The sequence below is a fragment of the Salinisphaera dokdonensis CL-ES53 genome (assembly GCF_040361215.1).
Taxonomy (GTDB): Bacteria; Pseudomonadota; Gammaproteobacteria; order Nevskiales; family Salinisphaeraceae; genus Salinisphaera; species Salinisphaera dokdonensis.
Window position 1 is genome coordinate 1 of sequence record NZ_APND01000008.1, and the last position, 49,438, is coordinate 49,438.

The 49,438-nt window shown below is 64.0% G+C and carries 34 protein-coding genes; 15 read left to right on the forward strand and 19 right to left on the reverse strand.

The genetic code is table 11. The features are described from left to right. Positions 1-508: 508 nt before the first annotated feature. From SADO_RS16710 to SADO_RS16720, 3 genes are all read right to left on the reverse strand, one after another. Complete coding sequence (locus SADO_RS16710) at positions 509-1,540, reverse strand: 3-oxoacyl-ACP synthase III family protein (RefSeq protein ID WP_353113492.1); 1,032 nt, start codon at positions 1,538-1,540, stop codon at positions 509-511. Between the two features lie 284 nt (positions 1,541-1,824). Then, positions 1,825-2,946: an NAD(P)/FAD-dependent oxidoreductase gene (locus SADO_RS16715; protein ID WP_353113494.1), complete on the reverse strand. Its 1,122-nt coding sequence runs from the start codon at positions 2,944-2,946 to the stop codon at positions 1,825-1,827. Next, complete coding sequence (locus SADO_RS16720; RefSeq protein ID WP_353113496.1) at positions 2,943-3,386, reverse strand: rhodanese-like domain-containing protein; 444 nt, start codon at positions 3,384-3,386, stop codon at positions 2,943-2,945. Before SADO_RS16720 ends, SADO_RS16715 begins: the two co-directional genes overlap by 4 nt. A gap of 227 nt (positions 3,387-3,613) precedes the next feature. On the opposite strand from SADO_RS16720, the gene SADO_RS16725 reads away from it, so the two are divergent. The 3 genes from SADO_RS16725 to fhuB are packed head-to-tail and all read left to right on the forward strand — an operon-like array spanning position 3,614 to position 7,274. Next, positions 3,614-4,381: an ATP-binding cassette domain-containing protein gene (locus tag SADO_RS16725; RefSeq protein WP_353113498.1), complete on the forward strand. Its 768-nt coding sequence runs from the start codon at positions 3,614-3,616 to the stop codon at positions 4,379-4,381. Between the two features lie 50 nt (positions 4,382-4,431). Next, the gene (locus tag SADO_RS16730; RefSeq protein WP_353113500.1) at positions 4,432-5,322 is read left to right on the forward strand and encodes an ABC transporter substrate-binding protein; all 891 of its coding nucleotides are present in this window, start codon (positions 4,432-4,434) and stop codon (positions 5,320-5,322) included. Next, a complete protein-coding gene (fhuB, locus tag SADO_RS16735) occupies positions 5,319-7,274 on the forward strand; it encodes a Fe(3+)-hydroxamate ABC transporter permease FhuB (RefSeq protein ID WP_353113503.1) in 1,956 nt (651 codons plus the stop codon). Before SADO_RS16730 ends, fhuB begins: the two co-directional genes overlap by 4 nt. Before the next feature lie 305 nt (positions 7,275-7,579). Here the strand turns inward: fhuB and SADO_RS16740 are convergent, their stop codons facing one another. The 5 genes from SADO_RS16740 to fhuF all read right to left on the reverse strand — a co-directional run bounded on the left by SADO_RS16740 (position 7,580) and on the right by fhuF (position 15,233). Beyond that, positions 7,580-8,728 carry a fatty acid desaturase family protein gene (locus SADO_RS16740; RefSeq protein ID WP_353113505.1) on the reverse strand — a complete coding sequence of 383 codons (1,149 nt, stop codon included), beginning with the start codon at positions 8,726-8,728 and terminating at the stop codon, positions 7,580-7,582. Positions 8,729-8,805: 77 nt separating this feature from the next. Beyond that, positions 8,806-9,840: a ferredoxin reductase gene (locus SADO_RS16745; protein WP_353113507.1), complete on the reverse strand. Its 1,035-nt coding sequence runs from the start codon at positions 9,838-9,840 to the stop codon at positions 8,806-8,808. Between the two features lie 595 nt (positions 9,841-10,435). After that, positions 10,436-12,523, reverse strand: a complete 2,088-nt coding sequence (locus tag SADO_RS16750) for a TonB-dependent siderophore receptor (protein WP_353113509.1) — start codon at positions 12,521-12,523, stop codon at positions 10,436-10,438. 281 nt (positions 12,524-12,804) lie between these two features. Continuing rightward, positions 12,805-14,484, reverse strand: a complete 1,680-nt coding sequence (locus tag SADO_RS16755) for a multidrug ABC transporter permease/ATP-binding protein (protein ID WP_353113511.1) — start codon at positions 14,482-14,484, stop codon at positions 12,805-12,807. Then, entirely contained in the window at positions 14,484-15,233 is a 750-nt protein-coding gene (gene fhuF, locus SADO_RS16760; protein ID WP_353113513.1) for a siderophore-iron reductase FhuF, read from the reverse strand. Before fhuF ends, SADO_RS16755 begins: the two co-directional genes overlap by 1 nt. Positions 15,234-15,480: 247 nt before the next feature. Between fhuF and SADO_RS16765 the strand changes: the two genes are divergently transcribed. Continuing rightward, the gene (locus SADO_RS16765; RefSeq protein WP_353113515.1) at positions 15,481-17,034 is read left to right on the forward strand and encodes a flavin-containing monooxygenase; all 1,554 of its coding nucleotides are present in this window, start codon (positions 15,481-15,483) and stop codon (positions 17,032-17,034) included. Positions 17,035-17,944: 910 nt separating this feature from the next. Here the strand turns inward: SADO_RS16765 and SADO_RS16770 are convergent. Beyond that, positions 17,945-20,002 carry a TonB-dependent receptor gene (locus SADO_RS16770; RefSeq protein WP_353113517.1) on the reverse strand — a complete coding sequence of 686 codons (2,058 nt, stop codon included), beginning with the start codon at positions 20,000-20,002 and terminating at the stop codon, positions 17,945-17,947. Between the two features lie 1,422 nt (positions 20,003-21,424). After that, a complete protein-coding gene (locus SADO_RS16775) occupies positions 21,425-22,705 on the reverse strand; it encodes a PQQ-dependent sugar dehydrogenase (RefSeq protein ID WP_353113519.1) in 1,281 nt (426 codons plus the stop codon). Between the two features lie 178 nt (positions 22,706-22,883). On the opposite strand from SADO_RS16775, the gene SADO_RS16780 reads away from it, so the two are divergent. Beyond that, entirely contained in the window at positions 22,884-23,381 is a 498-nt protein-coding gene (locus tag SADO_RS16780) for an Hsp20/alpha crystallin family protein (RefSeq protein WP_353113521.1), read from the forward strand. A gap of 64 nt (positions 23,382-23,445) precedes the next feature. On the opposite strand, the gene SADO_RS16785 is transcribed toward SADO_RS16780, so the two are convergent. Further along, positions 23,446-25,965, reverse strand: a complete 2,520-nt coding sequence (locus SADO_RS16785; protein WP_353113523.1) for an ABC transporter permease — start codon at positions 25,963-25,965, stop codon at positions 23,446-23,448. Continuing rightward, the gene (locus SADO_RS16790) at positions 25,955-26,635 is read right to left on the reverse strand and encodes an ABC transporter ATP-binding protein (RefSeq protein WP_353113525.1); all 681 of its coding nucleotides are present in this window, start codon (positions 26,633-26,635) and stop codon (positions 25,955-25,957) included. Before SADO_RS16790 ends, SADO_RS16785 begins: the two co-directional genes overlap by 11 nt. Here SADO_RS16790 and SADO_RS16795 point away from each other — a divergent pair. Then, entirely contained in the window at positions 26,629-27,312 is a 684-nt protein-coding gene (locus SADO_RS16795; RefSeq protein WP_434547925.1) for an arylesterase, read from the forward strand. The two genes, SADO_RS16790 and SADO_RS16795, sit on opposite strands and share 7 nt — an antisense overlap. Before the next feature lie 24 nt (positions 27,313-27,336). Here SADO_RS16795 and SADO_RS16800 read toward each other — a convergent pair whose 3' ends face one another. Next, positions 27,337-28,824, reverse strand: a complete 1,488-nt coding sequence (locus tag SADO_RS16800; protein ID WP_353113529.1) for an amidase — start codon at positions 28,822-28,824, stop codon at positions 27,337-27,339. A gap of 68 nt (positions 28,825-28,892) precedes the next feature. Further along, a complete protein-coding gene (locus SADO_RS16805; RefSeq protein ID WP_353113531.1) occupies positions 28,893-29,951 on the reverse strand; it encodes an alpha/beta fold hydrolase in 1,059 nt (352 codons plus the stop codon). A gap of 191 nt (positions 29,952-30,142) precedes the next feature. Between SADO_RS16805 and SADO_RS16810 the strand changes: the two genes are divergently transcribed. From SADO_RS16810 to SADO_RS16830, 5 genes are all read left to right on the forward strand, one after another. Beyond that, positions 30,143-31,375, forward strand: coding sequence for an efflux RND transporter periplasmic adaptor subunit (locus SADO_RS16810; RefSeq protein WP_353113533.1), 1,233 nt, complete (start codon positions 30,143-30,145; stop codon positions 31,373-31,375). Positions 31,376-31,378: 3 nt separating this feature from the next. Further along, entirely contained in the window at positions 31,379-34,531 is a 3,153-nt protein-coding gene (locus SADO_RS16815) for an efflux RND transporter permease subunit (RefSeq protein WP_353113535.1), read from the forward strand. Positions 34,532-35,426: 895 nt separating this feature from the next. Next, a complete protein-coding gene (locus SADO_RS16820) occupies positions 35,427-36,494 on the forward strand; it encodes an NADH:flavin oxidoreductase/NADH oxidase (protein ID WP_353113537.1) in 1,068 nt (355 codons plus the stop codon). Between the two features lie 146 nt (positions 36,495-36,640). Further along, positions 36,641-37,660, forward strand: a complete 1,020-nt coding sequence (locus tag SADO_RS16825; protein WP_353113539.1) for a bile acid:sodium symporter family protein — start codon at positions 36,641-36,643, stop codon at positions 37,658-37,660. Positions 37,661-37,729: 69 nt separating this feature from the next. Then, positions 37,730-38,911 carry an MFS transporter gene (locus SADO_RS16830; protein WP_353113559.1) on the forward strand — a complete coding sequence of 394 codons (1,182 nt, stop codon included), beginning with the start codon at positions 37,730-37,732 and terminating at the stop codon, positions 38,909-38,911. A 3-nt stretch (positions 38,912-38,914) separates the two neighbouring features. Here SADO_RS16830 and SADO_RS16835 read toward each other — a convergent pair whose 3' ends face one another. Further along, on the reverse strand, positions 38,915-39,799 hold the full coding sequence (locus SADO_RS16835; protein ID WP_353113541.1) for a metallophosphoesterase: 885 nt from the start codon (positions 39,797-39,799) through the stop codon (positions 38,915-38,917). Positions 39,800-40,319: 520 nt separating this feature from the next. Here SADO_RS16835 and SADO_RS16840 point away from each other — a divergent pair. Next, complete coding sequence (locus tag SADO_RS16840; RefSeq protein ID WP_353113543.1) at positions 40,320-40,913, forward strand: GNAT family N-acetyltransferase; 594 nt, start codon at positions 40,320-40,322, stop codon at positions 40,911-40,913. Between the two features lie 10 nt (positions 40,914-40,923). Here the strand turns inward: SADO_RS16840 and SADO_RS16845 are convergent, their stop codons facing one another. Both SADO_RS16845 and SADO_RS16850 read right to left on the reverse strand, forming a co-directional pair. Then, positions 40,924-43,464 (reverse strand): PepSY domain-containing protein, encoded by a 2,541-nt coding sequence (locus tag SADO_RS16845; protein WP_353113545.1) that lies wholly within the window; start codon positions 43,462-43,464, stop codon positions 40,924-40,926. 203 nt (positions 43,465-43,667) lie between these two features. After that, the gene (locus SADO_RS16850; protein WP_353113547.1) at positions 43,668-43,808 is read right to left on the reverse strand and encodes a hypothetical protein; all 141 of its coding nucleotides are present in this window, start codon (positions 43,806-43,808) and stop codon (positions 43,668-43,670) included. Positions 43,809-43,989: 181 nt separating this feature from the next. Here SADO_RS16850 and SADO_RS16855 point away from each other — a divergent pair, with 181 nt between their 5' ends. Together SADO_RS16855 and SADO_RS16860 are read left to right on the forward strand one after the other, a co-directional pair. Then, positions 43,990-44,445, forward strand: coding sequence for a hypothetical protein (locus tag SADO_RS16855; protein ID WP_353113549.1), 456 nt, complete (start codon positions 43,990-43,992; stop codon positions 44,443-44,445). Between the two features lie 70 nt (positions 44,446-44,515). After that, positions 44,516-45,727 (forward strand): TraB/GumN family protein, encoded by a 1,212-nt coding sequence (locus SADO_RS16860; RefSeq protein WP_353113551.1) that lies wholly within the window; start codon positions 44,516-44,518, stop codon positions 45,725-45,727. Here SADO_RS16860 and SADO_RS16865 read toward each other — a convergent pair. Together SADO_RS16865 and SADO_RS16870 are read right to left on the reverse strand one after the other, a co-directional pair. After that, a complete protein-coding gene (locus SADO_RS16865) occupies positions 45,724-46,407 on the reverse strand; it encodes a hypothetical protein (RefSeq protein WP_353113553.1) in 684 nt (227 codons plus the stop codon). The two genes, SADO_RS16860 and SADO_RS16865, sit on opposite strands and share 4 nt — an antisense overlap. A 21-nt stretch (positions 46,408-46,428) precedes the next feature. Next, positions 46,429-47,487 carry a DUF429 domain-containing protein gene (locus SADO_RS16870; RefSeq protein WP_353113555.1) on the reverse strand — a complete coding sequence of 353 codons (1,059 nt, stop codon included), beginning with the start codon at positions 47,485-47,487 and terminating at the stop codon, positions 46,429-46,431. A 127-nt stretch (positions 47,488-47,614) separates the two neighbouring features. Between SADO_RS16870 and SADO_RS16875 the strand changes: the two genes are divergently transcribed. Then, entirely contained in the window at positions 47,615-48,631 is a 1,017-nt protein-coding gene (locus SADO_RS16875; protein ID WP_353113557.1) for an alcohol dehydrogenase, read from the forward strand. The last annotated feature ends 807 nt before the right edge of the window (positions 48,632-49,438 follow it).

Here is a 49,438-nt window from a genome sequence, read left to right on the forward strand (position 1 = left end):
CAGCTGATGGGGAAAAGTACGCTAACTCACGCGTTTTCACACAGCCTGGACCCGAAGCGGACGCTATCTACCTCGACATTCTGGCGTCGCAAAATTACCTTCACTGATCAGATTAGTTGAGGCGACACGGGCACCGAATGCTGTTCATTCTGCTTGATGAGCCAACGATCTTTGTGTTCGATTCGCGTGCATGTGCGGAACGGGAAATCGAACCTATTGATGCTGAAAGCGAACTGCGCGCGGCCTTCGCTGAGTTCGCTCTTCCATATCGAGCAAATTGGCTTCGCCAGAATAGACCCAAGAAGCTTTTCGGCCTACTTACCGTGATAAGCCCTGGACAATATCGGTTCGTTCCGAACGGCCCATCTGACCCACGCTCTTTGACTAAGCTACTCGAGTCCTATCCGATCACGAATATCCAAAATATCGAGGTAGATGTCTCATCGATATTGGCTAATCTCCAAGCCCAACGATCGGATAGCTGAAGTCCGCTTCTGGCTGTTTGCAGTCAGCTCGCCACAAAATCCTCGGGCAGGCGCACGAGCGTCGCGCCCCAGGAGAGGCCGACACCGAAGCCGACGAGCAGCAGCAGGGCGCCGGGTTTGATCTGGCCGTTGCCGATGGCGCGTTTCATGGCGATCGGCACGCTGCAGGACACGGTGTTGCCGATGTCTTCCATGCACACGACGAAGCGCTCGCGCGGCAGATCGAGCTTCTTGCGGATGCCTTCCAGCACCGTTGCGCTGGCCTGGTGTGGCACCACGGCGTCGATCTCGTCGAGGCTCACGCCGGCCTTTTCGCACAGGGCATCGATGGCCTTGGGGACCTCGCGCAGGGTGAATTCGATCACCGCGCGGCCGTTCATGTAGATGTTGTGATCGCTGCGGGTGTTGCCGTGGCGATCCGTGTATTCCTCGATCGGAATATGGGCGCCGCGATTGCGCAGGCCGCTGTTGGGCACGATGAGATCTTGGGCGCCGGAGCCGTCCGTGCCGTAGACGAACGGGCCGATGGTCGCATCGCCGTCGCGTGCGCTCATGAGCGTGGCTGCCGCGGCGTCGCCGAACAGAGCACGCACGCTCTTGTCGCCGGGATTCACGAACTTGCTGTAGGTGTCGGCGGTGACGAGCAGCAGCTTCTGCGACTGGCCGGTCTCGATCAACGCCTTGGCCACGCCCAACGCATAGATATAGCCGGAACAGCCGAGATTGATATCCAGCGCGCCGATATGGGTGGGCAGGCCGAGCCGTTCCTGCACCAGGCAGGCGGTGGTCGGCGCCAGGTAGTCCGGGCTCTGGGTGCAGAAGATCAGGTAGTCGATATCGGCCGGATTTGTGCCCGTGCGCTCGAGCAGATCGCGCGCGGCGATGACGCCGAAGTCCGAGGCGCACTCGTCCTCGGAAGCGACATGGCGCGCGCGGATGCCGGTCTTCTCGGCGATCTTTTCCAGCGGCCAGTTCGGGAACCGGGCCGCGATCTCCTCGATCGACTCGGTGCGCGCCGGCAGCATGTATTCGATGGCATCGATCACGGCGCCCATCAGTGGTCGCCTCGACGGTGGGTGAGGTCTCGACGTGACAACGTGTCTCTCCCGGTAACGGCGGCAGCCCTCATACTATTGAACATGCGCTTGCCACCGTGCAAAACGCTCAATATCGGTGTCCGTACGGTGCGCGTCAACGTGCAGCATGCACCGTACGCTGGCGTGTGTGCCCGCAATTGACCGTCAGACGCAGGCAGGAGCGCGTTCGTCATTGTTTTATGGTCTTGCGGTACGGCCGTGGGACGGCGCCCCTGGCGCGAATCACGCGCAGGCGCCAACGGCTAAACACGATAGCGTTCGATGAAACGACGATCGAGCCAGTGCTTGAGCCACGCGCTTGCGCGCCCCTGCCACCAGCGCTCGCCGCGGGTGGCAAGGCCCGTGCCGTCGCCGAGGTCGAGAATCGACAGCCATTTCGATTGCGGCGTGTAATGCTGCATCGGTTGCCCGCGCGCGACGGCCCGCAGGTTGGCAAGCAGCACCGGGGCCTGGCGGACGCCGAACACGCCTAGCCGCGGCAGGCTGTGACCCTGGATACGCGCACAGTCGCCGACGGCGAAAACGCGATCGTCGTCGATGCTGCGGAGTGTTTTGTCCACGACCAGGCCATCGTCGAACGCGAGGCCTAGGCTGCCCAGCCAGCCAGGCGCGGTAAGGCCGGTCGCGAGAACCACATGGTTGGCATCGAGGCTTTCGCCATCGCTGAGCACCAGAGCGCCGTGCTCGCGACCGGTGACTTTGGCGTTGTATTTCACCTGCACACCAAGTCCGGTCAGATGCGATCCCAGCCGCTCTCGCGCGCCGCGGGGCAGGGCGGGGGCGAGCGTATCGCCGCTCTGCAGCAGCTGAATGATCGGTTTGCGGTCGGCGTCACAGGCACGTCGGGCCAGGCCGGCGAGATTGGCAGCGATCTCGCAGCCCGTGGCGCCGCCACCGATCACGGCAAGCGACGGCGTCTGTCCCGCAGCGAACGCCTCTACCAGCGTCTGATGCAGGGCTTCGAGTCGCGCGATCGGTTTGACCGGCCAGCAGGTCGGGTCGTCGGCGCAGCCTTCGATCGCTTGTGTGTTCACGCCGCTGCCGACATTGATCGACAGCCAGTCGTAGTCGTGCGTGCTGCCGTTGGCCAGATAAACGCGGCGTGCGACGCGATCGATGTGTTCGACACGGCCGGCGATGAACTCGCCGCCGGCGCGCTCGATCACGGCACGTGGGTCGATCTGGTCATCAGCGGCCGAAAACTGGCCGCCAAGCATCCCGGTGGCACGGCCCGAGTACCAGAACAGGCCCGGGTCGATCAGGGTGGTGCGAACACCGGCGCTGCGTAGGGCGGCGGCCTCTGCGGCGACATGCAGATGTGCGTGGCCGGCACCGACCAGCAGCACCCGCTTTGGTGTGCTCACGAGGCGGTGTCGTCATCCGGGCGTTCGACGGGGTAGCCGGCCGCCGCCCAATCGCCATAGCCGCCCTGGAGTGCGCTGACGTCGGAATAGCCGTTGGCGACCAGTGCGGCGGCTGCGCGCGCGGCGCGCGCTCCGGCCGCGCAATAGGTGACCACCGGCTTGTCGCGGGCCACGGCGATTTCCGGCTGATTTTCCAGCGTGCCGACCGGGTGATGGACCGCGCCCGCGACATGGCCGTTGTCCCATTCCGTGGGTTCGCGCACGTCGATAAAGCGGGCGCCGCCCTGGTAGGCCGCGTAGGCTTCATCGAGGGTCACGATGTCGACCGGGGTCTTGCCGTCGTCGGCCGCGTCGCCCGAGGTTGGCGGGTTCGTCGACGACGTGTCTTCGCCTTCTTGCGAAAAGCCAAGCACGGTGCGCAGTTTCTGCAGAATCGACATGGCTGTCGTTTCCTTGATTGAAGCGTTACCTCGCCAGCTTAAGCCCAACAAGCAAGGCCCGCGAGCGCCGTCGCAAGTCGTGTTGCCGGCAGTCGGCTGCGGGGTGATTGCTGGCGTCGGCTGGGTCGCCTTCTTTTTGATAAGCATTCGTATTTAGCTTATTCTCCGCCTGTCTTTGCCGAATCACGCGCGGCCGCGCGCCGACCGCGAACGCCGCGGAGAAGGTCATGTTCGAACTCAATGCCGCTCGCTTCGAGGTCAATGGCCGTTGCCTGCTCGAAGCCACCGACCTGTGCTTCAAGCAGGGTCTGGTCTATGGCTTGATCGGGCATAACGGTTCCGGCAAATCCACGCTGCTCAAGCTGATGGCGCGCCAGCAGTGCGCCAGCTGTGGCGAGATCTGTCTCAATGGCCGTTCGATCGACCGTTGGGGGCACCGTGAATTTGCACGCGAGGTGGCCTATCTGCCGCAGCAGCTGCCCAGCGCGTCCAGCCTGACGGTGCGGGAGCTCGTCGCGTTCGGGCGTTACCCGTGGCACGGTCTGCTCGGCCGCCTGTCGCGCGAGGACAAGACCCAGATCGAGCGTGCGCTGGATCTTACGCATACCTCCAACATGAGCGACCGAATGGTCGATACGCTTTCCGGCGGCGAAAAACAGCGCGTCTGGATTGCCATGCTGCTGGCTCAGGGCAGCCGCTTCCTGCTGCTCGACGAGCCGCTGTCGGCGCTGGATATCGCCCACCAGGTCGATACGCTGGCGCTGATTCGCGAGCTGGCCAGTTCGTTGGGCCTGGGTGTGATCATTGTGCTGCACGACGTGAACATGGTTTCACGCTATTGCGATCATCTGGTGGCGTTGCGCGACGGCCGTCTTCTGGCGCAGGGCGCGCCGAGCGAACTGATGCGCGATGCGACGCTGGAAGCCATCTACGGCATCCGCATGAGCGTGATGTCGCATCCCGCCGACAACCACCCGATCGCCGTCGTCCAGTGACGCGGGCCGGGTGCGCTCGACGCTCCGCGGGCGCGGGGCGTTCGTGTCTTTTGGGCTGGCTCATCGGGCTAGCCCTGTTTGTTTCAGGCGGTCTGTCTGCGGCGGCAGCACCGGACACGCCGCGGGTTGCGGCGATCGACTGGGGGCAGGTTCAGACGCTGATCGCGATCGGCGCGCCCCCGGTAGCCATGGCTCAGGTCGCCTCCTATGGTGATTGGGTGGGCGGTCCTGCCGTGCCGGATTCGGTGCGCGAACTCGGGTTGCGGGTGCAGCCGAATATGGAACTGCTGTCGCAGCTGGATCTCGACGTGATCACGATCACGCCCATGTACGAGAATTCGCGCGCGCGTCTGACGCAGGTCGCGCCGGTCGAAAGCATCGACGTTTACTACCACGAGGGCTCGGCCTGGGATAACACCGTCGACTCGACCCGCGCCCTGGCGAAGCTCGTGCACCGCGAGGCGGCGGCCGAGCGCTTCATCGAATCCACCCGCGCCGAGGTCGAGCAGCTCGCCCAGCGCGTCCCGGCCGATACCCAGCCACTACTGGTGGTTCAGTTTATCGACGCGCGCCATGTCCGCGTGTTCGGTGACGACAGCCTGATCGGCAACGTAATGTCGCGTATGGGCATTGCCAATGCCTGGCAGGAAGAGACCAACTTCTGGGGTTTCGCGCTGGTGCCCATCGAGCGGCTTGCGGCGATCGAGAACGCCCGTATGGCCGTGGTCGATCCGGTGCCGGTCGGCGTGCCGGAGGAGATCGCTGAAAGCGTGCTCTGGCAGCACCTGCCGGCCGTACGCGACCAAGCGGTGCTCGATCTGCCGGCGGTCTGGAGTTTCGGTGGTCTGCCGTCGGCGACACGTTTCGCGCGCGGGCTGGCCGATGCTTACGATCGCCTTGCTTCCGGTGCGGCGGGCGATGAGTTCGGAGGGCTGCCGTGACGCCTGCGCGCCTGTGCGGTTTGTTTCTGGTCGTGCTGTGCGGTTTCTCTGCCTGGACACTGGCGACGGTCATTCCCGGCGGAATCGGGATGCTGGCCGCGCCCGGTGATTCGCTGACCGGCATTCTGGTGCGCTACAACTGGCTGCCGCGGCTCGTGGTTTCGCTTCTCGGCGGGGCAGGCCTGGCACTCGCCGGCGTGCTCATGCAGCAGACACTGCGTAACCCACTGGCTGCACCCACGACGCTCGGCGTGGTCAGCGGTGTGCATCTCGCCTTGTTGCTGGCGACACTGTTCGCGCCGTGGTTACTGCTGTACGCCCGTGGCGTCGTGGGCTTTGTCGGCGGCGCGGCCGCGATGGGGCTGGTGTTTGCGCTGGCATGGCGGCGGGCGCTGGCGCCCACGGTGGTCGTTCTCGCCGGGCTGGTGGTCAATCTCTATCTCGGCGCTCTGGTCGTCGTGCTGCTGCTTTTCAATCAGGAAGCGCTGCGCGGGATGATGATCTGGGGCGCAGGATCGCTGGCCCAGAACAATTGGGACGGTGTGTTCTACCTGCTGCCGCGTGTGGCGATCGGCGCGGTGGCGGCCACAGCACTTTCCCGTGCGCTCGCACTGCTCGATCTCGACGACGTGAATGCCAAGAATCTTGGCGTTTCACTGCAGTATCTGCGCGCGGGCGCCCTCGGTGTCGCTGTCTTCGTCACCTCCGTCGTGGTGGTGGAGCTCGGGGTGATCGGTTTCGTGGGTCTGGCGGCGCCCTCCATCGTGCGTCTGGCGGGGGCGCGGACGCTCAAGGCCCGGCTCGCCTGGGCGCCGCTGCTTGGTGCGTTGCTGCTTGCAGTGACCGATCAGGTGCTGCAGCTGGCTACCCACGATTCGGCCGCGCTGATCCCGACGGGTGCCACTACCGCCGCGCTCGGCGCCCCGTTGCTGCTGTGGCTGATTCCACGCCTCAACATGCGCCGGCCTGTGCCGCAGACGATGGCTGAAGCACCGACCGCTCGATTGCATGCGCCGGCGCGCCTGATTGCCGGTCTGGCCGTGGCGGCCGCGGTGATGGTCGTGATCGCGCTGTTTGTCGGGCGCGGCGCCGATGGCTGGAGTTGGCCGTTTCAGCTGCCGTGGGACGTCACGGGTGCGTGGCGGCTGCCACGCGTGCTGGCGGCCGGCGCGGCGGGGCTGATGCTCTCGCTCGCGGGTACGATCATCCAGCGCGTTTCGGGCAATCCTATGGCCAGCCCCGAGGTGCTCGGTATCAGTGCCGGCACGGCAATGGGCGTGCTCGCGGTGATTCTGCTCTGGCCGGCCGCAGGCACCGCAATCATGCTCGGTGCCGGCATCTTCGGCGCCTTTGCCACGTTGACTCTGCTGGTCGTTCTAAACGCACGCAGCGACTTCGAGCCCGAGCGCGTGCTGCTGACTGGTATCAGCGTGCTGTTCCTGTTCGATGCGATCTCGAAGATCGTGCTCGCCGGCAGCGACCCGCGTACCCAGCAACTGCTGGCCTGGATGTCGGGCACGACCTACTACGTGGACATGCCGCTCGCGCTGATGGTTACGGCGCTCGCCGTGCTCGGGCTGCTGGCGACCCGTCCGCTGGCCGCCTGGCTGGACCTGCTGCCGTTGGGCGTGCCCACGGCCCGCGCGCTGGGCGTGAACGTGACTTTCAGCCGCTTGCTGCTGCTGGCCGTGGTGGCAGTACTTACCGCGGGCGCGACGCTGGTGGTGGGGCCGCTGAGCTTCGTTGGCCTGCTCGCGCCGCATATGGCGCGGTTGCTGGGGCTCACACGAGCCCGCGAGCAGCTGGCGGGCTCTGTGGTGATCGGCGCGCTGTTGATGATCCTGGCGGACTGGGTCGGCCGCGTGATCCTGTTTCCCAGCGAGATCCCGGCAGGATTGGTCGCCACGCTGATCGGCGGCAGCTATTTCATGTGGCGGCTGCGACGATTGTAGACCGACTGCCTGCTACAGGTGTCGCATCGAATGCCCAACGCCTGCTGCCAGGATTTGCCGAAAGACTGAGTGGTTGCCACTGCCCATATGTAGTTCGGGCGCTGCGCCGCTCGAGTCCACTCGAGCCGGCACCGGAGTATCTGCTTCTCGACTAGCCGTCTGGTTGCCCTGCGCGGTGCTTGGAGCGCCCCGACGTGGCGATGCCTGCTCTTGATCCAGGCGAGTGCGTACGAGCCATAAAAAAGCCCGGCAGCACGCTTGATCGCATGCTGCCGGGCTTGGGCTAGTGAAGCGTCGCTAGGCGACTACGCCGCGATCGGAAGCGATTCCTCGTCTGTCGTGGCGCCGGCCTTGGGCGCCGCCTTTGCCGTCGGCTTTTTCGACGGCAGGAGACGGTCCGGCAACGACAGGCGGGCGATCCGCTTCCAGGTTGACAGCGCCTGCTTCCAGAACGGGCCGCTGTGGTACGGCAGGCCGTTCTTCTTGCAGATCGCACGCACTTCCGGCGCGATCTCGGCATAGCGGCAGGCCGGAATATCGGGGAACAGATGATGCTCGATCTGATAGCTCAGGTTGCCGCTCATCAGATGCATGAGCTTGCTGCCCTCGAAGTTGGCACTGCCGAGAAGCTGGCGCACATACCATTGGCCGCGGGATTCGTCCTCAAGCACCGATTCGTCGAACTGCTCGACTTCTTCCGGGAAGTGGCCATTAAAGATTACGCTGCAGGCCCAGATGTTGCGCGTGAGATTGGCGGTCATGTTGCCTGCGAACACCAGCGGCGCGAACGGGCCGGCCAACAACGGGAAATAGACATAGTCCTTGGCCAGCTGCTTGCGCATCTTGGCCCAGACCGGCTTGAACTCCTCGGCCAGCTCTTCGCGGCTCTTGGTCTTGTAGATCAGATAGTTCTCGAGCTTGAGATTCTGAACCGCAACGAAGTGCTGGAAGAACACATGCAGCAGCGCGGTCAGCGGCAGGTTCATCAGGAAACGCGGTTCCCACGGCTGATCGTCGGCCATGCGCAGCAGGCCGTAGCCGATGTCGTGATCGCGATCCACCACGTTGGTATAAGTGTGATGCTCGAAGTTGTGGGTCGCCTTCCAGTTCTCGGCGGTATCGGCGGTGTCCCAGTCGAAATTCTTGGAGTTCAGTGCCGGGTCGCCCATCCAGTCGTACTGGCCGTGCATCACGTTGTGGCCGATTTCCATGTTGTCGAGAATCTTCGACAGGGAAAGCGACGCAACGCCTAGCGGCCAGGTCGGGGGCAGCATCATCATCGCGCGGCCGCCGACTTCGAACTGGCGCTGGCGCTTGACGATGGTGCGGATGTAGTTGGCATCACGCTCGCCCAGATCGTTGATCACGCGACGACGAATGGCATCGAAGTCGGCGCCGATCTGGTCGAACTGTTCCTGGGTGAAGCTGTTGAGATGATTGTCGAGTTCACTCATGAGATATTCCTCGAAAGTGTCGGGATTGACGCCGGCGCCTGCCTGTTTCCGGGCGCGCCGGCATGAATTGTTCGGTATCAGATATCGAGACTGACGGTGCCCAGCGGGGCACTCACGCAAATCTGGATATCCTCTTCGCCGGCGCTGCTGATCTCGCCGGTGCGCAGATCACGCACGCGCCCAGCCGTCTTAGTGCAGCTGCAGGCAAAGCACACGCCCATGCGACAGCCGTGCTCCGGGTTCAGTCCCGCCTGCTCGGCTTGCTCGAGCAGTGTTTGGCCGTTGTTGTCTGCCGAGCGGTCGCTGCGCTTGAAATGGATTTCGCCGCCAGTCTCGTCTTCGCCAGCGGCCGGCGTGGCCAGCCCGAAGGCTTCCTGGTGCAGGCGCTCGCTGATGCCTTGCTCGTCAAAGAGCGTGCGGGTCGCTTCGAGCAGCGCGGCCGGGCCGCAGACGAAGGTCTGTGCGTGGTGGTAGTTCGGCACCAGTTGGGCTAGCTGTTCGGCATTGAAATGCACGCCGCCCTCACGGGTATAGACGCAGTGCATTCTCAGGCCGGGCAGCGCGCCTTCCTGCTGTTCCAGCTCGGCCGCGTAGAGCGCGTCGCTCGCGCTGCGGCAATAGTGGATGAAATCGATTTCGCCGCCGTATTGCTCGTCTATCAGCGTGCGCAGCATCGACATCACGGGCGTGATGCCCGAACCGGCGCTGATCAGCACAACGCGCTCGGGCCTTGCTTGCGGCAGATGGAAATCGCCGCTCACGTCGCCCAGCACCACGAGATCGCCCACCCGGGCCGACTGCTGGATGTGGCGCGTGAGCACGCCGTCGGGGTTGACCGACATCGTGAACTCCAGCGCGCCGTTGGCGTGCTGCGACTGCGCCGGCGAGAACATGCGGCGATGACGACGGCCGTCGATTTCCATTGCGAATTCGACGTACTGGCCGGCTACAAAACCATTCCAGCGGCTGTTCGGGCGGACCGAGACACGTACGCTACGTTCGGTTGGATGTTCGATCGCGCTGATGGTGCCGACAGTTTCGTCAGCCACGGCGGTCGGATCGAACAGCTCGATAAAGCGGTCCGGCCCATGCGGATAGGTCAACCGATGCATCAACCGCGAGTTGAATGCGGCTTTCGCAAGCCGTTGAACGGGTCCTGATCCACTTATGGTTCTGGCGAATGTCATAAACGCCTCGGTGTGAACAACTGTACACATTATTGTGTGCGCTCGTCTTTATGTCAACATGTGTTCACTAGAATTTATATGTCGTTGTTTTTAAATAATACGTAATAAAGTAGTCGCCGAGATTGTTTGATCAGGCGCCCCAATATTCACGGTTTTTCGCGAATGCGCTCCGCATGGCGTTCTGGAAGAAAGGAGCGAGATCCTGAAGATCGTACGAGCCAGGTTTCGCCGGTCGAACACACGGCAAGAATGGTCTGGCGCTGTATAATCGCAGCCTCCAGGGCTGCGGGATTCTTTGCGCCTGGGTCGGCTTCGCGCTCGGGTCACTCCGGAGATGTTCGGCCCGTCAAAATCGCCGGCATGCCCGCGACGTACATCATGCCGGCGCTAGAGCGCCACACTCGTAAAGCCGTGGCTGGCACATCTCGGGATGAGTTGCTGTCAGGGGATCAAATAGCCGCGGGGCTCATGAAGCCTGCGGTTGTGCCGCGGCCGGGGCCACGGCACAACTAGTCAGTTCCTACCACTGGTAGCTCAGGTTGCCGAGCACGCCGCGCGATTCGCCGTAGTAGCACCAGTAGTCACAGCTGGCGACGTATTCCTTGTCGAACACATTGGTGACGTTGACTTGGGCACGCCACTGCGGCGACAGGTCGTAGCTGATGGCGGCGTCGAACACGGTGTAATCGGGCACGGTGATGTCGGTGTCGACGCTCTCGCCGACGTAGCGCGCGCCGCCGCCGAGCTTGAGGCCGTCCAAAGTGCCTTGGCTGAATGAATAATCGAGCCACAGAGAAGCCTGGTGACGCGGGATGAGCGCGGCACGTACATCACGCTGATCGACGGATTGATCGACGCGTGCACTGGTATAGCTGTAGGCAGCGGTCGCCTGCAGGCTGTCGGTGATGTAGCCCACGGTCTCGAGTTCCACGCCCTGCGATTCGCGCGTGCCCGCCTGTGTCTGGAAACCGGCCGGCGAAGTGATGAGCGTGTTGCTTTCTTCCAGATCAAAGACGGCGAGCGTGGCGTAACCGTCCCAGCCCTCGGGGGCGAATTTCAGGCCCGCTTCCAGCTGCTTGCCTTCGCGTGGCTCGTAGAGATCGCCATCCGACGTGTTGCGGCCCAGTGGGTCGAACGATTCCGTGTAGCTGAGATAGGGCGAGAGACCGTTGTCGGCGAGATACATGAGGCCGCCTGAGAAGGACCACTCGTCGTCGTCCGAACGCTGGGTCACGCCGGTCGTGCGATTGACGTTGTCGGTCTTGGCCTGGTCGTAGCGCACGCCGCCGAGCACCACCCAGCGGTCGTCGAGCCGGAACTGGTTCTGCACATAGATTCCGGTCTGCTGGGTATCGATACGGCGATCGATGATGTCGCTATCGGCAATCGGGTCGAAGTTGCCGTACTGCGGGTCGAACAGATCGATAGGCGCGCCGAAGGAGAACAGATCGGCTTCCTCACCGCGGATCTGCAGATCCTGATAGTCGAGGCCGATCAGCAGCGTGTTCTCGGTGCGCCGCGTGGCCCAGCGGCCGATGAAGCGGTTGTCCACGGTCCAGCTCTCGGTCGTGCCGTCACGTAACAGGGCGCCACGCGAGCCTTCGCGTTCGCCCGAGCGCGCGAGGATATAGCTGCTGCGCAGGTCGAGGTCGAGATGGCTGTAGCGCAGGTTCTGCTCGAACGTCCAGGTGTCGTTGACGGCGTGTTCCAGCTCGTAGCCCAGGGCACTCTGTTTGCGCTGGTCACGGTCGTAGCTCGGCTCGCTGTAGTTGGTCTGCGGATCGACCTTGCCGAAGGGGGTGTCCTGAACGGTGCCGTAGGGCAGCTTGAAGGTATTGGTCGGCACGCCGTTATCGCGCTGGAAACTGCCGAGCAGTGTGAGCGAGGTGTCGGCCGAGAAATCGATATTGATGCTGGGCGCGATGTAATAGCGGTCGTTTTCGGTGTAGTCCAGATCGCCGTCGCGCGATTTGTACAGGCCCACCAGACGGTACTGCACCTTGTCGGATTCATTGACCGGGCCGGATGTGTCGACGCCGAGACGGTGATAGCCGCGCGTGCCGATGCCGAAATCGACGCGGCCGCGTTCCTCGCGCGTCGGGCGCTTGCTCACGGCATTGATGAGGCCGCCAGGCGGCGCCTCGCCGTACAGAATGGACGACGGCCCCTTGAAGACCTCCACGCGTTCCAAACCGTAGGGCTCGGGCAGCCACTGATAGAAGCCTTCGCGATAGATGCGCAGCCCGTCCTGATAGGTGGACTGGTCGAAGCCGCGAATCTTGAACCAGTCGGTGTTGTTGTCGGAGCCGTAATGGCCCGACAGCACGCCGGCGCGATAGCGAAAGGCCTCGTCCAGGCTCTGAACGTTGCGTTCTTCCAGTTCTTCTTGGTTGACGACCGAGACCGGGCGCGGCGTTTCCACCAGCGGGGCTTCGACTTTCAGCGCCGTTTCGACCACGACCAACGGGGCCAGAAGCTCATTCGACGTCTCAGCGGAATCCTGGGCTAAACCGGCCAGCGGTGCCGCGCCAACGAAGGCGACGGCTAACGGTACGAAACGCGTGCACAGCCGTAGCGGCTGTTTATACGGAAGAAACGCCTGCGACATGACGTGCGGCCTTTATAAAGATTATTTGTCGCTTGGCCGCCGTGCAGCGAACCCAGCCCCCTGAAGAAGTAAATGTAAATCATTCGCATTAAACGCCGCAAGCGACGTATTTGGCTGTATCTGGCACTTCGAACGGTGTGAGTCACGCGGCTTCGCAGGCGGTAAAGCCCTTACGGAGTGGGTCGTTGTCCAGGCCCTAGCGTTTTGGAAGAGTCACGCGCGGTCGATCGGGTCGAAGAACACGCCAACGAAGTGTGCGTGACTGAAGACGGGCCCGACGCTCAGTGCGTCTGGAGTTGCGCCACCGCATCGCGGCTGGCGCGGTCGCGCATTTCGCCGGTGAGTTCCCGCAACTGGCCGTTGCGCATTTCCAGCAGCCGGTCGGCGTGTTCGAAATAGCTGTCGTCGTGGCTGATCGCGAACACCGTGTGCCCGCGCTCGTGAAACGCCGGCAGTAGCTCTCGATAAAAGACGCGCCGGAACTGCGGGTCCTGGTCCGCGGCCCATTCGTCGAGCAGCAGCACATCGCGGGATTCGGCCAGCGCCAGCATCAGCGCGACGCGCTTGCGCTGCCCCTGTGACAGCTTCGTATCGAGAATGCGCGAGCCGTCGAGAGCGAGCTTGTCGGTCAGGCCCAGGCGTTCGCGCCAGTCGTCGATGAAGGCCTGTCCCGCCGGTTTGCCGTCGGCGCCAAGCAGTTGGTCGAATAGATGAAAATCCGTGAACACCGCGGCGAACAGGCGTCGGTAGGCCGCGCGATCACTGATTCGTACCGGCACGTCGTCGATGCGAATCTCGCCGGACACGGGCTGGTAGAGACCCGTGAGAAGTCGCGCAAGCGTGGTCTTGCCGCTGCCGTTGCCACCGATCAGAAACACCAGTTCCCCTCGGCGCAGGGTGAGATTGATCGGGCCGACGCTGAAGCCGCCGGCGGCGTCAGCGTCGGCTCTTTCGGCGTGCCCGTAGGCAAAGGTCACGTCGCGGAGCTCGATGGTCTTCCAGTCGCGCTTGATCGGCGCCGGCGTGTCGAACCGTGGCTCGTACTCGGCGAGCGTGAGCGTAGCCAGCTTGTCGAAGGCGACCTGGGCGTTGATCAGCGTCGGCAGGGCGCCGATCGCCTGGATCATCGGGGTGCGCAGGAACAGGATCGTGAGCGCGTAGGTCGCGGCCACCGAGCTGCTTGCCCAGCCGAGGCCGTTGGCGAGAAAGAACACCACGCCGATGGCGCCGAGCATCATGATGTTCGCCCAGTTGTTCGCCGAAAGGTGGAATGTATCCGAGCGAATGATGTGGTGGCGATAGCGCTGCGCATTGGCGTGATAGACGCGGTCGAACAGCTGGCGCGCGCGGTCGCGGTTCAGGCCCAGCTCCTTGCGCCCGTCGATCACGGTTTCATAGTCCTGCTGGAGCGCGTCCTCGGCGTCGCGGACATGGCGCAGGTGGTGATAGACCCGCTGTACCAGCCAGGCGCCGACCGCCATCGTGAGCCCGATCCATACGGCGGTGACCAGCAGAATAGACGGCGACAGCCATGCTAGATAGGCGATGCTGGCGAGGGTCAGGATCGTGCCCTGTACGAGCTCCGGCAGACGTACGAAGGCGATGGTGACGTTGCGGATATCCGCCGACAGGCTGGCCAGCAGCGGCGCGCTGCCGAGCGCCTCGATACGCTCGATATCGGTGTCCATGATCCGCTTGACGAGCCGCGAACGCAGATCGAACACGAACTGGTGCCCGAGTATGGTCAGCCCCAGCTGGGCGATCAGCGATACAGCCAGCAGCAGCACGATCAGGCCGAAGAACTGCGGCATGGCGGACAGCGGGTTGGCGGCGGTTTCGATCAGACGTTGGTTTATGAACGCGATCACGCCAATACCCAACGCGGCGCTGGCGATACTCGCGGCCAGCACGCCGATAAAGGCGGCGCGATAGTCGCGCAGGATAAGGCGCAGCAGTTCCATCAGTGACTGGCCGCGGCATGCGAGGCGCGGCCGTAGTGCACGGCCCGCGGGCAGTTCGCGCATAGCCCCCATTTCGGGTCGAGATCGCGCATACAGCACAGCCGCCGACAGCGCGCGATGGGCGCGTCATCGCCGTCCAGAGCGCCGGGCTTGCAGTCGCGATGGGCACGAACGAAGGGGTTGAAGCCGCCGTCGGGGCGCGTCGGTGTGTTGAGTAAGGCGGCAGCGGTTGCGACACGTTCGGCCGGGATGCGGCCCTGACGTGTTAGCTCACCGACCACCCAGTCGTAGTACATCGAGGCATTGCTCCAAAACACTCGGGCCGACAGGCGGCAATAGCCGGTGAGCGCGTCGACGAACGGGCAGAGGAGGGTGTCGATGAGGCCGGCCAGATCGGCGCCGTCGCCGGATAGGAAATGTGATTCCTGGACGACGAAGCAGCGGGGCGTGGCGTCGGCCTGCCAGCCGATATCCAGATCCGCCCATTCGCAGACCAGCCGTTGATCGGTTGCGAGCTGGACCACGGCGGCCGGAATGATCAGCCGGCTGAAGAACCACTTCGACCATTGCGACGCCGCCGCACGATCGTCGTGACAGCCACGATCGATCTTGAAAGCAGCGAGTTGGTCGGCGAAGGCGTCGGGATCGCGCAGCAAAGCGCCCGAAGTGACGACCGTATCGCGCGGCGCGTCGGCAACCAGCGCGTCGCCGAAGCTCTCGAGATGATCGTGAAAATGGCGAGCGAACATCGCAGCCGGGCCGGTTGGCGTGCTCCGCAAGACTGCGCGCCGGCAAGGCGCCGTCAGTCTTCCGGATAGGAATGGTTATCAAATACGGTAACCCGCCAGGGCGACCACAGGCCAGCAGCACCCGGCGGTCGGCGTAGAGTGCTGCATATTTAATCTGACATTGCGCCTTGTCAGAAATATCGAAAATTGCTATTTTCCATCGCGCCGGCGCTGTCCGGCCCCAACCCTCGACGCCACGGAGTACCGCATGGCCGTTTCCGAACTCATTTCCCGTATCAACCCGCTGACGACGCATCCGAAGATTGAAACCGACATGCATATCGCGATCGTCGGTGCCGGTTTCTCGGGGCTGGGCATGGCGATTCGGCTCAAGGAAGCAGGCGTGGACAACTTCACGATCCTCGAACGGGGCAGCGAGGTCGGCGGCACCTGGCGCGACAACCACTACCCGGGCGCGGCCTGCGATGTGCACTCGCATCTGTACTCGTTCTCCTTCGAGCAGAGCGCGACCTGGTCGCGCAGCTTCGGCCAGCAGCCGGAGATCCTCGACTACATCAAACGCTGCACCGCCAAGTACAAGCTGCGTGAGCACGTGCGGTTCGATACCACCATCGTCGGTTCGGATTTCGACGAAGATGCCGGTATCTGGCACGTGCATACAGCCGACGGCCAGACGCTGACCGCCAATGTCGTGGTGTCTGCCGTGGGCGCGCTGGCCGATCCGGCCTGGCCGCGTATCGAAGGCCTGGAGGATTTCGCCGGTAAGCGCATGCATACCGCCCAATGGGACGACGACTACGATCTCGCCGGCAAGCGCGTGGCCGTGATCGGCTCGGGCGCAAGCGCTATTCAGGTCGTGCCCGAAGTTGCGAAACAGGCCGATCATCTAACCGTGTTCCAGCGCACGCCGAGTTGGATCATGCCCAAGCCCGACCGGCCGATCCCGGAAGAGAAGCAGGCCGAATACCGGGAAGCACCGCACAAGCTGCGTCGCCGCCGGCTCAAGATCTACTGGATCAACGAGCTGTTTGCGCCGTTCGTGATTTCGGATTTCGGCCCGCTCAAGCGTGTGGCCGAGAAGATGGCGAAGTCGCACATCACCAAGCAGGTGAAGAGCCAGGCGCTGCGCGAACAGGTCACGCCGGACTACAAGATCGGCTGCAAGCGCATTTTGATCTCGAACGACTGGTACCCAGCGCTTCAGCGCGACAATGTCGAACTGATCGGTGACGGGCCCGCACGTATTACCGAGAATGCGATCGTGACCAAGGACGGGCGCACCATCGAAGTGGACGCCATCGTCTGCGCGACTGGCTTCAAGGTGCCGAGCAAGGCCGCGCCGTTCCCGATCACCGGCCGTGCCGGCGTCGACCTTAATCAAGCTTGGGGGGACGGCGCCGAGGCTTACAAGGGCGTAACCGTTTCGGGTTTCCCGAACCTGTTCTTCCTGATGGGGCCGAACACCGGTCCGAGCCACACATCGGTACTCGCCTTTACCGAGCAGCAGATGGACTACACGCTGCAGGCCATCGCGCATATGGCGAAGAAGAAGCTGCGCTTCATCGACGTGAAGAAGTCCGTGCAGGACAAATTCAACCGCGGCATCCAGTGGCGGATGAAATACACATCGTGGACGTCCGGCTGTAACAGCTGGTATCTCACGGATTCGGGCAAGAACACTACGCTTTATCCCGGTTTCAACTGGGAGTATCGGGTGCGGTTGATGCGGTTCAAGTCTGGGGAGTACGAGGAAGTGAAGCAGGCTGCGCCGAGCGCGGTGCGTGCTCGTAAGGCGGCTTGACGCCACAACGACGGTTGGTTCGAACCATTAGCCTTTCGGCACTCACGAGTTCATCGCACCTTTGGTTTCGCACTGCTGTGCGAGTGACTTCTCTTTGCTTGTCCAAAGAGAAGTAACCAAGAGAAAGGACACCCCGGGCACGGCACCGGCGCAAGGCGCCGGTGCACTCCGATGCTCGCGACGAAGGGATGCGGCAAAAACTCGCGTCGCTTTGGCGACGCTCAGACACCTTGCCGCACCGGCGCAGTGCGCCGGACACCCTTCGCCGCTGCGCGTCTCCGTCGCCGTGCAAGGGGGCTAATACAATCAGCACACCCGAAGCTATAGCGACGACTAAGTTGAAGTTGCGGCAAGCGCCCGTGTTCCTGCCGGATCACGCTTTTGGTTAATCCTGCCTACGCAGATCGAGACGCAACCTTCAGCGAGCGTTAGCGAGCGTGTCTGTATTGGGCCCCTTTGGCGTAGCGCCGAGCAGCGGAGTCAGGGCGAGAAAAAGCAGCCGGATGTTTGAGCGAAGCGAGTTCCGGCTGCGCTCGTCCTGTCGAGCAGCACAGGGCACCGATGCGGAGCATCGGCGCAAGCCGGGGTGTCTTTTGTTTTGGTGACTTTTATTTGGACAAGCAAATAAAAGACACTCGCACAGCAGTGCGAAACACCTAGCGACGCCTGCCTACGTAGTCGATTCAAATTCGTAGGTGTCGGTCGATAGACTTCCCGCACTAGGCAATTTGACGCATCGTTGGTCGTCGTCGCGTGAATTTTCAGATCGGACCGAAGTACTCCGCGACTTGAACGCAGCGAGCATTTCGCCGAACCCAAAGCCAGGCGATCACAATGTTTCATATGCCGATGTAATAACGGCCCGGTTTCCCAGGGCGTTATTCGGACAAATGCGTCGTTTCGAAAGTCCCTAGAACTTCACGTTGATACCGGCCGTGACGCTGCGCCCTGGCTGCGGCACACGCAGGAACGACGTGCTGCGTACGATCTCCTCGTCGAGCAGGTTATCGCCGCGGAGATAGACCAGCGTTTCGGTTGCGTCCAGTCCGGTCAGCCGATAGCCGATGAAGGCGGTCAGGTCGGTAAACCCGGCGGTTTCGTCTTCCAGCGGGCCTTCGTCATCCTGGCGACTCGAACGAATCGCCTCGACGGTGGCTAGCCAAGTGTCGCTGTGGTAGTCGAGGCCCATGCCATAACGCCCGGGGGTGATACGCGGCAGATTGCTGTCGTCGTCCAGTTCGGCGCGTACGTAATCGCCCAGCACGCGGGCCGTCAGGCGGTGTGCGCCCTCGATCAGGTCGTAGCCGATCTGAGCTTCGCCGCCGTAGAACACCGCATCGTCGGCTGCGTAGTCGACGAGCAGGAACTCGCCGTTGGGGGCGAAGGTGCCGTCTTCATCTACACGGTCCGCCACGCCGTCCGAGCCGCCGACGCCCGTGCCATCGGCATTCAGACCGGCATCGACCGAGCGCTGATAGATATAGTCGTTGTAGCGGGTATAGAACAGGCTGGTATCGAAGCGCAGTCGATCGTTGATGCGGCGCAAGCCGATATCGAAGCTGTTCGAAGCCTCTTCGTCGAAGTTGCCGTTGCCGCGTTCGTAAGTGAGCGTGGCCTCGTGCGGGCCGAAGCTGTAGAGCTCTTCGGTAGCCGGCGCGCGTTGGAAGTGGCCCGCCGTTGCCGTGAGTACGTAATGGTTGCCGATCTCGCGCTTGGCACCGAGCGACACACTGATGGGCGTGTGGTCGCTATCACGCCGGCCCTGGCTGGTGTCCTGTTCCTGGTATTCGACACGCAGGCCGCCCTGGATGGTCCAGTTCTCGCCGATCGGACGCTGTTCGACCAGAAATGCGGCGATCGAGCGGGTATCGGTCGCGGGTACGAACGACTCTTCCTCGCCATAGGCCTCGAATTCGCGATCGAAACCCTGCACGCCGAAGATGCCGGTGGCGCCGGCAATCGGTGCGTGTTCGGCGGCGATACGGAATTCGGTCTCCTGATTGTCGAAGAACGCTTCCGGCGTTTCTTCGCCCTCGGTATGCAGATAGTCGGTGTGTGCACCGGAGAACTCGATCCGGGTGATGCCGGGGGCGACGTCATAGACCTCGCCCTTGAGGTCGTAGCGGTCCTGGGTCAGGCGGATCGTCGCCTCTTCGCCGGGAATGCCGTATTCGCGCCCGAAGTGACTGACTGCGCCGCCGACATAGCCCCAGTCGCCGGAGTACGACGAGCCCAGGCTGTAGGTGTCGGTATCGGTTGCACTGTTGTCGATGAGGCGGCCGTCGTTGGTCTGGTAATCGTCGGTCAGGCGTTTCATGCCTTGAACGTTGAGCGCGAAATCGCCGATGCCGCCCGTCACGTCCAGCCGTTGCAGGCGCTCGCCGCGAGTACTGCCGCTACGCACAAGATCGAGTTCGCCGATAATGCCGTCCGGTGCGGTTCTCGGGATACGGTCGGTGACGACGTTGACTACGCCGCCGATCGCGCCGGAGCCGTAGAGCAGCGTGGATGGCCCCTTGAGCACTTCGACCTGGCGCGCCGAATACGGATCGATGCTTACCGCGTGATCTTGGCTCAGCGTGGATACATCCGCGGAGGCCATGCCGTTTTCCTGAACGCGAACGCGCGCGCCGGCTTGGCCGCGGATTACCGGCCGGCCCACGCCCTGGCCGAAGTCGGCCGAGCTGATGCCAGGCGTATCGGCAAGCGTAGCGCCCAGCGTCTGACCGCGTTTGCGAACCAGTTCGGGGCCGGCGACGACCGTGGCGGGTTCAATCGCCTGGCTCGGGTCCTGGTCGTCGAAGGCCAAAGCCTCGACCGAAATCGGGGCGAGCACACCGGCCTCGGCTGCCTTGTCATTGTCTGCGTTGCCGTCGGACTGGTTCTGGGCCAGCGCGGATGGGCCGAGGCCGAGCAGGCAGGCGCCCGCTGCTGGCCCGATGAATTTTGAATAGCGTGAATAAGCCATGGAAGGTGTTCTCGTCTGAAGCACGGACTCGCCACGCGAATCCGTAAGGCGCAGCGTCGATCGCCGCGGGGCACGAAGATTTGGATCGATGTCAGACGAGAAGGCGGGGAGGGGCGCGTGGCGGATGCGAAACGCGCTGCGCTGCATACCGGCGAGTCGGCAGCGGCGAAACGAGAAGATCGTTGGCGCCGGGCAAGACCCGCGTCGTGGCGGCCTCGCTGGGTGGTGGACTGCCGAAATGGCCGTGCCCACAGGTTAGGCACGCATGGTCGGCGTGCGCCGCGGTGACGGGGTGATCAAACGCATGGGCGAGCGCCAGCGCCTGACCGCACAGCAGTACGGCCACCAAGATGGCGGTGCGTAACGTCTTGTTCCCCATGCCCCAATAGACCCCGGTGCCACACGAGCGTGTGGACTAGGGGTTAATATATTACGTTATAAAATAACTATCAATGGCGGTTATTGTCGTTAGGTTGTCGATTAACTTCTATAAAAATATGGTGCGGCCGAGAGTTGGCTCAGGGGTGGGACGCAAGGCCGGCGGTTCTAAGCCGACGGTTATTTAATCAACTAGCTTGGGTGAGCGTCGCTTGGGGTTTCGCACTGCAGTGCGAGTGTCTTTTATTTGCTTGTCCAAATAAAAGGCACCAAAACAAAGGACACCCTGTCTTGCGCCGATGCTTTGCATCGGTGCCCTGCGCGGCTCCGGCCGAAAGCGGGCCAGCCGGAAACTCGCTTCGCTCAAACATCCGGCTGTCTTTATCCGCTTTCGGCCTCCACTGCTCGGCGCTACGCCCAAGGGGCCCAATACAGGCAAGCTCGCTTTCGCTCGCTCGTAGTTGTGACCTTCTTAGGTAGGATTAGCCGAAGCCGTAATCCAGCAGGAACACGGGCACTTGCGGTAACTTCGGCTCGGTCGTCGCTAGGGCTTGGGGTGCGGTTTTACTTTCTGTGTTAACCCCCTCGCACGGCGACGGAGACGGGCAGCGGCGAAGGGTGTCCGGCGCACTGCGCCGGTGCGGCCAGCTGTTTGAGGATCGCCAAAAGCGATCCGAGTTCTGGCCGCATCCCTTCGTCGCGAGCATCGGAGTGCACCGACGTAGCCGGCGCTGTGCCCGGGTGTCTTTTTGTTTGCTTACTTCCTTTTGGGCAAGCAAAAGAAAGGGAGTCGCACAGCAGTGCGAAACAAGAGGTTCGACTAGCTCGTGAGTACCGAAAGACTGGTAGTCCGACCTGCCGAGTCTTGAGTCCACGACTAGGCGTGGTTGGCCAGGGGTTTCGCGCATTCGAGAGAAATACGAATTCGGCGTTAGCCGCGTTGGCTCAGCCCGATATGAGGACCATAAAAAAGCCGACACGATATGTGCCGGCTTTCCTGCTTCTACCGTTCGTCGTCGAGCGACGAATCAGAACGATCGGCGATCAGCCGTTGCTGCCACCTTCGTGGGTCACACGGAAAATCGTGCCGCCAGCGTCATCACTGATATACAGCGCGCCGTCGCCGCCCTGGGCGAGACCGGCGGGGCGGTGCTCGGCACTGCCCGGTGACTTGATCTCCTTGCTGCCCTGGAAACCCTGGGCGCCGGCGAAGTCTTCGTAATCGCTGCTCGCCTTGCCGTTCTCGAACGGCTGGTAGATCACGCGATAGCCGGCCTGCGGGCTGGGCGCACGATTCCAAGAGCCATGGAAGGCGATAAAGGCGCCGCCACTGTACTTGCTGCCGAAGCCGTCGCCTTCGTAGAAAAGCACGTCCATCGGTGCCCAGTGGGCTGGGTATGCGGCCAAGGGCTGCTCGTAGTCGCCGCAACGGCCGACTTTCTTGCCGTCGCCGTCGTATTCCGGGCCGAGCACCTTCTTGTCCATTTTCGGGTCGTAGTAGCAGAACGGCCAGCCAAGGTGATCACCCTCGTCGATGGCGAACAGTTCCTCCGCAGGCAGATGGGCGCTCTGTTCCTGCGTGAACGCATCTGGCCAGTTGGAGTGCAACTGGTCACGACCGTGCTGGACGCCGTAAAGCTGGCCGTCGTACCAGTCGAGCGCAAACATGTTGCGCAGACCAGTCGCATATTCGGTTTTCGGCTCGAATTGCTGGCCGGTTTCGGTTGCCGAGAACTGCCAGATGCCACCGTGGTTATCCAGCAGCGGGCAGGGATCCTGGCCCTTGGAGCCTGGCGAGCGGTCGCTTTCCTGGCAGGCATTCGACGGCGCGCCGTTGTTAACGAACAGCATGCCGTCGTCGCTGATCGCCAGTCCGCGTGCAGCGTGCGATGTCTGCTGTGGCAGGCCGGTGACTATGTGTTCGGGGTCGCCCGCCGGCACGAGGTTGTCGTCCAGCTTGTAGCGATAGATATCGGTGACGGTCGCGGCATAAAGCCAGCCGTCGTGGATCGCCAGACCCGTGCCGCCGCCTTCACCGAAGGTCTTGTGCTCGTCGGCGGCGCCATCATTATCGGTATCGCGCAGCGCCATTAGGCCGGCCCCGTCGACATCGTCGGCGAGGTTCACATAGACCGTGCCGTTGTCCGCGACTGCCAGATGACGTGGCGCGCCGGCGTCGCTGGCGAATGCAGTGGCGCAAAAGCCGTCGGGTAGATCGAGCCCGGCGGTGTCGCAGCCTTCTGCCGCGCTGGCGCTACCGCCTGCGAACAGCCCGGTGGCCGCGAGGGTCGTGGCGCAAAGCGCGTGGAGCGAGAGCTTTTGCATCGGTTTTCCCATCGTTTTTCTTGAGTGCCTGTGCCGGTTATAGCAGTTACCGACAGGGGCGGGCAAAAGCATACGAAAAAACGATCAAGCAACTATTGAATCGTTGGTGGCGAACCCTATCTTTCTTGTCGTAGCAACGCAGCCCGTTGATTCGGGGCAAAAAACAGGAGAACAGATCATGGCTATTCAGCGTTACCAGAGCCGTTTCCAGCCGAGCAGCCTGCTCGCTCAGTTCAACGACGAGATCAATCGCATGTTCGTACAGGACAGCAACGCCTTCCCGGCGCTCTCCGGCGGGGCATGGACGCCGAATGTGGATATCCGCGAGACCGGCGATGCTTATCACATTGAGGCCGAAGTGCCCGGGGTGGATCCGCAGGGCATTGAAGTGACTCTCGACAAAGGCGTGCTCACGCTCAAGGGCGAGCGTAGCGAAGAGCAGACCGACGAGAGTGGCCAAGCCCGTTATCGCGAGCGTCGATTCGGTGCCTTCGTACGTCGCTTCTCTCTGCCGGAAACGGCTGACGAGGACAACATTGAAGCCCGCGCGGAGCACGGCGTGCTGCGCTTGACCATCAACAAGAAGGCTCGCAGCGAACCGCGTCGTATCACCGTGCGTACCGGCGAGAATGCGGCACCGGCGGTCGAGACTCAGGACGAAGCCGTGTCGGCCTGACCCTGTCGAGTATCAGCGTAGTGAAAACAAGCGGGGCCCACGGGCCCCGTTTTCTTGTACGCCCTCAATCCGCTGCGCGCAGGCTCGCCCAGGCCGGTTGGCGCAGCACATCGCGCAGCGACAACAGTCCCGAAACGGCGATAACCGCGGTAGCGACGCCGATGGCGATGAGCCACAGATGCGGGCGCCAGGCGTAGTCGAGATCGAACACCCATACCGCCAGCACCACCGAAGTGGTCTGCGCGATCACCGCCGCCATCAACGACGCGCACAGGCCGATCAACAGGCATTCAGCGACCGTGGCCTGACGCAGCCAGCGTGAGCGCGCACCGAGCGCGCGCAGCAGCGCGGCCTCGCGCAAGCGTTCGGCGCGGCTGGCCTGCATGGCGGCCAGCAGCACCACCAGCCCGGCGGCCAGTGTGAAGCCGAAGACCAGTTCGATCGCCACGCTCAGGCGATCGATCAGCGTGGTGAGCTGGTCCAGTATGGCCGCGATATCGATGACGCTGATATTCGAGAACTCGCGCACCAGCGTAGCGATAGTGCCGTGGGCATCGGCTGGCACGTACAGGCTGGTGATATAGGTGGCCGCGAACTCGTCCAGCACGCCGGGCGAGAACAGCACATAAAAGTTCGCCTGCAGGCTGGACCAGTCGATCTCGCGGATGCTTTCGACGGTGGCCGTGATCGGCGTGCCGGTGATATCGAAAGTGAGGCTGTCGCCGACTCCCACGTCGAGTCGCTCGGCGACCGACGTGTCGATCGACATCTTCGGCTCGTCCGGTTTCGATTCCTCGAACCACTGCCCCGCGACGATACGGTTGTCGTTCTTGAGATCGTCAATCCAAGACAGATTGAGCTCTCGCCGGGTCAGTTCGCCGGCCTGTTCCGCCAACTCGGCATTGTCCTCGATGTGGGTGCCGTCGACCGCGGTCAGGCGACCGCGCACCAGCGGGTAGAAATCGGCGTCGAGACCCGCAGATTCGAGACGGTCCGCCACCTGCGGCTGCTGTTCGCGGGTGATATTGATCAGAAAACGGTTTGGCGCGTCGGCGGCGATATCGGCCTGCCAGCCGGCCAGCAAATCCCCGCGCACGATCACGAGCATGAACAGCATGGTCAAGCCGATGCCGAAGGCCACAATCTGCAGCGCACTGGCATTGCGTCGTCGCGACAAGGCCGCGAGCCCGAGCCTCAGGCCTGGTCCGGTCCGGTGACCCAGGCGCTGGCGCAGACGCTCGACGCCGGCGAGCAGCAGCAAGGCTGCGCCCCAGAGCAGGGCAGTTCCGCCCACCGTGGCGGCAACCACCCAGGCCGTGAGTGTCAGATCGCGGGTAGCGGCGGCTGCCAGAGCGATCACGTTCACGAGGGCGGCGGCATAGATCAGGCGGGTGCGGCTGCCGTGTTCCGCCAATGAGCGCGCCAGCACGCGGGCCGGCGGCGTGGCACGCGCCTGGGACAGCGCCGGCCAGGCGAAGCCAGCCAGAAGAATCGCGCCGGTGGCTGCGGCCGGCCACAGAGCGAGCCACGAGGCGCCGGGTAATTCGATCTCGAAGGCACGGGCAATGAATCGTGAGATGCCCAGTTGGGCGAGCCCGGCCACGGCCAGCCCCAGCCCGATACCGATCACGCCGACGAATACCAGCTGCCAAGCAAGCAGCCGCGCGATCAGCCCGCGGGCCGCACCGAGCGTCTTGAGCAGAGCGATCTCGTCGAGCCGCGATTCCGCATGCTGGCGGGCCGTGAGCGCAATCGCCACGCCGGCCAGCACGACGGCCACGAGCGCGGCGAGGTCGAGAAACACATCGGCGCGTTCCAGCGCACGCGAGAGCGCGCGGTTGGACTCGGCCGGGGTCTGCAGGCGCTCGCCGGCCTGTAACTCCGGTTCCAGCTCTGCGCGTAGCGCGGAAACGGCGTCTGGCGTGCCGGCGATCAGCTCGGCATAAGACGCCCGGCTGCCCGGCCCGAGCAGGCCGGTCGCGGCCACATCGGCCTGGTGGATGAGCACGCGTGGCGCGATATTGGCGAAGCCGTTGCCGCGATCGGGCTCTACCGCCAGCACGGCGGCGATCGTCAGGCGCGTATCGCCAAGCGCCAGCTCGTCGCCGACCTCGAGCTGCTGGGCATCGAGGATGCGTTGCGCCACCCAGGCTGTGCCGGGATCGGGTGCGTCGCTTACAACTTCAGTCGGGCTGCCGGGCGCGCCGCGGCGTAGTGTCACGGTGCCGCGCATCGGATAGCTGTCTTCGACCGCCTTCACCGATACGAGCGTGATTTCGTCGTCGCGGCTGACCACGCTCGGAAATACGGTCACCGCGTGGTGCTGTACGCCGGCCGCGTCGAGTTGGCGCGCGCGTTCGTCGTCGAGCGGCGCGCGCAGGTCGAGCTTGAGATCGGCTGCCAGCGTGGCCGCGCCCTGGCGCACCATTGCCGAACGCACGCGATCGGTCATCTGGCTGACCGCGCCCACGGCGGCCACGGCCACGACCAGCGCGATCAAAAGGATCCAGCCGGCGCCGTCGCGACGGCTGCGCCCGAGCTGGCGCCACGCCAGGCGCATCGCCGAGGTGCGGTCAGTCTTCATGCAGGCGTCCGTCGGCCAGCCGGCAGCGGCGTGCGCAACGCGCGGCCAAGGTTTCGTCGTGGGTGACCAGTACCAGCGTCGTGCCCTGTTCGGCGTTGAGCGCGAACAGCTGGTCGATGATGGCCGCGCCGGTCTGGCCGTCGAGATTACCGGTCGGCTCGTCCGCAAAAAGTATCTTCGGCCGGCAGGCAAAGGCTCGGGCCAGCGCCACGCGTTGTTGTTCACCGCCGGAAAGCTGTCGCGGCGTATGAGTCACGCGATCGGCAAGGCCGACTTGGCTCAAAAAAGCCTGCGCGGTTTCGCGCGCCTCGGCTAGATCGGTGCCGGCCAACTCCAGGGGCAGGGTTACGTTATCCAGCGCCGACAATCCAGACAGCAACTGGAACGACTGGAACACGAAGCCGACCTGGCCGGTACGCCAGGCAGCGCGGGCGTCCTCGTCGAGAGTGGTCAGATCGCGGCCAAGCAGGCTGAGTCTGCCGCGCGTGGGCACATCGAGGCCGGCCAGCAGGGCCAGAAGCGTCGATTTGCCGGAGCCGGACGTACCTACGATCGATAGGCTGTCGCCCGTGTTCAGCGACAATCCGATACCGTCCAGGATAGTGAGCGAGCGCTCACCGCTGGCGATCGTCTTGGATAGATCGACCGCTTCTAATGCAGGAGATGACATTGAGCCGAGTCTTGTTCTATGGAGTAAGGGCGCCGTGGCGCCGGATGGTCGTCGCGCTGACGGCGGCGACGCTGTTCGCGACATGCAGCTTTGCATACGCACAGAGCAGCGTACTGGTTTTCGGCGATAGCCTGAGTGCCGGCTACGGGCTGGCGCGCGGCGACGGCTGGGTCGCGCTTATGCAGGAGCGCCTGGCCGAGAACGATGCGGACGTGAAAGTGGTCAACGCCAGTGTGTCGGGTGAGACCAGCGCCGGCGGGCGCGGCCGGCTTGATGCTGCGCTCGAGCGCCACGATCCGGATGTGGTGATCCTGGAACTGGGCGCCAACGACGGGCTGCGCGCGTTGCCGATCGCGAAGATGAAAACCAATCTCGGCGCCATGATCGACGCTAGCCGCGCGTCCGGCGCGAAGGTGCTTTTGCTCGGCATGCGGATCCCGACCAATTACGGCAAGCGCTACGCGGACAATTTCCATCAGGCGTTCGTCAGTCTGGCGAAGGAGACCGACGTCGCCTTCGTGCCGTTCTTCCTCGATCCGATCGCCAGGGACCGATCCAACTTCCAGGATGACGGCGTGCACCCGAATGCCGATGCGCAGCCGGCTATCCTGGACGAAGTCTGGCCAGCGCTCGCGCCGCTGCTGAGCGCCGATCTCGAAATGCCGGCCGCGTCGTAGGCGCGACCGGCTCTTTTTACTCGGTTAGCCAGCGGTCGTTTCGCGGCTGGCATAAGGACAAGCCGGCGCTTCTACGCCGGCCGCGGCCAGGTGTTGGGCGAAGGCGATCGTGGTCAGGTCCTGGCCGTAGTCGGCCACGATCTGCAGGCCGACCGGCAGGCCGTCGTCGGTGAGGCCGACCGGGGCGCTGGTGGCGGGCAGGCCCGCGACGGTGGCCGGGGCGATCCAGCGGAACAGGTTGGTATAGCCGTGGGCCGTGCCGTCGACGTCGATCTTGCGTGACAGCACGGTGCCTTCGTGGTCATGCGGAATGGCGGGCACGCACACGCTCGGCATCAGCAGCACGTCATAATCGGCGAACAGCGTATTCCATTGCTGGCGGAGCTTGTGGCGGGCTTCGTCGGCCTTCGCCCAGTCGCGATGGCTGGCGGTCGCGCGTTCGGCGAAGCCGCCGGTGGTACCCATGTCGGTCTTGCCCATCAGGCCCATGAACTTCGCGCCGCGTTTGGCCTTGGTATAGAGCTTGTCGGGAATCGAGGCGCCAACCAGGCCGTTGAGTAGGCGGTCGTATGTTTCGTAGCTTTTTTCGAAACCGCCGGGCAGGTCGTCGATCCTGGTCACGCTCGCACCGGCGCGGCGCGCGGCTTCGACGGCATCTTCCAACCGTGCCTTGATCGCTTTCGAAATCGGGCAAAAAGCGTGGTCGAACAGGACGGCGACCTTGAAATCGGCAAGCGTGGTCGGTTTCGGCGCCGGCAGCTGGGTCTTCCAGACGCTCGCGTCGATCGCGTCCGGCCCGGCGAGGACATCCAGCGCGAGTGCGAGATCGCCTGGATGGCGCGCCATCGGCCCGGATACGCACAGGTCGGGCTCGCCGAGGGTGCCGGGTGGGCCGGGGATATGGCCCCTCATCGGGATCAGGCCGTAGGACGTCTTGTGGCCGTAGACGCCGCACCAGCTCGCCGGCGTACGAATGGAGCCGGCGAGATCAGAACCCAGTTCCAGCGGCGTGAAGCCGGCCGCCAGACCCGCCGCGGCGCCACCTGAGGAGCCACCGGACGTGCGCTTGTCGTTCCACGGGTTGTTGGTGGTGCCGTAGATCGGATTGAAGGTCTGGACGTCCTGCGCCAGGCGCGGCGTGTTGGTCTTGCCGAAGATCACCGCGCCGGCCGCACGCAGACGCGATGTCGCGACCGCGTCATTCGTGCTGCGATAGTCCTTCAGCTTGGGCTCGCCGACCACGGTGGGCAGGCCCGCGGTTTCATAGGTGTCTTTCACGGTCATCGGCACGCCGTGCAGCGGGCCCCAGTTCTCGCCGGCCGCGATCGCCGCGTCGGCGGCATCCGCACGCGCCCGGGCATTTTCGATATCCATCGCCACGACGGCATTGATCGGCTTGCCGATCGCTTCGATACGGGTCAGGAAATGGTCGAGGGCGGCACGGCTGCCGATCTCGCCGCGGGCGATGGCCGCGGCCAGTTCGGTGGCGGATAGCTCATGGATTTCGGGCATGCGCGGGTCTCTTGTCGTAGGGCGTGCGGCCTGTTCTTCCGGGCCGCCGAAATTTGAAGGAAAAGCGCTTACTCGTCGCTTTCCGACGAGGGCGTGTCTAGGGTCTTGAATAGCGCGCTCTTGAAGCGTTCGGGGGCCTCGATCGGGGGCAGGTGGCCGATGCCCTCGAAGGTGACGAGATCCGCATTGGGCATGCGGGCGACGGCTTCTTCGGCGAGCTTGGGATAGTTGCCCAGTTCTGCAGCCAGCTCGTCGTCGACCAGATCGGTGCCTAGCGCGGTCTTGTCGCGCGTGCCGATCATCAGCGTGGTCGGCACGTCGAGGCGCTCGAACTCGTAGAACACCGGCTGGGTGTAGACCATGTCGTAGGTCGCGGCTTGCGCCCAGGCGACCGTGGCCTTGTCTTCGTCGCTACCGATGTACATGCCGGCCAGCATCTTGGCCCACTCGGCATAGTCTTCGTTCCATTCGCCGTCGTAATAGCTCTTGAGCTGGTAGGCCTTGATGCCGGCGTAGTCCTTCTTCATCTCGCGGGCATACCAGGCGTTCATGCCGCGATAGGGCACGCCCTTGGCTTTCCAGTCCTCGAGACCTATCGGGTCGACGAGCACCAGCTGTTCGATCGTTTCCGGAAACATCAGCGCGTAGCGCATGCCGAGCATGCCGCCCATCGAATGGGCAATGACGGTGGCGTGATCGATATCCAGTGAATCGAGCAGCGCGTTGGTGTTCGCGGCCAGATGATGGAAGGTATAGCTGTAGGCCGCCGGCTTGTCGGACTTACAGAAGCCCACCTGGTCCGGCACGATCACGCGGTAGCCGTTCTCCGACAATGCGCGCGCGGTGTCTTCCCAGTAGGCGCCGCAGAAGTTCTTGCCGTGCATGAGCACCGCGACGGGCGGATCGACGATATCGTCGGTGGGCGCGATGTCCATATAGGCCATCGACACCTCGCCGTTCGGGCTGTCCATCGCGAAGCGCGAGACCGGCCAGGGATAGTCGTATTGCTCGAGGTTGGGCCCCAGCGCGCGGACCTCGTCGGTTTTTGCGTTCGTATCCGCAGCGGTCGCGGCACTTGAAAACAGACCGAGCAGAAGCAGCGGCCAGAGCTTGATGAGTCGCGTCATGGCAGGTTCGACGGTTGGAGCGGATGGCGGCCAGCATACCCAGATGCGCTCGCCAGCGACCAGTGGCCCCGGAACCTTATGCCTCCAATGCGGTTCTATATGAGTAGGTTGGGGCACGCCAAAACGATCTCTGCACGATCGTTCGGCGCGAGTCAGGCGGGCCGTCGCGGCCGTCGAAAAAAGGGGACAGGGTGAGCGATTCGACACAGGCGCTAGGCGTCGCGGTAGCGCAGCAGCGGACACAAAAACGTCTGGGCACCTGGCGCGCCTGGGTGGCCCGGTTTGTTGCTGGATGCGTCGTGGCGCTCGCGGCTGGGCCGGTTCTCGCTGCCGAGCCGACGCTCGTCGACACGGTCAGCGTTGACGAGCGCCGCTGGCAGCAGGCGGTGCCTCTGTACGGCACGCTGACCTCGGCGCGCGATGCCGAACTCACGCCGCGTGTCGCGGGTTTGGTGGCCTCGGTTTCGGTGGATGCGGGTGATCGCGTAAAGGCCGGCGATACGCTCATTGAACTCGATCGCACGCTGGAAGCGCTGACGCTGACCACGCTTGAAGCCTCGGTAACGGAAGCCGAGGCACAGCTGGCCGAGGCGCGCCGGTTGGCGCGTGAGGCCGAGCGGCTGAGCACGCGCGGCGCGGTGTCCCAGAGCGAGCAACAAGCCCGGCGATCGCAGGTCGCCGTCAACGCCGCCGCGGTTGAACGCTTACGTGCCGAAGCCGCGGCCCAGCGCGAACGCTTGCAGCGCCACGCGGTGATCGCGCCGTTCGACGGCCAGGTGCGCCGGCGGCTTGTCGACCCCGGCGAATATGTCGCCCAGACCACGCCGACCGTATCGCTGGTTGCCACCGAGACATTGCGGCTGGATGTGTCGGCTCCGCAGCAGTATTTCGGCCTGATCGAACCCGGCATGGCGGTGCAGGTCCAGCCCGAGACCGGGCGGCGCGAGCCGATCGAAGCGACGGTGGATGTGGTCGTCGGCGCCAGCGATGCCGCCGCGCGCAGTTTTCTCGTGCGCGTGTTCGTGGACAACAGCGCCGGCGAGCTGACGCCGGGCATGTCGGCCAAGGCCTTGCTGGCGCTTGAATCACGCGAGCCGGTGCTGGTCGCGCCGCGGGATGCGCTGGTGCGCGTGCCCGGCGGCGGCACGCGCATGTGGCTCGTGCGTGAAGACGACGACGGCACGCTGCGCGCGATCAAGCGTCAGGTCACGCTCGGGCGCAGCGCGAACAACAACGTCGAAGTGCTCGACGGTCTCGCGGCCGGTGATCGGGTGGTGGTGCGGGGCAATGAAAGCCTCGAAGCCGATCAGCCGGTCCGTGTGCGCAACGCGCAGGACGTCTCGACCGAGTCACTCGACCCGGCGGCCGGGTCGGCCTCGAATGATCGCTCGCGCGCTCTGCGCCTGTCGTCGCCCGGGACCTGATCGATGTTCGAAGCGCTGATCAAGCGCGGCACGCTGATGACCATCGTCGTGCTGCTGATCTGTCTGTTCGGTGTGCTCGCCGCGATGCGCATTCCCGTGCAGATGATTCCGGATCTGGCGGTGCGCACGATCACGGTGACCACGAGCTGGCCAGGTGCGACGCCGCAGGACGTCGAGAACGAGATCCTCATAGAGCAGGAGGAATACCTCGCCAATATTATCGGCCTGCAGCGCATGACCGCGCAGGCAAATACCGGCGAAGCCGAGATCGAGCTGGAGTTCCCGTTCTCCACCGACGTCAACGAAGCGCTGATCCGCGTAACCAATGCGCTCATGCAGGTGCCCAGCTACCCCGAGGACGTCAACGAGCCGGAAGTGGTGGCGGCATCGTTCTCGCAGAACTCGTTCATGTATCTCAACGTGGCTGCCGAGCCCGGCAATCCGGCCCGCCTCGACATGGCCTTCATGCGCGATTTCGTCGACGACGAGGTGCGCCGGCGCATGGAGCGCGTCGCCGGCGTGGCGGACGTCGAAGTCGGTGGCGGCGCCGAACGCCAGATCCAGGTGCATGTCGATCCGTCGAAGCTGGCCGCGCGTGGCATCGCGATGACCGACGTGCGCGATGCGATACGTGCGCGCAATCAGGATGTTTCCGGCGGTGACATGGATGCCGGCAAGCGCCGTTATTTGATTCGCACGGTCGGGCGCTTCAAGGATGTATCGGGCCTCGCGGACGTCGTGCTCGCGCGCAGCGGGGATTCGGTGACGCGGCTGGGCGATGTGGCCGAGATCCAGCTCGATCATGCCGAAGTGCGCGAGTTCGGCTTCTTCAACGACCAGCCCGTGGTCACGCTGCAGGTGCGCCGCCAGCCCGGCTCCAACGTCATCGATATCAAGCGCGACATGCTCGCGCTGCTGCCCGAACTCAACGCCACCGTGCTCGCGCCGGCCGGCATGCGCATGCGCCTGACCTCGGACGACGTCCGCTATGTGAGCGCATCGATCGCCAGTGTCTACCGCAACCTGGCAATCGGCGGCGTTCTGGCCGCGCTTGTGATGTTCCTGTTTCTGCGTTCGGTGTACGCCACGCTGATCGCGATCGTCGGCGTGCCCATCTGTGCGATCGCGGCGTTCATTGGCCTGGCCGTGTTCGGGCGCACGATCAACGTGATCTCGCTGGCGGGCATTGCGTTCGCGATCGGCATGACGCTGGACAACAGCATCGTCGTGCTCGAAAACATCGCCCGTCAGCGTAGCGCGGGGGCGAGCCGCTGGCAGGCGGCAGTGGACGGCGTGCGCGAGGTCTGGCCGGCGGTTCTGGCGTCCACGCTGACGACGGTGATGGTGTTCGCGCCGGTGCTGTTCATTACCCAGAAGGCCGGCCAGCTTTTTTCCGATATCTCGATCGCGATCTCCGCCGCGATTCTCACCTCGATGCTGGTCGCGATCATGGTGGTGCCGACCGCGGCCGCGCGTATCCTGCCGCGCGATTCCGGCGCCGCCGAGACGAGCAACAGCCCGTTCTCGCGTGGCGTGCTGGCGCTTTGTGCCTGGATCATTGCCGTGCGAACGCGCCGCTATATCGTCATGGGCGCGATTGCGGGTGCGCTGGGCGTCGGCGTCTGGGCGCTTACGCCGCCGGCCGAATATCTGCCGGACGGCGAGGAGGCCAAGACGTTCTCCTCGATGCTGCCGCCGGCCGGCACCAACCTCACCGAACTCAACGCTATCGCCGACGATCTGCGCGAACGCTTCATGCGCTATGTACCAGACGACAACGGCGAAATCGCGGCCGACGACAATGCCATGCCGCGTATCGCCTATTTCATCATGAGCGTGACCACGAACCAGCTGCGCGTGATCTCGGAGCCGGTCAACGATCGCGAGATTGGCGCCCTGATGGCGGCGTTCAACGACAGCTTCGAGGCGTATCCGGGCATGCGTGCGTTCTCGACCAAGGGCTCGATCATTTCATCGAATGACGGCGGCACCCGCGCGATCAATATCGATATCTCGGGCGCCGATCTGGCCACGATCTATGCCGCGGCGGAGGCGATCTACCGGCGTGCGAACATGGTCTTCGACGGTCCGCAGGTGTTAGCCCAGCCGTCCACGCTCACGCTCGGCCAGCCGCTGTTGCGGATCGAGCCGGATTACCCGCGTATCGCGGAACTGGGCCTCGGCGCCGACGATATCGGCTATACCATCGCCGCGCTTACCGATGGCGCCTACGTCGACGAATATTTCTTTTCCGACGACAAGGTCGATATCTATCTCTACGACGCGGCCGGCAAGCCCGACACCGTCGATGCCGTGTCGCGCCTGCCGATCGCGACCGCCGAGGGCGTGCTGCCGGTGATCGCATTGGCCGATGTCGTGCCCACCGTCGATACCGACGTGATCCGCCGTCTGGACAGCCGGCGTACGGTCACTATTCGCGTGATCCCGCCGCGTGCCGTGCCGCTGGAGGCCGGGGTGGAGCGGGTCAATCGTGACGTGATCGATCATCTGCGCGAGCAGGGTGAAATCGACGCCTCTCTGGCGCTGGATATTTCCGGGGCGAGCGACGAGCTCGAAGTCACGCGGCGCGCGCTGACCGGCAACTATGTCGTCGCGGTCGGCGTCTGCTATCTGCTGTTGGTGGCGATCTTCTCGCACTGGGGCTATCCGCTGCTCATCCTCACCACCGTGCCGTTGGGCATCGCGGGTGGCGTGGTGGGCTTGGCCCTGCTCAACGGTGTGGGTGCGCTGCTGCCGGTTATCGGGCTGCCTGCGCTGTCGCAGCCGTTCGATCTGATCACGATGCTCGGTTTTCTGATTCTGGTCGGTACCGTGGTCAACAACCCCATTCTCATCGTCGAGCGAGCGCGAACGAATGTGGCTGCCGGCATGGCCGCGATCGATGCCGTGCAGGATGCGGTGACGGTTCGGCTTCGCCCGATTCTGATGACCACGATCACCACTACCTTCGGCCTGGCGCCGCTCGTGTTTCTGCCCGGTGCGGGCACCGAGCTTTATCGCGGGCTTGGGGCGATCGTGATGTTCGGGTTGTTGTTCACGATGGCGACGACGGTGACTTTTTTGCCGGCGATGTTGACGTTGGTTATGGATTATCGGGAGCGGCGATTGCGTTCGTCGGGTTCGAGAGAGTCTTGATCTGCAGCCGAGAGTTCTGGATCAACAGCAAGGGTTTGATCGACTTGGGGTTTCGCGCTGCTGCGCGACTTACTTTCTTTTGCTTGTCCAAAAGAAAGTAAGCAAACAAAAAGACACCCTGCCTTGCGTCGGCGCTACGCGCCGATGCCCTGCGCTGCTCGCCCGGCCGGGCGCAGCCGGAACTCACCGCGCTGCGCGCGGCTCAAACAGCCGTCTGCTTCATCCCGGCCGGTCTCCGCTGCTCGGCGCTACGCCAAAGGGGCCCAAATACAAACGAAGGCCGGCTCGCTAACGCTTCGCAAGCAAGATCGCCGAGCGATCTTGGTCGGACAACGCCGCAGGCGAGTCCGATAGGAACGTAGAGAAGTTCCCAACCCTTACTCGGTAGCGATTCCAACGCCGGCCGCCGAGCTCGCCGTGCCTGTATTGGGCCCCGTGTGGAGCGACGAGAAGCGCAGGGCCGAAGGGCGTCCGGCGCACTGCGCCGGTGCGGCAAGCTGTTTGAGGGCGGCCAAAGCCGCCCGAGTTTTTGCCGCACCCCTTCGGACCGAGCATCGCAGTGAACCGGCGCGTTTCGCGCCGGCGCGTAACCCGGGTGTCTTTTGTGTTGGTTACTTATATTTGGACAAGCAAATATAAGTGACTCGCACAGCAGTGCGAAATAAAAGGTGCGATTTACTCGTGAGTACCGGAAGGCTCGCAGGCTGGAACTGCAAATTACGAATCAACGAGGAAGGTGAATTCGACCCGGATCTTCACGTTAAAAGACCAAGCCTCCTTGGACGCAGCACCAGTCAAGAAACGAAACGCTTAAAAACAGCTAACACCACGCCGATGTATATTGCACGCAACTGAGTCCGAGTACCCCGAACCCGGACCACTCAAGGAGCTTCAAGTGAGCGATCTTTTCCAGCCCTGGACTATCGGCGACGTCACCTTCCGCAATCGCATCTTCGTATCGCCGATGTGCCAGTACTCGGCCGGGGACGGCTTCCCCAACGACTGGCACTTCGTGCATCTGGGCAGCCGCGCGGTCGGCGGCGCGGGGCTGGTGATGATGGAGGCCTCGGCGGTCACGCCCGCGGGGCGAATCACTCCCGGCGATCTGGGCATCTGGAGCGACGATCACGTCGCCGAGTTCAAGCGCAATGCCGACTTCATCCATGCCCAAGGCGCGGCCGTGGGCGTGCAGCTGGCCCATGCCGGGCGCAAGGCCTCCTGTGATGCGCCGTGGCGTGGCGGCAAGGCGCTGACCGCCGAGCAGGGCGCCTGGCAGACGGTCGCGCCGAGTGCGATCGCCTTTTCCGAGAACGCGCCGACGCCGCATGCGCTGGACAGCGACGAGATCGCCGAGATTGTCGAAGCTTTCGCGGCAGCCTCGCAGCGCGCGCTGGATGCCGATATGGACATGATCGAGTTGCACTGTGCCCACGGCTATCTCATGCACGAGTTCCTGTCGCCGCTGTCGAACCAGCGCGATGACGACTACGGCGGCAGCCTCGAAAACCGGGTGCGTTTTCCACTCGAGGTGGTGCGTGCCGTGCGCGCGGTCTGGCCTGCGAACAAGCCGCTGTTCGTGCGTATCTCGTCGACCGACTGGGAAGACGGCGGCTGGGATATCGATCAGTCCGTGCAGTTCGCCCACTGGCTCAAGGCCGAAGGCGTGGACGTGGTCGACTGCTCGGGCGGCGGCAACACGCCGACTGCGAAGATTCCGGTCGGCCCCGGCTATCAGACCGAATTCGCGGCGCGTATTCGCCGCGAGGTGGGCATCGCCACCGGCGCAGTCGGCATGATCACCGAACCTGTGCAGGCCGAGCATATCGTGCATTCCGGCCAGGCCGACTGCGTGCTGCTGGCCCGCGAACTGCTGCGCGACCCTTATTTCCCGCTGCGCGCGGCCCGTGAGTTGCACGGCGAGCAGGGCGACTGGCCGGTGCAGTACGAGCGCGCGGCCAAGTAGGTCAAGGTGCTGCTTGAGCACGCCCCGGGGTATCACCGCGGGGTGTGTGCCCGTGTGCGGATGGGCTGTGCGCACCTGCGGTGTTTAGCCGCAGACAGGCCATCGTGGCCCTGCGGCGTCTAGCCTCGGGCGGTTATAATTGCACGATGAAGCGATTAGCCTGGCTCAAGCGGTTTCTGCCCGACCGATTCGTCGTGGCACTCATCGGCGCCATCATCCTCGCCAGCCTGCTGCCGGTATCGGGTACCGCGGCGATGGTCTATGGCCACGTCACCACGGCGGCGATCGCGCTGCTGTTCTTCCTGCACGGTGCGAAGCTGTCGCGCGAGTCGATCTATGCGGGTGCCACCAACTGGCGGCTGCATATATGTGTGCTGCTGGCGACCTTTGTGTTGTTCCCTCTCATCGGGCTGGCCTCGCGGCCGCTGCTGATCGGCTGGCTCACGCCGGAGCTGTTCGCTGGCCTGCTGTTTTTGTGCGTACTGCCGTCTACCGTGCAGTCGTCGATCGCGTTCACCTCGGTGGCGCGCGGCAATATTCCGGCTGCGGTTTGTAGCGCCAGCCTCTCCAACCTGCTGGGCGTGTTCATCACGCCGTTGCTTGCCGGCCTGCTGATCAGCAGCCAGTCGGCCAGCGGTGGCGGTTCGTTGAATGCGGTGGTCGATATCCTTCTTCATATCCTGCTGCCGTTCGTGCTCGGCCAGATTGCGCGGCGCTGGATCGGCGAATGGGTCGCTGCCCACCCGAAGCTGGTGAAGTTCGTCGACCAGGGTTCCATCGTGCTGGTGGTGTATGGCGCCTTCAGCGCGTCGGTGGTGGAAGGGCTCTGGCAACAGACGCCGCCGGCGGCGTTGCTCGTGGTCGTGCTGGTTTCGACCGTGCTGCTCGCGTTGGTGCTCGGTGTGACCTTCGCGATCGGTCGGCGCTATTTCGATCGCGCCGACGAAATCGTGCTGGTGTTCTGTGGCTCCAAGAAGAGCCTGGCCAGCGGCATTCCCATCGCCCAGGTGCTGTTTGCCGGCGGTGCGCTGGGCAGCGTGGTGCTGCCGCTGATGGTGTTTCACCAAATCCAGTTGATCGTCTGTGCGTTGATTGCGCGTCGCTATGCGGTGGCCTGGGAGCGTGACGATGCGGCCGCGCCGGCCAACGCGCCGTCGCGTTCCTGATCGGCGGTCGTCATCGCTGCCAATCTGGATAATCAAAGCCTGACCCGGCGTAGCTGGGGCATTGCCGCGATCGCCTTTCTTGGCGGGGTCGGCGGTGGCGCGGTGTTTCCGATCCTGCCCGTGGTGGGTATCGACCTGGGCATTTCGGCGTTCATGGTCGGCCTGATCCTGTCGGCCAATCGCATCACACGGCTCGGCTTCAATCCGATCACTGGCAGTCTGCTGGATCGCTTCGGCGCGCGCTGGCCCGTGGCGATCGGTCTGGTGATCGAAGCGCTGGGTACGCTGGCGTTCTCGATAGCGCTGGTGTCGGAACAGCCCGCTGCCTGGTTTCTGGCCGGGCGCATCATCTGGGGCGTGGGGTCGTCGCTGCTGTTGGTCGGCGCGCTCGCCGCGGTGATGGCGATCGCGCCGGCGCGTACCCGCGCAGGCATGACGGCCAAGGTGCGTACCGCGGTCAGCCTCGGCCTGCCGGCCGGTCTGGTGCTCGGCGGGCTGGTGGCGGATCAGGTCTCCAACAACGCGGCTTTTCTGACCGCCACGGCGCTGAGCGTTGTGGCGGCGATAGCCGCCGTCTTCCTGCTGCCGGATCAGGCGGGTGAGCCTGCGGGCCGAGCGGCCCGGGCCGATTCGGCTACGCCGCGTACCCAGGCCTGGCGAGAACTGCTCGCGATGCCTACCCTGCGCATCATCTTCGCGGCCAACGCCCTCCTGTTCTTTGCCGTATCCGGCGTCTTGCTGGCGACGGTGGCGGTGCTGGTCGACACACGCGCACTGTATGTGTTCGGCATGAACGCTCAGGGCAGCGCGGGCCTGTTGATGGCGGTGTTGATGGGCGCCCGCGCGAGTACGGCGCTGGCCTGCGGGCGTTATCTCGATCACAGCGACAGCCGCACACGGTTGCTATTGCCGTCGATGGCGCTGGTGGCGATCGGTTTCGTGGGCCTTGGTCTGGCCGGCGATGCGGTGAGCGCCTCGCTGGCGCTGCTCGTGATCGGCGCCGGGTCCGGCGGGCTGACCATTCCCATGATCACGCTGCTTGGCGATGTGGCACCGCGCCATCTTCATGGTCGGGCGTTGTCGATCTATCAATGGTCGAGCGATCTCGGCGGCGCGCTGGGCCCGGCCGCGGGATTGGAGTTGGGACGCGCCTTCGGCTATGGCTGGAGTTACGGCCTCGTCGGTCTGGCCGTGCTGGGCATGGCATTGCCGCTGCGCTGGCTGGCGCGCGACGAACGCCGGTCAGGCTAATGCTCAGCCGCGCCCGCCGGCGGGATCGCGGGAGACGATCTGGCCGTCGTTATCCACGAACAGCGTCTCGGCTTGCACGCCCTCGGCAGTGACCTCGAGCGAGATATGGTGGCGCCGCGCGCCGTCGGCCTCGATGCGCGGTACGCGTGCGCAGTTGAGATAGAGCGTTTCGCCGTCGTCGGCGCCGGTTTCACGCCATTCGCCGCTGTGCTTGCTGCGGTGGTGCATATGCCCGGCGAGCACGGCGCGGACCCGATGGCCGGTGGTACGCGCGTGCTCGATGGCCGCACGCAGATCCGGGTCGCCGAAATCGCCGTGTTCGGGGGCGAAATCGCAGCCGAAGGGCGCGTTCGGGGTGTCGCCGAGGCCGGCCGGGCCGTTGTGGGCGAGCAGGATCAGATCGCGCGGTGAGCGATCGACCAGTTCGCATAGTTTTCGCGCGCTGGCATCGAAATCGCCGATGCCGAACGTCTTTTTCAGATACGACTGATAATAGAATCGGTCCGGACCCATGGCGTGCGGCCGGGCCACGATCAGGCCCAGATCGTCATCCAGCGGAGCGGCGGTATAGCCGCCGAGACGCACCGGCGCCATGGCGCGTTCCATGGTCCGTACGCGCCGTGTCATACCGAAGGCGCCCAGGCGACGCATGAGCGGCCGATTCTTGATCTCGGCCAGCAGCTGGGGAATGGTCACGCCGTCGTGATTGCCGGGAATGGCCCAGGCCGGCGTGGTCAGGTCCGCCAGCCGGCGCGCGACCGGCGTTGCGCTCGTGATGCGGGCGAAATCGCCCACGAACAGGAGCATGTCGTAGTCGGCCTGGTTGAAGAACGCGGTATCGCGCTCGTCCCAGAAGCCGTGTATGTCGCCGATGACGCCGAATCGCATTCGGCGTTTTTACGGGCCGCATGCCTCAGCGTCAAGGCGCGGGGTGGGGCAACACGCCCGGGTCGGGCTTAGTCCGGTTCGGCTTCGAGTTGGTTATTGCAGTATTCCACCACCGTCTGGCCAGATTCGTAGTCGTAGTTCGGAAATGCGACGCGCTCGCCTTGCCGATAGAGCGGGCAGTCCTCGAGATTGCCGTTGTCTTTGTAGTGTGCCCAGAGGCCGGTGTGTCGACTATGCTTTGCTCGCCCGTATAACTTGATCCCACACGGGGTCAGATGGGACTCCGGCCGTCCTCGCGGAGATAGTCGGCCACGGCGGCGTTGGCGGTTTCCTCGGTCCCCGCCGCCGGTCGCTCTTCTGCGTTCACGCGTGCACCCATCGAGCGCAGCGTCTGGTCGAGCTACGAAAAAGGGCAGCTACCGATAGCTCCTAATAAGCTAAGCCGCTAAATAATAATAAGAAAATTCTCTATTGGTTTCGCTTAACATAGGGTGGTTCATCGCCATCAATGAGACGAGCCATGTCGCACGGATTCGAAGAAGTCGTACTCAGCGGGGACCGTGTCGTACTTGAACCACTGAACGCGGGGCATGCCGATGCACTGGCTAACGCCGCGGCCGACGGCGAGCTCTGGAAGCTCTGGTATACCTTCGTACCGGCGCCCGATGCCGTAGCGGCTTATATCGATACGGCCTTGGCCGAACGCGAACAGGGCGGGCTGGCCTTTGCGGTGCGTGACCGGGCCAGCGATACGGTGATCGGCTCGACCCGTTTCTGCCATGTCGATACGAATAATAGGCGCGCCGAGGTTGGCTACACCTGGTACGCCGCTCGTTTTCAGCGCACGGCGATCAACAGTGAATGCAAGCGGCTGATGCTGGCCCACGCTTTCGACAGTTTCGGTGCCATCGCAATCGAGTTCCGCACCCACTGGCACAACCGCGCCTCGCGTGCCGCGATCGCGCGGCTGGGCGCCAAGCAGGACGGCGTGCTGCGTAACCACATGAAAAGCGCAGATGGCATCTACCGCGACACGGTGGTGTTCTCGATCACCGACCAGGAATGGCCGGCGGTACGCCAGAACCTGGACTTCCAGCTCGGGCGCACGGCGTGATCAGCGCGCGTCAGTAGACGTCCATACGAATACGCTGGGCGTCGTTCATTGCCTCGACAGCCTCGGCGCCGAGGATCTCGACCAGTACCGACGTGACGCCCGGTGCCATGCCGGCGTGGCTGCCGCAGACGAAGATCGTGGCACCCGCGGCAACCCATTCGCGCAGGCGCTCGGCCTGCGCGGCGAGCGCGGTCTGAACATAGCGGCCATTGTCCGCATCGCGTGAAAACGCCAAGTCGAGATGGGCCAGCGCGCCGTCGGCCTGCCACGCATTGATCTCGTCCTGGAAATAGAAATCCCGGGCGCGTTCGCGCTCGCCGAAAATCAGCCAGTTGGCGTGCTGGCCGGCACGAACACGCGCTTGCAGATGGCCGCGCAGGCCGGCGATGCCGGTGCCGTTGCCGATGAAAAGGGCCGGTGCGGCATCGGCGTCGCTATTGGCGCGAAAACCCGGGTTGGCGCGCAGCCGCAGGTCGATAGGTGCGTCTAGCGGCGCCTGTTCGACCAGCCAGCTGGACGCCAGTCCGGTACCGCCGTCATGACGTGCCAGACGCACCACCAGTTCCACCCCGTTGCCGGTATCGACGTTGGCGATGGAATAGTCGCGCGCGGCGAGCGTCGGTCGATCGTCGAGCCAGGCCTGGCTCGCGTTGTTGCCGGCGAGCGGGGCGGCCGTGTCCGGTAACTGACGGTCCGCCAGTGCCGCGCCGAGGGTCGTGGCGGTTTCGTGGGCAACCACGGGCGTGACGGGATCTAGATCGTTCGCCGCAAGCCAGTTATCGATAAGCTGCGGTGCGTGGCGCGGGCGGATTTCGACGACATCGCCGGCCTGCCAGGCCGCTTCGTCGCCGTTACCTGGCACGAGCCGCAGCCAGGCCGTCGGGCCGCCCAGGCTTTCCGGGTTGAGGATACGCCGCTCGGCCAGCCGCCAGCGGGCGAACGCCGGTTCGGCTTTTACCGATGCCACGCCGAATTGATGGGCGAGCACGGCATGCCAGTGATCGAGCGCGGTTTCGTCGGCCTTGTCGACTTCAATCGGCGTAAGCAGGGCACGGGCGCCGCGTTCGCGCAGCGCGCGATCCAGGCGGCGACCGAAGGCGCAGTAGCTGTCGGCGTAGTCCGTATCGCCGAGGGCGAGCAGGGCATAGTCGAGCTGCTCCAGCCGTGGCTCGCCCGTGCCGCAGAAATGGCGATCGAAATGCCGTGCCGCGACGGGCGCATCGCCTTCGCCGTGGGTGCTCACCACGAACAGCGCCTGGCGGTGCGAGCCCAGGCAGGTCGGGGTCAGGTCGCCGAGTGCGGCCATGCGTACGGCTACGCCGCCCTGTTGCAGCGCGACGGCGGTGCCGCTGGCGATCCGCTCCGCGAGCCCGCTCTGACTGGCATAGGCGACCAGCAGCGCGTCAGTGCCCGCTGGTGCGTTATCTGCCAGCTGTGGCGCGGGCGCCACTCGGCGTTTCATGCGCCGCCGGCGCAGATACAGCAGCAAGCCGGTGACGAAGAACAGCGGCATGGCGAAGCTGGCGATCATTACGATGACGATGCCGGGCGTGCCGAAGAAAGCGCCCATATGCAGGGCATAGACGCTGGCCAGCAGCTTGTCGCCAGCGCTTTTGTCGTCGAAGCGGTCTGCACCGAGAATAGCGCCGGTCGCTGGATGGACGAACAGTTCGTCGTCGGCGTATTCGTGCAGCGCGTCGGCCGGGACGTAGTGGATTTCCACCGGCGCGTCCGGCTGGCGGGGCAGGCGGATAGCTACCGATTGGGCATCGGCCATTTCCGGCTCGATCTGCGCCCACACGCGTGCCAGGTCGGGGCTGCTCACCGGTGTGGCAAGTGTCGGGTGCGGCGCGTGAGCGCCGGAGGCGAACAGTGCCCGTGCGCCATCGCGATACCAGTCGAAAGACCACCACAGGCCGGTCAGCGAGGCCAGCAGGTAGATCAACAGTGCCCAGAGGCCGAGCACGGCATGCCATTCGCCGGCCAGCTTGCCGCCGAGCGCGCGCGGCCAGAGCCAGCGCCACCCTTGGCGCGGTCGCCGTTGCCAGCGGATATACAGGCCGGTCACGGACAATATGATCAGTGTGATCGTCGAGACGCCGACGATGAACTTGCCGGTGTCGCCTGCCGCCAGCCATCGGTGGATCTGGTGAATCAGCCCGAAGGTCCACTGCCCGCGCACCAGGCCCATGGGCTCGGCAGTGAACGGGTCTATAAGCGTGCGTTCACCGCGGCGGCCGGTGGTTTCCGGTGTGCGGTAGCCCAGCAGTACGGGGTAGGGGCGATCCTGGCGCCAGTACAGGCTGGAAATACTGTGATCGGGATTTGCGCTGCGATAGCGCGCGACCAACTCCTGCGGCGGCAGGCGGGGCTGATCGGATTGCAGATGACGCGTGGTATCGGTGTTCAGCCACTCGAGGATGTCCTGCTGGAAGGACATTAACCCGCCCGTGACACCAACCACCACGAGCACGGTGCCGGCGGTGATGCCAAGGAACCAGTGCAGCTGGAAGATCGGACTGAAGGCGCGCATGCGACGAACGAGCGACATCACGATTCGCAGCGCTCGGCATGCAATGAAGAAACCAGCATCCTGTCCCCCTGATGCAGGGCCGCGAGGCCTCCGCAGTGTCGTGTCGACACCTGTAGCGATTAAAAAAAACGCGGCCCGCAGGCCGCGCAATTCCACCGAGAGTGAAGGTTGCCCTTCGTTCACAAGCGCGACGGAGAGTCCGATGCGAATGCGAATGATTCTCAGTTTATATAAATACGAGTCTTTTGCAAGGCCGCTTCGGAATATTGATCTGCCAACAGCAGCGTCGCGTATTCGAAAGCGCTGTCGCGCGGATGGAAAAGCGGCCCCGGAGCGTCGCTTCGTGTCGCTGCGGTAAACATGGAGTTCGCGCGTCCGTTGATACGGTGAAGAACGAAGCACGACAACTCGCGGACGTGGGGCGCCGCGCACCCGAACGCCCCTCGTTTTGCTTTGAATAAGCGAAGCTGGCCGCTTGTTGCGTGACTGACTCTAGGTCGGGAAACCGCTACCATTCGACGGCGACGCAATCCGGAGACCGCCGTGACCCACGACGACAAACCTGGCAAGACGATGATTGGTACAGGCAGGGCCGCTGCGCTGGCAGCAGGTTTGGCTCTGCTGCTCGTGCTGGCCGGCTGCGGCAGCGACGACGAGTCGCCATCGACGAATACGGAAAAGGCGTCACCGGACGAGAAAAAGGCAGCCATGGCGGACGCGCGGACCATCCGTGAGCGCGTGATCGGTAATACCGTGACCGGCACCATGTCGCCCGACAGTGCCTACACGGAATTCTATGCGGCCGACGGTAGTATTCATGGCGCGAGCTACGAGGCCCGCTGGACGATCGAGGACGATCAGCTGTGTTTCGACTACGACGAGTCGCCGCAGATCGACTGCTACGGCGTGAAGATCGACGGTGAATCCGTCGAATGGCACCGGCAGGACGAAGTGCAGGGCAAGGGCACCCTGGTCGAGGGCAACCCGAACAACTTCTAAAAGCGCAGGCGAGCACCGCCTGTGACCAGCCGTCGCATTCGCGTGGCGGACGACGCCGACAAGGGCAGTTATGGCAGAAATCGAAAACGCGGCGGCCGATCGCGACGCAGGTCCGCGCCGCATCGTCGACCGTGGCGAGCATCGTTATACGTTGCTGGGTACGGCCCATGTCTCGCGCGCAAGCGCCGAGGAAGTCCAGCGCGAGATCGAGACCGGCAACTACGACGCCGTGGCGATCGAACTCTGCGATGCGCGCCATGCGGCGATCACCCGGGCTGGCGAGATCGAACAGATGGATCTGTTTCAGGTGCTGCGGCAAGGCAAGGCCGGCATGGTCGCGGCCAATCTCGCGCTCGGGGCCTACCAGCAGCGACTAGCGGATCAGTTCGGCATAGAGCCTGGTGCGGAGATGCGCGCGGCCATCAGCGCCAGCGCGGCTGCCAATCTGCCGGTCGAACTGATCGATCGCAATATCGGCATCACTCTAAAACGAGTCTACCGCCGCATTCCGTGGTGGCAGCGCATGAGCACGCTCGGCGCGCTGTTCGGCAGTCTGCTCTCGCGTGAAAAGATCGAGGAAGAGGACATCGAGCGGCTCAAGGAAGGCGACATGCTCGAGTCCACCTTCAACGAGTTCGCCACCGAATCTGCGACGATGCACGAGACGCTCATCGATGAGCGCGATCGCTACATGGCGGCCCAACTGCTCAAGCGCCCGCCCAAGCGCAACACGCTGGTCGTGGTCGGTGCCGGCCATCTCAAGGGCCTGGCCGGCTATCTGCGAGAAGGCATGGCGGAGCCCGAGGCAACGATCGACGCGCTGGACGATGTGCCGCCCGGCGCGCGCTGGGTGAAGTGGCTGCCCTGGATCATCGTGGCGCTGGTGTTCATCGGTTTTGCGATCGGGTTTTCGCGCAGCACCGGTCTGGGCCAGCAGTTGGTCATCGAATGGGTGGTCATCAACGGCGCGTTGTCGGCGATCGGCGCTGCGGCGGCCCTCGCACACCCGTTGACGGTGGTGACAGCCTTCGTGGCTGCGCCACTGACCTCACTGAATCCCACCATCGGCGCCGGCATGGTCACGGCGGCCGCAGAACTGTGGCTGCGCAAGCCGCGGGTGGGTGATTTCTCCACCCTCAAGAGCGACGTCACCAAGGTCAGCGGCTGGTGGAAAAACCGCGTCTCGCGCACGTTGCTGGTGTTCGTTTTCTCGACCATCGGCTCGGCTGCGGGCACGTATATCGCCGGTTTTCGTATCGTCGGGCAGCTGTTCGGCGGTTAGCGCGATTCGTCCTCGGGCGATGCGCCGCTAACCGGCTTGATAACCGCGCCGGCATCCCTGCCTTGAATGGTCGTGGTGGCACGATCGGCCCGGATAGCATCGGTTTCTCCGATTGCGCGGCCGTCGGTGTCCAAGATGAGCACGGCGTTCGCGGCGTACTGAAAAAGATAGCGCTGTATCACGCCCCAGAGCGGCAGCGTACCGGCGGTTTCCTCGTAATGGGCGACGACGCGCTCGCGTGCCGTGATGAACTGTTCGCCCAGTCCCAGATCGAGGAATGATCGATCGAAACCAAGCCAGCGCCGGGGCTCCATGAGTCCGAGGACGAAAATCGGTTCGTTGCAGCGCTTGAAACCGGTATCGACGAAGATCACCGGCCGAAACGCCGTGTTGCGATGGCTCACCAGTACACGAATACGCGCGTGCTCTGCCGTTCGCAGCGCTGGGTCGATCTCGAGCGCGTCGCACAGGGAAATCAGGAACTCGTCGCCGGAATAACGGAAATCGTAGTGACTGCTGTCGAGTCCGGGCAGCGGGTCGCCAAGCACGTAATCGATCCGAGCGATTAACTTCTCGTCGACCCGTCGATAGCCCATGCGCCGTGCGAGTTCGGCGCGTGACAGCCGATATGCGCGCCGGCGCAGTGTGTCGTTCAAAGATGCTTGCGCGGTGTCACTCATGCAACAGCTGCCGCGCCGGCGTCAGTAGCAGATCCGCATTGGCAGGCCGGCGGCATCGGTATCCGGCGTCTCCGGCAAAGTCACATGGCGCTCTGTCGCGATGCGCTCGGCGGTGAACAGACAGGCAAAGGCGTCGGCGAGGTCGTCGTCTGCCGCATCCTGTTTCGAGACAAGTATGCGAGCGTTCGCAAAGGCATCGCGGCCAAAATGGGCGGCAATGAGATCGCGTCGTCGCGACTGGCCGGTGGCGCTACGCTTGGGTTCGGCGAGTGCCTCGCCCCCGTTGAGCGCCATGAAGCTGACTTCCGGGTGCGTCTCGAACACGCGCGTATGCCAGTGCTCGGTACGGCGCAGCAGACCGTCGACTTCCCGAATCTTGGGCAGCAGATGGTAGGTCTGGGCCGACAGACGCTTGCCGCAGTATTCGGCGTTGATGGCACTGGCTTCACCGTGGTTGCGCCCGGCCAGCGCTGCACGTACCGGCGTGGGAAACACGCTGGTGGCGCGCCGGCCCGAAAGCAGAGCTCGGGCGGCCTGATCGCAGGCCCGGCTGCCGTCCTCGGCAAGCCCGATGGGCATGTCGATGGCCACCACCTCCGGCCCCAGCCGGTCGAGTAGATCACCGAGGTCGCGATCGACAAATGCGCCTTTGTGGGTCACCGCGATCCAGCCGCCCGGGCAGCCGTCGATGCCGGCACATTTGCCGAGCAGCTCCTGACGTTCCCGATAGTCGGCCAGCGGCGTGGCAAACGAAAGGGTATAGCCGTCCGGGTCGCGGATATGGAAATAGCGTTCGTCCCAGGGCGCGTCGGCTGGCTTGAAGTCCGGCTTGAGGCCGGCGGCCAGCGCGCGTGTATGAACGGCGTCGACATCGTCCACGTGGAAGATGGTCAGCCCGCCGCCGGGCCGTGCCGTTTCGCCCGCGTTGAGATTGAGAAATCCCGAGCCGGCGTGAAAGCTGGTGAACCCCGCTTCCTCGCCTCCGAACTTCAGTTCGAAACCCAGGCCTCGATAGAACGCGCAGCTGCGCGCCATGTCCGTCACGAATAGCGTGACGGCGCTGATATGACGTATCCCCATTCCATGATCTTGCGGTGCGCGATCGGCCAAGGCAATAGCCTTGTGGCGAAGGTAGCCTTGATTACGGCCCGCGCTGCGCGGTGTTAATGTCGAGTTCTGCCAGACATCGCAACAGGAGCTGCGCGTCATGTCGCAAATGAAGGTTGCCCAGATCAATAGTGCCGGTGGCGATTTCGAACTCGTCGACCGCAACATTCCCGATCCCGGCCCGGACCAGGTCCGCGTGAAGATCGAGGCTTGCGGCATCTGTCACTCGGATGCTTTCGTGAAGGAGGGCGGGTTTCCGGGCCTGGAATATCCGCGCGTGCCCGGCCACGAGGTCGCCGGCGTGATCGATGCGATCGGTGATGAAGTCGATCACTGGCAGTCTGGCCAGCGTGTCGGCGTGGGCTGGCATGGTGGCCACTGTTTTTCCTGTGATTCCTGCCGGCGCGGTGATTTCGTCACCTGCCAGAACCAGCAGATCTGCGGGATCAGCTACGACGGCGGCTATGCCGAGTACATGATCGCTCCGGCCGAGGCGCTGGTTGCGATCCCGGACGAGCTCACGTCGGTGGCGGCCGCGCCGCTGCTGTGTGCCGGGGTGACCACCTACAACGCGCTGCGCAATTCCGGCGCCCACCCGGGCGACGTGGTCGCCGTGCTTGGTGTGGGCGGTCTCGGTCACCTGGGCGTGCAGTACGCCCACGCCATGGGCTTTCATACCGTGGCGCTGTCGCGCGGCACCGATAAGAAAGACCTGGCCATGCAACTCGGTGCGGACACCTATATCGATACCGAGGCCGAGAACCCGGCCGACGCGCTGCAGAAACTCGGCGGCGCGCGCGTGATTTTGGCTACCGCCCCCAATCCCAAACTGATGAGCTCAGTGATCGATGGTCTGGGCGTTAATGGCCAGCTCCTCGTCGTCGGCGCTTCGCCGGATTCGATCGAGGTTTCGCCGTTCCAGTTGCTCATGGCGCGGCGCAGTGTCGCGGGACATCCCAGCGGGGCGCCGCAGGATTCGCAGGACACGCTCGGTTTCTCGGCCTTGCGCGATATCGAGACGCAGATCGAGACTTATCCGCTGGCGGAGGTCAACGAGGCCTATGCACGGATGATCAATAACGAAGCGCGTTTTCGTGTAGTGCTGACGATGAGCTGATCGCTTCGCGGTATAGACGTGCTGACGTTTCGAGCCCGCCTTCTTGGCGGGCTTTGTCGTTGTGGCGGCGGCGGTCGATCGGCTCTTGTCGATAGATGCAGCTTTAGACTGAGTTTGTCGTGTGAAAAAAGGGGGCGATTGCGCTGAGCTGAATAATTCTCAACTAATAACTGCGAGTTTTGAATCAACTACTCGGGTGAGCGTTGCTTGGTGTTTCGCACTGCTGTGCGAGTGTCTTTTATTTGCTTGTCCAAATAAAAGTCACCAAAACAAAGGACACCCCGTCTTGCGCCGATGCTTCGCATCGGTGCCCTGCGCTGCTCCGGCCGAAAGCGGGCCAGCCGGAAACTCGCTTCGCTCAAACATCCGGCTGTCTGTTTCCGCTTTCGGCCTCCACTGCTCGGCGCTGCGCCCAAGGGGCCCCAATACAGGCAAGCTCGCTATCGCTCGCTGAAGGTCGCGTCTCGATCTGCGTAGGCCGGGTTAGCCGAAGGCGTGATTCTTTAGGGTCACGGGCGCCCGCGCCAGCTTTGACTCTGCAGTCGCTACGGCTTGAGGGGCGACGGTGCTGCGTGTATTTGCCCCCTTGCACGACGACGGAGACGCGCAGCGGCGAAGGGTGTCCGGCGCACCGCGCCGGTGCGGCCAGCCTGTTTGAGAATCGCCAAAGCGATTCGAGTTCTGGCCGCATCCCTTCGGCGCGAGCATCGAAGTGCACCGGCGCAGCCGGCGCCGTGCCGGGTGTCTTTTTCTTTGCTTGGCGGTTTCAAGTATCAAGTGCAACAGCGCCATTGTCCCGGTCTTGGA

What these genes read in the sequence shown, in the direction of transcription:
- SADO_RS16710 (WP_353113492.1), bottom strand. Translation starts at nt 1,540, where the DNA reads ATGGGCGCCGTGATCGATGCCATCGAATACATGCTGCCGGCGCGCACC.
- SADO_RS16720 (WP_353113496.1), bottom strand. Translation starts at nt 3,386, where the DNA reads ATGTCGATTCTGCAGAAACTGCGCACCGTGCTTGGCTTTTCGCAAGAA.
- SADO_RS16725 (WP_353113498.1), top strand. Translation starts at nt 3,614, where the DNA reads ATGTTCGAACTCAATGCCGCTCGCTTCGAGGTCAATGGCCGTTGCCTG.
- SADO_RS16740 (WP_353113505.1), bottom strand. Translation starts at nt 8,728, where the DNA reads ATGAGTGAACTCGACAATCATCTCAACAGCTTCACCCAGGAACAGTTC.
- SADO_RS16745 (WP_353113507.1), bottom strand. Translation starts at nt 9,840, where the DNA reads ATGCATCGGTTGACCTATCCGCATGGGCCGGACCGCTTTATCGAGCTG.
- SADO_RS16750 (WP_353113509.1), bottom strand. Translation starts at nt 12,523, where the DNA reads ATGTCGCAGGCGTTTCTTCCGTATAAACAGCCGCTACGGCTGTGCACG.
- SADO_RS16755 (WP_353113511.1), bottom strand. Translation starts at nt 14,484, where the DNA reads ATGGAACTGCTGCGCCTTATCCTGCGCGACTATCGCGCCGCCTTTATC.
- fhuF (WP_353113513.1), bottom strand. Translation starts at nt 15,233, where the DNA reads ATGTTCGCTCGCCATTTTCACGATCATCTCGAGAGCTTCGGCGACGCG.
- SADO_RS16765 (WP_353113515.1), top strand. Translation starts at nt 15,481, where the DNA reads ATGGCCGTTTCCGAACTCATTTCCCGTATCAACCCGCTGACGACGCAT.
- SADO_RS16770 (WP_353113517.1), bottom strand. Translation starts at nt 20,002, where the DNA reads ATGGCTTATTCACGCTATTCAAAATTCATCGGGCCAGCAGCGGGCGCC.
- SADO_RS16775 (WP_353113519.1), bottom strand. Translation starts at nt 22,705, where the DNA reads ATGCAAAAGCTCTCGCTCCACGCGCTTTGCGCCACGACCCTCGCGGCC.
- SADO_RS16780 (WP_353113521.1), top strand. Translation starts at nt 22,884, where the DNA reads ATGGCTATTCAGCGTTACCAGAGCCGTTTCCAGCCGAGCAGCCTGCTC.
- SADO_RS16785 (WP_353113523.1), bottom strand. Translation starts at nt 25,965, where the DNA reads ATGAAGACTGACCGCACCTCGGCGATGCGCCTGGCGTGGCGCCAGCTC.
- SADO_RS16795 (WP_434547925.1), top strand. Translation starts at nt 26,629, where the DNA reads ATGACATTGAGCCGAGTCTTGTTCTATGGAGTAAGGGCGCCGTGGCGC.
- SADO_RS16790 (WP_353113525.1), bottom strand. Translation starts at nt 26,635, where the DNA reads ATGTCATCTCCTGCATTAGAAGCGGTCGATCTATCCAAGACGATCGCC.
- SADO_RS16800 (WP_353113529.1), bottom strand. Translation starts at nt 28,824, where the DNA reads ATGCCCGAAATCCATGAGCTATCCGCCACCGAACTGGCCGCGGCCATC.
- SADO_RS16805 (WP_353113531.1), bottom strand. Translation starts at nt 29,951, where the DNA reads ATGACGCGACTCATCAAGCTCTGGCCGCTGCTTCTGCTCGGTCTGTTT.
- SADO_RS16815 (WP_353113535.1), top strand. Translation starts at nt 31,379, where the DNA reads ATGTTCGAAGCGCTGATCAAGCGCGGCACGCTGATGACCATCGTCGTG.
- SADO_RS16825 (WP_353113539.1), top strand. Translation starts at nt 36,641, where the DNA reads ATGAAGCGATTAGCCTGGCTCAAGCGGTTTCTGCCCGACCGATTCGTC.
- SADO_RS16835 (WP_353113541.1), bottom strand. Translation starts at nt 39,799, where the DNA reads ATGCGATTCGGCGTCATCGGCGACATACACGGCTTCTGGGACGAGCGC.
- SADO_RS16840 (WP_353113543.1), top strand. Translation starts at nt 40,320, where the DNA reads ATGTCGCACGGATTCGAAGAAGTCGTACTCAGCGGGGACCGTGTCGTA.
- SADO_RS16845 (WP_353113545.1), bottom strand. Translation starts at nt 43,464, where the DNA reads ATGTCGCTCGTTCGTCGCATGCGCGCCTTCAGTCCGATCTTCCAGCTG.
- SADO_RS16850 (WP_353113547.1), bottom strand. Translation starts at nt 43,808, where the DNA reads ATGTTTACCGCAGCGACACGAAGCGACGCTCCGGGGCCGCTTTTCCAT.
- SADO_RS16860 (WP_353113551.1), top strand. Translation starts at nt 44,516, where the DNA reads ATGGCAGAAATCGAAAACGCGGCGGCCGATCGCGACGCAGGTCCGCGC.
- SADO_RS16865 (WP_353113553.1), bottom strand. Translation starts at nt 46,407, where the DNA reads ATGAGTGACACCGCGCAAGCATCTTTGAACGACACACTGCGCCGGCGC.
- SADO_RS16870 (WP_353113555.1), bottom strand. Translation starts at nt 47,487, where the DNA reads ATGGGGATACGTCATATCAGCGCCGTCACGCTATTCGTGACGGACATG.
- SADO_RS16875 (WP_353113557.1), top strand. Translation starts at nt 47,615, where the DNA reads ATGTCGCAAATGAAGGTTGCCCAGATCAATAGTGCCGGTGGCGATTTC.